The organism is Arsenophonus nasoniae, assembly GCF_004768525.1.
GTDB classification, from domain to species: Bacteria; Pseudomonadota; Gammaproteobacteria; order Enterobacterales; family Enterobacteriaceae; genus Arsenophonus; species Arsenophonus nasoniae.
The window spans coordinates 1,150,085-1,207,755 of record NZ_CP038613.1 but is presented as its reverse complement, the minus strand read 5'-3'; the positions used below and the strand labels follow the sequence as shown (position 1 = coordinate 1,207,755).

47 protein-coding genes, 1 tRNA gene, 5 other RNA genes and 3 pseudogenes (2 of these 56 running past the window's edge) are annotated in these 57,671 nt (G+C 38.1%); 11 read left to right on the top strand and 45 right to left on the bottom strand.

The window, feature by feature from the left end; all coding sequences use genetic code 11:
• Nucleotides 1-26, top strand: a pseudogene (locus ArsFIN_RS05875) (TOBE domain-containing protein); it begins 712 nt to the left of the window's first position.
• 139 nt (nt 27-165) lie between these two features.
• On the opposite strand, the gene ArsFIN_RS05870 reads toward ArsFIN_RS05875, so the two are convergent.
• The 3 genes from ArsFIN_RS05870 to ArsFIN_RS05860 all read right to left on the bottom strand — a co-directional run bounded on the left by ArsFIN_RS05870 (nt 166) and on the right by ArsFIN_RS05860 (nt 7,830).
• A complete protein-coding gene (locus tag ArsFIN_RS05870; RefSeq protein ID WP_051297063.1) occupies nt 166-600 on the bottom strand; it encodes a DUF4041 domain-containing protein in 435 nt (144 codons plus the stop codon).
• A gap of 383 nt (nt 601-983) precedes the next feature.
• Nucleotides 984-7,148: an invasin domain 3-containing protein gene (locus ArsFIN_RS05865; RefSeq protein WP_167876665.1), complete on the bottom strand. Its 6,165-nt coding sequence runs from the start codon at nt 7,146-7,148 to the stop codon at nt 984-986.
• A 199-nt stretch (nt 7,149-7,347) separates the two neighbouring features.
• Nucleotides 7,348-7,830 (bottom strand): hypothetical protein, encoded by a 483-nt coding sequence (locus tag ArsFIN_RS05860; RefSeq protein WP_026823245.1) that lies wholly within the window; start codon nt 7,828-7,830, stop codon nt 7,348-7,350.
• Between the two features lie 1,540 nt (nt 7,831-9,370).
• Between ArsFIN_RS05860 and gpmA the strand changes: the two genes are divergently transcribed.
• Complete coding sequence (gpmA, locus tag ArsFIN_RS05855; RefSeq protein WP_026823244.1) at nt 9,371-10,123, top strand: 2,3-diphosphoglycerate-dependent phosphoglycerate mutase; 753 nt, start codon at nt 9,371-9,373, stop codon at nt 10,121-10,123.
• A gap of 53 nt (nt 10,124-10,176) precedes the next feature.
• On the opposite strand, the gene aroG is transcribed toward gpmA, so the two are convergent.
• The 30 genes from aroG to sdhC form a co-directional block, all read right to left on the bottom strand.
• Nucleotides 10,177-11,238, bottom strand: coding sequence for a 3-deoxy-7-phosphoheptulonate synthase AroG (gene aroG / locus ArsFIN_RS05850; protein ID WP_026823243.1), 1,062 nt, complete (start codon nt 11,236-11,238; stop codon nt 10,177-10,179).
• Nucleotides 11,239-11,443: 205 nt separating this feature from the next.
• Nucleotides 11,444-12,163, bottom strand: a complete 720-nt coding sequence (pnuC, locus tag ArsFIN_RS05845; RefSeq protein ID WP_026823242.1) for a nicotinamide riboside transporter PnuC — start codon at nt 12,161-12,163, stop codon at nt 11,444-11,446.
• A gap of 13 nt (nt 12,164-12,176) precedes the next feature.
• The gene (nadA, locus tag ArsFIN_RS05840; protein ID WP_026823241.1) at nt 12,177-13,235 is read right to left on the bottom strand and encodes a quinolinate synthase NadA; all 1,059 of its coding nucleotides are present in this window, start codon (nt 13,233-13,235) and stop codon (nt 12,177-12,179) included.
• Between the two features lie 256 nt (nt 13,236-13,491).
• A non-coding RNA gene (locus tag ArsFIN_RS05835) (RtT sRNA) lies at nt 13,492-13,619 on the bottom strand.
• A gap of 41 nt (nt 13,620-13,660) precedes the next feature.
• Nucleotides 13,661-13,788: non-coding RNA, RtT sRNA (locus tag ArsFIN_RS05830), on the bottom strand.
• Nucleotides 13,789-13,829: 41 nt separating this feature from the next.
• Nucleotides 13,830-13,957, bottom strand: a non-coding RNA gene (locus ArsFIN_RS05825) — RtT sRNA.
• 41 nt (nt 13,958-13,998) lie between these two features.
• Nucleotides 13,999-14,126, bottom strand: a non-coding RNA gene (locus ArsFIN_RS05820) — RtT sRNA.
• 41 nt (nt 14,127-14,167) lie between these two features.
• Nucleotides 14,168-14,295, bottom strand: a non-coding RNA gene (locus tag ArsFIN_RS05815) — RtT sRNA.
• Between the two features lie 41 nt (nt 14,296-14,336).
• Nucleotides 14,337-14,412, bottom strand: a tRNA-Lys gene (locus ArsFIN_RS05810).
• A 145-nt stretch (nt 14,413-14,557) separates the two neighbouring features.
• Complete coding sequence (ybgF, locus tag ArsFIN_RS05805) at nt 14,558-15,319, bottom strand: tol-pal system protein YbgF (RefSeq protein ID WP_026822756.1); 762 nt, start codon at nt 15,317-15,319, stop codon at nt 14,558-14,560.
• Between the two features lie 9 nt (nt 15,320-15,328).
• Complete coding sequence (gene pal, locus ArsFIN_RS05800; RefSeq protein WP_026822757.1) at nt 15,329-15,826, bottom strand: peptidoglycan-associated lipoprotein Pal; 498 nt, start codon at nt 15,824-15,826, stop codon at nt 15,329-15,331.
• Between the two features lie 44 nt (nt 15,827-15,870).
• Entirely contained in the window at nt 15,871-17,163 is a 1,293-nt protein-coding gene (tolB, locus tag ArsFIN_RS05795) for a Tol-Pal system beta propeller repeat protein TolB (RefSeq protein ID WP_026822758.1), read from the bottom strand.
• A 133-nt stretch (nt 17,164-17,296) separates the two neighbouring features.
• Nucleotides 17,297-18,301, bottom strand: a complete 1,005-nt coding sequence (gene tolA / locus ArsFIN_RS05790) for a cell envelope integrity protein TolA (RefSeq protein ID WP_026822759.1) — start codon at nt 18,299-18,301, stop codon at nt 17,297-17,299.
• Between the two features lie 34 nt (nt 18,302-18,335).
• Nucleotides 18,336-18,758, bottom strand: coding sequence for a colicin uptake protein TolR (gene tolR / locus ArsFIN_RS05785; RefSeq protein WP_026822760.1), 423 nt, complete (start codon nt 18,756-18,758; stop codon nt 18,336-18,338).
• A 17-nt stretch (nt 18,759-18,775) separates the two neighbouring features.
• Nucleotides 18,776-19,459, bottom strand: a complete 684-nt coding sequence (gene tolQ, locus ArsFIN_RS05780) for a Tol-Pal system protein TolQ (protein ID WP_026822761.1) — start codon at nt 19,457-19,459, stop codon at nt 18,776-18,778.
• The gene (ybgC, locus tag ArsFIN_RS05775; RefSeq protein WP_026822762.1) at nt 19,456-19,851 is read right to left on the bottom strand and encodes a tol-pal system-associated acyl-CoA thioesterase; all 396 of its coding nucleotides are present in this window, start codon (nt 19,849-19,851) and stop codon (nt 19,456-19,458) included. Before ybgC ends, tolQ begins: the two co-directional genes overlap by 4 nt.
• A 112-nt stretch (nt 19,852-19,963) precedes the next feature.
• Nucleotides 19,964-20,263 carry a cyd operon protein YbgE gene (gene ybgE, locus ArsFIN_RS05770; protein WP_034249582.1) on the bottom strand — a complete coding sequence of 100 codons (300 nt, stop codon included), beginning with the start codon at nt 20,261-20,263 and terminating at the stop codon, nt 19,964-19,966.
• A 2-nt stretch (nt 20,264-20,265) separates the two neighbouring features.
• Nucleotides 20,266-20,388 (bottom strand): cytochrome bd-I oxidase subunit CydX, encoded by a 123-nt coding sequence (cydX, locus tag ArsFIN_RS05765; RefSeq protein WP_071846865.1) that lies wholly within the window; start codon nt 20,386-20,388, stop codon nt 20,266-20,268.
• A 12-nt stretch (nt 20,389-20,400) separates the two neighbouring features.
• The gene (gene cydB / locus ArsFIN_RS05760; protein WP_026822764.1) at nt 20,401-21,540 is read right to left on the bottom strand and encodes a cytochrome d ubiquinol oxidase subunit II; all 1,140 of its coding nucleotides are present in this window, start codon (nt 21,538-21,540) and stop codon (nt 20,401-20,403) included.
• 17 nt (nt 21,541-21,557) lie between these two features.
• Nucleotides 21,558-23,123, bottom strand: a complete 1,566-nt coding sequence (cydA, locus tag ArsFIN_RS05755; protein WP_026822765.1) for a cytochrome ubiquinol oxidase subunit I — start codon at nt 23,121-23,123, stop codon at nt 21,558-21,560.
• Nucleotides 23,124-23,857: 734 nt separating this feature from the next.
• Nucleotides 23,858-24,025: a hypothetical protein gene (locus ArsFIN_RS26235; RefSeq protein ID WP_167876664.1), complete on the bottom strand. Its 168-nt coding sequence runs from the start codon at nt 24,023-24,025 to the stop codon at nt 23,858-23,860.
• A gap of 47 nt (nt 24,026-24,072) precedes the next feature.
• Complete coding sequence (locus ArsFIN_RS05750; protein WP_051297003.1) at nt 24,073-25,257, bottom strand: hypothetical protein; 1,185 nt, start codon at nt 25,255-25,257, stop codon at nt 24,073-24,075.
• 572 nt (nt 25,258-25,829) lie between these two features.
• On the bottom strand, nt 25,830-26,705 hold the full coding sequence (gene sucD, locus ArsFIN_RS05745) for a succinate--CoA ligase subunit alpha (RefSeq protein ID WP_026822766.1): 876 nt from the start codon (nt 26,703-26,705) through the stop codon (nt 25,830-25,832).
• A 3-nt stretch (nt 26,706-26,708) separates the two neighbouring features.
• Nucleotides 26,709-27,875, bottom strand: coding sequence for an ADP-forming succinate--CoA ligase subunit beta (sucC, locus tag ArsFIN_RS05740; protein ID WP_026822767.1), 1,167 nt, complete (start codon nt 27,873-27,875; stop codon nt 26,709-26,711).
• Nucleotides 27,876-28,010: 135 nt separating this feature from the next.
• Nucleotides 28,011-29,240, bottom strand: a complete 1,230-nt coding sequence (gene odhB / locus ArsFIN_RS05735) for a 2-oxoglutarate dehydrogenase complex dihydrolipoyllysine-residue succinyltransferase (protein ID WP_026822768.1) — start codon at nt 29,238-29,240, stop codon at nt 28,011-28,013.
• Nucleotides 29,237-32,065, bottom strand: a complete 2,829-nt coding sequence (sucA, locus tag ArsFIN_RS05730; RefSeq protein WP_026822769.1) for a 2-oxoglutarate dehydrogenase E1 component — start codon at nt 32,063-32,065, stop codon at nt 29,237-29,239. The genes odhB and sucA overlap by 4 nt, the downstream gene beginning before the upstream one ends.
• A 282-nt stretch (nt 32,066-32,347) precedes the next feature.
• Nucleotides 32,348-33,064, bottom strand: coding sequence for a succinate dehydrogenase iron-sulfur subunit (locus ArsFIN_RS05725; RefSeq protein ID WP_034249585.1), 717 nt, complete (start codon nt 33,062-33,064; stop codon nt 32,348-32,350).
• 36 nt (nt 33,065-33,100) lie between these two features.
• The gene (gene sdhA / locus ArsFIN_RS05720) at nt 33,101-34,867 is read right to left on the bottom strand and encodes a succinate dehydrogenase flavoprotein subunit (protein WP_026822771.1); all 1,767 of its coding nucleotides are present in this window, start codon (nt 34,865-34,867) and stop codon (nt 33,101-33,103) included.
• Nucleotides 34,868-35,212: a succinate dehydrogenase, hydrophobic membrane anchor protein gene (gene sdhD / locus ArsFIN_RS05715; protein WP_026822772.1), complete on the bottom strand. Its 345-nt coding sequence runs from the start codon at nt 35,210-35,212 to the stop codon at nt 34,868-34,870.
• Nucleotides 35,206-35,598 carry a succinate dehydrogenase cytochrome b556 subunit gene (sdhC, locus tag ArsFIN_RS05710; protein ID WP_034249586.1) on the bottom strand — a complete coding sequence of 131 codons (393 nt, stop codon included), beginning with the start codon at nt 35,596-35,598 and terminating at the stop codon, nt 35,206-35,208. The genes sdhD and sdhC overlap by 7 nt, the downstream gene beginning before the upstream one ends.
• 604 nt (nt 35,599-36,202) lie before the next feature.
• Here sdhC and ArsFIN_RS05705 point away from each other — a divergent pair.
• On the top strand, nt 36,203-37,498 hold the full coding sequence (locus tag ArsFIN_RS05705; protein WP_026822774.1) for a citrate synthase: 1,296 nt from the start codon (nt 36,203-36,205) through the stop codon (nt 37,496-37,498).
• A 140-nt stretch (nt 37,499-37,638) separates the two neighbouring features.
• On the opposite strand, the gene ArsFIN_RS05700 is transcribed toward ArsFIN_RS05705, so the two are convergent.
• Nucleotides 37,639-38,382 carry a type 2 GTP cyclohydrolase I gene (locus ArsFIN_RS05700; RefSeq protein ID WP_026822775.1) on the bottom strand — a complete coding sequence of 248 codons (744 nt, stop codon included), beginning with the start codon at nt 38,380-38,382 and terminating at the stop codon, nt 37,639-37,641.
• 134 nt (nt 38,383-38,516) lie between these two features.
• Complete coding sequence (locus ArsFIN_RS05695) at nt 38,517-38,720, bottom strand: YbfA family protein (RefSeq protein ID WP_026822776.1); 204 nt, start codon at nt 38,718-38,720, stop codon at nt 38,517-38,519.
• Nucleotides 38,721-39,078: 358 nt separating this feature from the next.
• On the opposite strand from ArsFIN_RS05695, the gene kdpF reads away from it, so the two are divergent.
• The 6 genes from kdpF to kdpE are packed head-to-tail and all read left to right on the top strand — an operon-like array spanning nt 39,079 to nt 46,963.
• A complete protein-coding gene (gene kdpF / locus ArsFIN_RS28745; protein ID WP_081700644.1) occupies nt 39,079-39,183 on the top strand; it encodes a K(+)-transporting ATPase subunit F in 105 nt (34 codons plus the stop codon).
• Nucleotides 39,184-40,890 carry a potassium-transporting ATPase subunit KdpA gene (gene kdpA, locus ArsFIN_RS05685; protein WP_026822777.1) on the top strand — a complete coding sequence of 569 codons (1,707 nt, stop codon included), beginning with the start codon at nt 39,184-39,186 and terminating at the stop codon, nt 40,888-40,890.
• 10 nt (nt 40,891-40,900) lie between these two features.
• Nucleotides 40,901-42,967, top strand: coding sequence for a potassium-transporting ATPase subunit KdpB (gene kdpB, locus ArsFIN_RS05680; RefSeq protein ID WP_026822778.1), 2,067 nt, complete (start codon nt 40,901-40,903; stop codon nt 42,965-42,967).
• Between the two features lie 13 nt (nt 42,968-42,980).
• Nucleotides 42,981-43,574, top strand: a complete 594-nt coding sequence (kdpC, locus tag ArsFIN_RS05675) for a potassium-transporting ATPase subunit KdpC (protein ID WP_026822779.1) — start codon at nt 42,981-42,983, stop codon at nt 43,572-43,574.
• A 9-nt stretch (nt 43,575-43,583) separates the two neighbouring features.
• A complete protein-coding gene (gene kdpD, locus ArsFIN_RS05670; RefSeq protein ID WP_026822780.1) occupies nt 43,584-46,283 on the top strand; it encodes a two-component system sensor histidine kinase KdpD in 2,700 nt (899 codons plus the stop codon).
• The gene (gene kdpE, locus ArsFIN_RS05665; protein ID WP_026822781.1) at nt 46,280-46,963 is read left to right on the top strand and encodes a two-component system response regulator KdpE; all 684 of its coding nucleotides are present in this window, start codon (nt 46,280-46,282) and stop codon (nt 46,961-46,963) included. Before kdpD ends, kdpE begins: the two co-directional genes overlap by 4 nt.
• Before the next feature lie 116 nt (nt 46,964-47,079).
• Here the strand turns inward: kdpE and pgm are convergent, their stop codons facing one another.
• Entirely contained in the window at nt 47,080-48,717 is a 1,638-nt protein-coding gene (pgm, locus tag ArsFIN_RS05660; protein ID WP_026822782.1) for a phosphoglucomutase (alpha-D-glucose-1,6-bisphosphate-dependent), read from the bottom strand.
• A 65-nt stretch (nt 48,718-48,782) separates the two neighbouring features.
• Nucleotides 48,783-49,322 carry a replication initiation negative regulator SeqA gene (seqA, locus tag ArsFIN_RS05655; protein ID WP_026822783.1) on the bottom strand — a complete coding sequence of 180 codons (540 nt, stop codon included), beginning with the start codon at nt 49,320-49,322 and terminating at the stop codon, nt 48,783-48,785.
• A 360-nt stretch (nt 49,323-49,682) separates the two neighbouring features.
• Between seqA and ArsFIN_RS05650 the strand changes: the two genes are divergently transcribed.
• Nucleotides 49,683-50,474 carry an alpha/beta fold hydrolase gene (locus tag ArsFIN_RS05650; RefSeq protein ID WP_026822784.1) on the top strand — a complete coding sequence of 264 codons (792 nt, stop codon included), beginning with the start codon at nt 49,683-49,685 and terminating at the stop codon, nt 50,472-50,474.
• Between the two features lie 238 nt (nt 50,475-50,712).
• Complete coding sequence (locus tag ArsFIN_RS05645) at nt 50,713-51,192, top strand: cysteine peptidase family C39 domain-containing protein (RefSeq protein ID WP_026822785.1); 480 nt, start codon at nt 50,713-50,715, stop codon at nt 51,190-51,192.
• Between the two features lie 197 nt (nt 51,193-51,389).
• On the opposite strand, the gene ArsFIN_RS26950 is transcribed toward ArsFIN_RS05645, so the two are convergent.
• The 8 genes and pseudogenes from ArsFIN_RS26950 to ArsFIN_RS05610 form a co-directional block, all read right to left on the bottom strand.
• Entirely contained in the window at nt 51,390-52,874 is a 1,485-nt protein-coding gene (locus ArsFIN_RS26950; protein WP_210409099.1) for a phage tail fiber protein, read from the bottom strand.
• A gap of 9 nt (nt 52,875-52,883) precedes the next feature.
• On the bottom strand, nt 52,884-53,915 hold the full coding sequence (locus tag ArsFIN_RS05635; RefSeq protein WP_026824074.1) for a DUF6453 family protein: 1,032 nt from the start codon (nt 53,913-53,915) through the stop codon (nt 52,884-52,886).
• Nucleotides 53,915-54,724 carry a phage tail tip fiber protein gene (locus tag ArsFIN_RS05630; protein ID WP_135677560.1) on the bottom strand — a complete coding sequence of 270 codons (810 nt, stop codon included), beginning with the start codon at nt 54,722-54,724 and terminating at the stop codon, nt 53,915-53,917. The genes ArsFIN_RS05635 and ArsFIN_RS05630 overlap by 1 nt, the downstream gene beginning before the upstream one ends.
• Nucleotides 54,714-55,873, bottom strand: a protein-coding gene (locus ArsFIN_RS05625; protein ID WP_135677559.1) for an IS3 family transposase whose coding sequence is annotated in 2 segments (ribosomal slippage) — nt 54,714-55,594 and nt 55,594-55,873 — 1,161 coding nt in all. Because the reading frame shifts where the segments join, the coding sequence is not laid out codon by codon here. The genes ArsFIN_RS05630 and ArsFIN_RS05625 overlap by 11 nt, the downstream gene beginning before the upstream one ends.
• Nucleotides 55,874-55,940: 67 nt before the next feature.
• A pseudogene (locus ArsFIN_RS05620) lies at nt 55,941-56,186 on the bottom strand (HK97 family phage prohead protease); the annotation flags it as partial.
• On the bottom strand, nt 56,164-57,393 hold the full coding sequence (locus ArsFIN_RS05615; protein WP_135677557.1) for a phage portal protein: 1,230 nt from the start codon (nt 57,391-57,393) through the stop codon (nt 56,164-56,166). The gene ArsFIN_RS05615 and the pseudogene ArsFIN_RS05620, both read right to left, overlap by 23 nt.
• 8 nt (nt 57,394-57,401) lie before the next feature.
• The gene (locus ArsFIN_RS26230) at nt 57,402-57,569 is read right to left on the bottom strand and encodes a hypothetical protein (protein WP_167876663.1); all 168 of its coding nucleotides are present in this window, start codon (nt 57,567-57,569) and stop codon (nt 57,402-57,404) included.
• A 10-nt stretch (nt 57,570-57,579) separates the two neighbouring features.
• Nucleotides 57,580-57,671, bottom strand: a pseudogene (locus tag ArsFIN_RS05610) (terminase TerL endonuclease subunit); its annotated part runs 652 nt beyond the window's last position; the annotation flags it as partial.

Genomic DNA, 57,671 nt, shown 5'->3' with positions numbered 1-57,671 from the left:
AGATTATCGTCACAACATTACAATAATTGCCCATCTTAGCATCAGATTAATTTGATAAAATTTATTTTAACATATAAAAGCTTAATAAAATCAGTCAATAATTAAGCTTTTATAATAAAAATATAAAACAATGAGATTAATATTATACCGATAACAGCAAATTAACTATTTTTGATAGGAGTCAACTAACTTCTGTATTTTCTTTTTGGTGCTAACAAAATTATTATACTTTACCTTGGCACAGAGTAAATCAAGTTTGGTATTAAGTGCCATTGCTAACAGATTTTTTGAATCACTATCCATAATATTCTTATTGATATTCCAATATTTAATATCATCCATAATCATAACGTAATCTTTAATATATTTTTGATATTTAACGGGTTCTGTTTTTTTAAGTAGATTTAAGTGATCAATACATTCGTTGTTTGTTGAGGAAATAATAATTCCATTAAATAATATTCCAGATTTGTTGACTGGCGATTCAACTGCGGCTGTTTGGTTATCAATATTGCTATTTTTTTTAGCGAAACCCGCACATCCGGTCAACAACATAATAGCGAATAATACACTAAACAGATTTTTTTTATTGTACGTCATGTCATTGAATCCTAAAATATTATTTTCTTTTATCTACACGAAATCACAAATACTAAATTAACTGATAAAAGAAGTAAACAACTTTCTTATCTAACGATTAATAAAGCGATCTACCTCTCAGATTAATCACCATGGCTTTGAAATACAAGTTGCCATCCCTGGAGGGTTAACTTCGTCCTGATAACTTTTATTTCAGTCGAAATAGGTTTAATTTTGTTTGCTAATTAGAGTAACAATTTCATTTTTAGCAATCGATAAACCAAGTTAAAAATAATTAAAGCTACTTGTTAACAATTAAATATTTTCTCCATTCTATTATTTATCAATCCTGAATGCATATCCGTATGCATTCAGTTTTTACTAATTGATTTACTTAATTATCGTTACTTTGGTTCAGTATTAGTTATCTGATCAATAATACGGATCTCTCCAGTATTACCATCTAGTTCAAATACCTCCCACCATAAGCCTTCACCTGATGTTGGTATATCATATTGGCTGACTTGGGTACCACCATTTTTGTCTTTTTGGGCAACCACCACCTTGGCATGCGAAGTAGTAATTGCGGGGTCTTTGCTAAAATTATGAACTGCGTAACGATAACGCCCTGGGTTTAACTTTTTAATGGTGATGGTTTCAGGCCCAAAACCCTCTCTCGCATCTATGTCAAGAATTGCACTGCCATCTGGCGCCTTTTTATTACTAAAACTCACATGGAATCGATTGCCAGTATTCGTATCACCCCATAGATGGGAATCTAAATCTTTAGGGGTAGGACCCCATGATAAAATAATACGGGCATAATCATCCCCTAGCTCCGGTGACAAAATAATTTTCTGCAACTGTTTTTCTGGATCATTGATTCCAAGCTCATAATCAACAAAACCTTGCGCTTTGGTTTTGAGGGTATAAGGTTGCTCAATCAGATCTACGATAGTGAATTCTCCTTTGCTATCGCTGCGTGCCTCGTATTTAGCTTTAGAATTGCTATCTGAAGTGTAAAGTTTAATTTCTGCATTAGCGATCCCTTTACCATTTACCGCATTAACAACCGTCCCATTTAAATTAAACTTACGATAAAAATTGACTTTTTTATCTGCGACAATCGCTTCATCATCGCCTTTTTTGGCTGAAACCTGTACGCCAGCTACCGTAACAGTAGTACTGGTCAAGGTGATGCTAGCTTTACCCTCAGCATTAGTTTCACTCTCACCATTATTCGATAAGGTAACGTTATTACCCTTATTCTGTAACCATTTTAGGGTAATATTTGGTACTGGATTATCGTTGGCATCCTTGACCAACGCCGTAAAGGTAAAGTTATCACTGCCATTAGCCACTTTACTGGTATTATCGCCATCCAATGTCACCTGTTTTAATACCGCTGTTTTACTATCAGCTGTCAAAGTGACTTTAGTCTCGATAGCGAACTCTTTGTCATTAACCTTCACTTTAATGGTTGTCACACCAGCAGTTTTTCCTTTCAATTTAGCCGTGTAAATCCCTTTATCATTTTCTTTCACTTTATCGAATTCACTGTTCGCCAGGTTAGTTGTAAATTCAACTTTTTGGCCAGTAATCGGATTATTATTGGCATCCATCAATGTCAGGGTTAAGTTCGAGGTCTTTTCGCCATCAGCAACAATAGTGGTAGGATCGGCGACAAGCTTAGATTTCTCTACGCTTGGATTATCGCTATCTGGCGTTAAAGTCACTGTTACTGCTGCCGGAAAGTTTAACTCCAATTCATTGAATTTAACCGTAATGTTACTATTGCCCGCCTGGGTTCCAGTTAGTTTTGCTGTATAAACACCATTACTTTCCTCGATGATTTCGCTTACTTTGCTGTGTTCTAGGCTGGTATTAAACTTCACTTTTCCCTTATAACCGGTGATTGGATTAGCGTTAATATCGACTAAGCTTAACCTTAAGGTCGCACTATCTTTCCCATTAGCAACAATCGTAAGCGGTGTCGCAGTTAGCTTAGATTTCTCTAAACTTGGCTTACTGCTATCTGCGGTTAAAGTGACTTTAGCGCTATTCTTAATCTGCAATACTGCATCATTAACTTTAACTTCAATAGAGGCTTCACCAGCAGTTGTACCGATTAATTTAGCAGTATAGATCCCCTTTCCTTCATCCTTGATTTCTTTTGCATGACTATTGTTCAGGTTACTGTTGAACTCGACTTTCTGACCTGCTAGCGGATTATCGTTCACATCTAACAATGTCAATCTTAATGTCGAATAGGTTTCACCGTCAGCAACAATCGTTGTCGGCTCAGCTTCTAATTTAGAGTTATTCTCACCCGGTTTGCTGTTATCGGCGGTTAATGTTACTTTAGCGGTATTCTTAATCTGCAATACTGCATCATTAACTATAACGTCAATAGAGGCTTCACCAGCGGTAGTACCGGTTAATTTAGCGGTATAGATCCCCTTCCCTTCGTCCTTGATTTCTTTCACATGACTATTCTTTAAGTTACTGTTGAACTCAACTTTCTGACCAGCGATCGGATTACCATTTACATCTTTCAAAGTTAATTTCAAGGTTGATGCGTCTACACCATTAGCAACAATCATTGCAGGTTCGACTTCTAACTTAGAATGGTCGCCTCCAGGGTGACTACTATCGGCGATTAAGGTTACAGCAGTTTTCTTACCAACCAATAGTTCACCATTAACACCAACACTAATTGTGGCTTGACCGGCTTTTTTACCAACTAAAAGTGCTTCATACACTCCATTACCTTTGTCGGTCACCTTCCCAATCTGGCTACCTGCCAAGTTATGCTCAAACGTTACACCTTGCCCCGCAATTGGATTACCGTTAACGTCTTTCAATTCCAACGTTATTGTTGAAGATATTTTACCATCAGCAACAATACTTGTAGGATTGGCGACTAAATTTGATTTTTCAGCACTCGGTTGAGTACTATCAGCAATCAACGTGACTTTTACCATTTGACTTACATTTAATGATTTACCATTGACTTCAACACCAACAGTAGTTTCTCCCGCTGTCGTTCCGGTCAATTTTGCGGTATAAACGCCGTTACTCTCCTCCGTTACTCCTACTATTTCGCTATTTACCAGACTAGTGTTAAATTTCACTTTATCTTTCAGACCAGGAATGGCATTACCGTTAATATCCTTTAAGGTTAATTTTACCGTTGAAACTGCCTTTCCATTAGCCACAATGCGAGTAGGATTAGCTTCTAGTTTCGATTTATCAGCGCCAAGTTTACTGCTATCCGCAGTCAATGTAATAATAACTGGAGTTACATTTAACACAACATCATTGACTGTAACACCAATAGTAGTTTCTCCTGCCATTGTTCCTGTTAGTTTCGCGCTATAAACACCACTATTTTCCTCTACGATTTCATCAAATTTGCTATTTGCCAAACTGGTACTAAATCGCACCTTAGCTTTATGGCCAGTAATCGGATTACCATTAACATCCTTTAAGGTTAGTTTTACGGTTGAAAAATCCGTTCTATTAGCCACAATGTGGTTAGGATCAGCGGCTAGTTTCGATTTATCGGCGCCAGGTTTTGTACTATCAGCAATCAAAGTGACTTTTGTCGCCTCTTTCATATTTAGTGCGCTACCATTAACTTTAACACCAATCGTTGTTTCGCCAGCCTGAGTACCTGTAAGTGTTGCGCTATAAACGCCTTCACTGGTTTCTTTTGCTGTAGTTATCTGACTATTTGCTAAACTACTAGTAAAATCAATTTGCTGACCGCCAATTAAGTTATCATTAGTATCTTTTAGTACTAAAGTAACAGTGGAAGTAGCCACGCCATTAGCTACAATAGTAGTAGGAACAGCGGTTAATTTGGATTTCTCACCACTTACATTACCACTATCAGCGGCTAAAACGACTATTACAGGACTAACTGTTAACAGCTTACCGGCAACTTCAACACTGATTTCAGTCTTGCCGGCTTTAGTCCCGGTTAATGGTGCAATATATATACCACTACTACTTTCCGTTACCTGACCTATACTACTATTAGCTAACGAGGTATTAAATTTCACTGTTTGGCCAGCAATCAAATTACCATTAACATCCTGCAGCGTCAGTTTCAATGTTGAAACTGACTTACCATTAGCAACAATTCTGTCAGGTTTGGCTTCCAGTTTAGATTTAACTGGGCTTGGGTTTTCACTATCTGCGATTAAAACTACTTTTACGGTCTTATTTTTCAACACTGAACCATTAATTTTAACACCAATGATGCTTTCTCCAGCAGTGGTGCCGGTTAATTCGGCGCTGTAAACACCTTTAGCAGTCTCCTTTATGTTATTAATGTGACTATTAACTAAACTAGTGGTAAAGGTCACTTTATCACCACTAATAGGATTGCCCTGCGGATCCTTCAGTTCAAGTGTTAAGTTAGCTACCGCTTTACCATTAGCAACAATTGTTGCGGGTTGAGCAGTTAATAACGATTTTTCTGCACTTGGACGACCAGTGGCAAAGGTAACCGACTGCTTTTCTTCCTTACCATTAACTTCAGCGGTAATTTCACTTTTACCCGCTTTAGTACTGGTAACGCCAATAATCAGCTCTCCCCGTTGGTTAGTATTCGCGCTTCCACCATTGTCAATTATTGCGCCATCGGTTGCGGTTAGAACAACTGGCATATTCTCGACTGTATTACCATGTTCATCAGTTACTAATGCATACAGCGTATTTTTTTCTTTACCATCGGCTAATGCTTTATCTCTGGTAACCGTTAATTTGGCAATCTGAGCTGAATTTCGATCAGCACTAAACTTGAGCGAGCTATGTTTATAATTACCATTTTCCATCGTTGCGGTGATCTTGCCTTCCCCCGCTACTTTGCTGCTTATATAAATAACTGCTTTTCCTTGGTTATCGGTAGTTGCTGTTATCCCCTTTCCATTGCTAGCACTTTGAGTACCGCTAAACAATGTTACACCCGATTGACCATTGGGTTGTTTTAGACCATCGACGTGGAAAGTAATAACTTGTTGAGGTAATGGTTGCCCATGTTCATTAGTGATGACTGCGGTAGTGGTAAAACGATCCTGATTATTAGCAGGTAAAGTGGCATTAGGCTCGACAATCAAATCATTAACCACATTCTTGGAAGGTTTTACTCGTATTATGGTTGTGGCTCTGTTCGATTCATTGTCATTATTATCTATCCCCACCGCACTGATTTGATATTCTTGCGCAGCATTACTCTGTGTCTTATAAACATAAGCCGGCAAAATAATTTCCAATTGGGTTGGTGAAATAATCTGATAACTACCACCATTGGCAATAAAATTAGGCGAGACTGTCCAGTTGATTTTTTTCAAACCATATTTGGTTTTATTGATGGTAGCAGGAATAATCAACGTTTCTTTTGCTTCCGCTCGCATTTCAGCGGGCAAAGAAATATTAATTAATTCTTGTTTGCGATATTGCATAACAATATCATAATTTCGATCGACAAAATCATACTTATTGCCAACCAAACTACGCATAACATCAACCGCATCAGGATCTAACTGTTGTGACAAAGGCACACCAAAGCGATAAATAATATCCATACCAACCATAGTGTCATTACGATCACCGGCCGCATGCTCCCCTTTCAAGGTTATTAATGGTATGGGTGTGTAATTTATGCCTAATGTTAATGCATAAGGATCGTCTTTTAATTTATCGGGATCGACACCGGTACCAAGATGAACACCTTTGCCAAAATATTTTTCATATTTAATACTACCACCCAATTTAGGGTAAGTCGGTAAATAGGCTTCTGCACGAACATCAAAGCCGGTTGCTGGACGCTCATCATAATCATCCATTATAAATATCTTTGATTGGTGCCAATCAGTTAAGCCAAAATAGCCATTAGCCGCTAATTTTAGATAATCTGTCCAAGCTTCACCGCCTAGACCTAAGCGGGCATTACCTCCGGTGTAATCATAGTCATAGAAAGTATTAATGCCATACATCCAATCGCCCCAATATTGGCGATAACCTAACCCCAAATTTAGAGTATTTCTATCTTTATTTGTTCTTAAACCTAATTGGGTAAAAAGCAGACTATTTATACTATCTATAACAGGTAATAAAAAATCACCAGTAAATGTTCTATCGCTGCTGATAGAAACACGAGCGCTACCATACTGAGTTAACCAATCATTTAGTCGCTGGTTAACTAATCCTTCAGCAATATTTTTTGCATAACCGATAGAAGCATCAATTGCATTTCTATTGGCTAAAATATTACCAACTTGGCTGGCAATGGAAGCTAAAGCTTGATCTGTATTGTCTTCAGTGGGGGCTTCAGTTCCACCTAAATTAGGTAAAATAGGATTAATTGTCTCGGCACTATTAGCCTTAATTTCAAGGCTGGGTGGCATTTCTAACGGATAATGTCCTGAACTTAAGCGTTCAGAAGGAAATAGAGAGATTTCACCCTGAGATAATGATGCGACACTATCTTTCGTAACGTTATCATTACTCTCTTTGGCATCATTCATTAAGGATTGAATCCCTGAGATAGTATCAGCCATCTCAGCATTTTCGACTGCATTTGCTATTGATATAGAAGAGAAAAATAAGGGGAAAAATAATTGTATTAAAAGCAGCCCGTGCGCGATTATTTTCCTTCCATTGGATGAAAAAGGCGTCATAATTAATTTACTCTAACAAGTACATTCATAGTAAGAAACCACCTTCAATTAATTAAAGGTGGTAGAACAACAATAATATTTAAATACTTGATAACGCTTTAACTTTTTCTTTTACGCTTTGAAAACCAGAGAATTGAACTTTTGAGCATAGCGTGTCTAATTTAGTGCTCAAGGTCATAGATAATAATTCTTTTGAATCTTTATCCATAATATTCTTATTAACATTTAAAAACGTATAATCTCTGCTGATTTTATTATAATCATTAGAATATTGTTGGTATTTACCACCATTAGCTTCTTTTAAAAAATTAAAACGATCAACACATTCATTATTTGACGAGGCAATAGTAATACCATCAAATAACATACCTTTTTTTTCTATATAATTTCGCGCAGGAATACTACTTTGATTGTTGACAATAGGCGCGCCGTTTTTATTAGTTTGACTCGCTGTCTTATCATTTACTTTATTATTCATCTTTTTTGACACAGGTACAGAACAAGCATTTAATAAAAACATAGCACCAAATACTAAAGCGCACTTTTGGAAATTAACATTCATAACAAAGCCTTTATTCAATTACGTAGCTAATTAACAAGCTCCATTAAGGAGCCATTTCGAGTGATCCAAACTAATAATTCAGTACTACACAACATCATAAAAATGATAGAAAAAAGTAGTACTAGTTTTTTAATAAAAAAAGATAATCGTTTCGACATATAAAAGTGAATTCTTAAAATTTTATTAATAATAAAGTAAAGTAAAAATGCTCACTTTTAATAAAGTAAAATATTGAATAACTATTAGTCATAGATAAACTATATTTATAAATAATTTGATAGCGGTTAAATTATATTCAAATATAAATTATTTAAAATTTTCAACAACACGTATTCTCATCAAATAGATGATTAGATTAAAGTATGAACTAAAACAAAAAAACAAGAATAAATTCTATAAGTTAAGCTTGTAGTGAGTGAAATGATATATATAAATATTAAAACGGCAAATCGTTTTAATCGATCATAAGTCAAATATCAATAGATAAAAACTATCAATCTTTAACTTACGATCGTTTTTCCCAATGAATTAAATTAATAAAAATCAATAAGATATAAAAAATGAAAACATTTAGATACATATTTAATTATAGTTTAACTATACAGAGATTACAAAATTACATATTATTCGTTTTAAAACTAATATAGAAAATAAAATTAAATGATATTGCAAAATAAATCATTATGAATACAACTAAATAAAAACAACTTAATAACAAATTACTTTGAATATTCTCAATAACTACCAGGTATTGAATAAGGTACTTTACAAGCTATAAATTAATAATCACTAAACGAATATTTTATTTAATCGATTTGGAAAGATACTTAATATATGGAAATATAACATACTGATTGGTATTTTTAATATACTAATTGTCTTATTCTATTTTGTGCCTGAAACTAACGGAAAAGTTTCTCTTATAAAAGGAAAATTGGAGCCATAAGGCTCCATTTTTTTAATCTGTTGTTACAAATATAAATATACACACATGATTTTAAAATAGTTATATAATATTGCTAAAATCTATTATTAATGATTTATTTACATCTCTATTCTATCTATTGTCTGTCAGATTAAATATTTAATTTCTCCAATCTCAGTTTTTATTAATTTATCACATAAATAATTAACATAAATTTCACTTATTTTACTGAAAAGTTTATTTTAGCAAATAATTCATTATCTTTAGCGCTTAGTATTTTGTTGTCATAGATAAAACCAATTTCAATAATAGGCAAACTCAATATCAAAACGCTCCTATTATTTGTCATATCGGTTCAACTCTATTTTTAAGTAACAAATTTATCTGGCTAACGCTATTTTAATATTACTACACTTAAATAATACTTATTTATATAAACAAAAAAAGACTATTTTTTGCGCGTTTTAGCAACCACTTGAATGCTAGGCTGGTTAGATTCGGGTAGATCTTGGTCAACAATTTCAAAACGAAAACAGTTATATTTGGTATTCAGTTTCATGGATAATATAATAATTCAGATCGATTTTAATGAATGTATCAATAGGAGTTTAAACTATGGCAGTAACTAAGCTGGTTCTTGTAAGACACGGCGAAAGCGAATGGAATAAAGAAAACCGGTTCACTGGCTGGACTGATGTTGAACTTTCCGATAAGGGTCGCGAAGAAGCAACAGAGGCAGGCCAGCTATTAAAAAAAGAAGGTTTTGTTTTTGACTATGCTTATACATCTGTTTTAAAACGTGCCATTCATACATTGTGGAACATTTTAGATCAAATAGATCAACAGTGGCTTCCCGTTGAAAAAAATTGGCGGCTTAATGAACGTCATTATGGTGCGCTACAAGGTTTAGATAAAGCAGAAACAGCAGCAAAATATGGTGACGATCAAGTTAAATTATGGCGTCGTGGCTTTAAAATTACACCACCAGAATTAACCAAAGATGACTCTCGTTACCCTGGCAATGATCCTCGTTATGCAAATTTGCAACCCTCAGAGCTCCCTGTCACTGAAAGTCTTGCTACCACAATTGAACGTGTTGTCCCTTATTGGCAAGAGGTGATTGAACCTAGAGTTAAAAAAGGTGAAAAAGTCATTATTGCTGCTCACGGTAATTCATTGCGGGCATTAGTTAAACATCTGGATAAGATGAGTGAAGACGAGATCCTTGAACTTAATATTCCAACCGCTGTGCCACTGGTCTATGAATTTGATGAAAATATGCAACCTATTAGGCACTACTATCTTGGTGATCAAGCTGAGATAGCCGCTAAAGCGGCCGCTGTTGCTAATCAAGGTAAAGCAAAATAATTAAATTGCATTTATAAGTATAAGGCCACTTTGTGGCCTTATTAATTATGAATTTAGATGCGCTTTTTACGACGTATTCGTACAGCTTCAGCTAAACGATTTAATAATTTTTCACTATCTTGCCAACCAATACAAGCGTCTGTCACACTTTTACCATACGCTAACGGTTTATTTATACTTATATCTTGATTTCCTTCAACAAGATGACTTTCAACCATTACTCCAATGATTGCTTTTTCACCATGACGTATTTGATTAGCAACTTCTTCAGCCACTTCAAGCTGTTTTTTATATTGTTTACAGCTATTTGCATGACTAAAATCAATCATAATTTGGGCTGTTAAGCCTGATTTTTGCAAACTTTCTTTAACGGCCTGTATATCTGATTCACTATAGTTAGGCTTTTTACCGCCACGCAAAATAATATGGCAATCGAGATTACCGCTAGTATTTACAATTGCTGAGTGACCCCATTTAGTAACCGATAAAAAACAGTGAGTCGCTTTAGCCGCATTAATTGCATCGATAGCCACTTTTATTGTTCCATCGGTACCATTTTTAAAGCCTACCGGGCAAGAGAGACCGGATGCTAATTCACGATGAACTTGAGATTCCGTAGTCCGAGCACCAATCGCTCCCCAACTGGTAAGATCAGCCACATATTGAGGCGTAATCATATCAAGAAATTCACCCGCTGTCGGTAAGCCTAAATTATTAATGGTTACCAATAAATTACGTGCAATACGCAATCCTTCATTAATATCAAAACTGTTATCCATATAAGGATCATTAATTAAACCTTTCCAGCCAACAGTCGTACGTGGTTTTTCAAAATAAACACGCATAACAATTTCTAGATCATCTTTCAACTCATCGTGAATTCTTTTTAGTCGTTGTGCATATTCAATCGCAGCTTTTGGATCATGAATTGAACATGGACCAATAACAACCAAAAGCCTGTCATCCTTACCAGTTAGAATTTGATGTATTGATTCACGCGCTGTTTGAACTGTCAAAGCGGCTTTATCGGTTGCCGGAAATTTTTCTAGTAATGCAACTGGAGGCAATAACTCTTTTATCTGTTTAATTCTAATGTCATCATTCTTATAAGTCATCTTTTCTGCTCAATGTATCGCTTGTTGGACAATATATTCTCTAAAAATAAATAAAAGATGAACTCAATTTAACCTCTAGGGATATAAGAGTAAATATGTTCTCATATTTATAATATAAATATTTAATAACAATATATAATACAATATAAAATTTTTAAGCCTAAATTTTAAATATATTATACGGTTATACTAAGATAAGTAACAATTAACCGGCTAAAAATATCGAACCATTTTCTTTAGCTGATCGACGCCAAAGTCGAAAACCATTGATTGAAATACCGAGTAACATCAAATATTCGAATGACATCGCTAAAACACCTTGCAAGTAAAAAATAACAACACTAATAATATTGATAATAATCCACAGTAACCAGTTTTCAGCATATTTTCGTGTCATTAATACCATAGCAATAATGGATAGTACCATCATTGTTGAATCCCAAAAAGGAAATGCATCGGGCTCTATTTGTACCGGTTCAATATGAAAACCTAATAAATGTGCGATGTCCCAAGTAACATGGGCAAGAAAAATAAATACTTTATCAATGTTAAAACTTAATAGCAGCGTTGAAATAATAGCGATAAATAAAGTTATCACGACTTTCGAAAAACTCATCCAGCGGATTTTAAGTCTTACTTCATGATAAGCATCTACTCGACTCCAAGCGTACCAACCATATGTATTTGCTGCGAAAAAGAAAATTTGTAACAACAAGCTAGCATACAATTGAATTTGAAAAAAAATAACAGCAAATAATGTAACGTTTATTAGACCAAAAAAATAATTAATAATTTTTTCTTGGCTAGCAAGCCAAATGCATAAAAATCCAGCTATCGTGGCCACGGCTTCAATATAAGATAAATTATAACCATTGCTGCCAAGAGCAATATGTACCATAGTATTACTAGTATTGAAAAACTCCATTCCTATTACCCTATTAACACTTATAATTCAGCGACTTAATATTAGCAGCAAACGACAACATTCGCTCCAAAGGCTTAAATGCTCTCTCCCTTAATTCATCATTAATAAAGATTTCATGTAATTCACCTTCTTTTTTTAATCCTTGTTCAATAGTTTTTAAGCTATTCATTGCCATCCAAGGACAATGTGCACAAGTACGACAGAACGCACTTTCACCTGCCGTTGGCGCAATATAAAATGATTTGTCTGGACATGCTTGCTGCATTTTATAAAAAATACCTTTCTCCGTTGCCACAATTATTTGCTGATTAGACAAATTTTGTGCAGCTTGAATCAATTGACCGGTTGAGCCAACTACATCCGCAAAATCGACAACAGCTGCTGGGGATTCTGGATGCGCTAATATTGCCGCATCAGGATACAACATTTTCATTTTCTTCAAGGCTTGAATTTTGAATTCATCATGTACAATACAAGTAGCTTGCCAGCAAAGGATATCTGCCCCGGTTTTTCTTTGTACATAATTACCTAAATGTCGATCCGGCGCCCAGATAATTTTTTGTCCTTGACTATCTAAATAGTCAATTAATTCAACTGCAATACTGGAAGTTACAACCCAGTCAGCTCTAGCCTTAACAGCGGCAGAAGTATTTGCATAAACAACCACTGTTCGCTCTGAATGTTGATCACAAAATTCTGCAAACGGCTTTGCGGGACACCCTAAGTCTAACGAGCACTCCGCTTTCAATGTTGGCATTAATATTTTTTTTTCAGGATTTAAGATCTTGGCCGTTTCTCCCATAAATCTAACTCCAGCAACAACTAAAGTCGATGCGGGATGTAGTGAGCCAAAACGTGCCATTTCCAGTGAATCAGCTACACAACCACCGGTTTCTTCGGCTAGAGCTTGAACGTCAGGATCAGTATAATAATGCGCGACTATAACCGCATTTCTCTTTTCCAACAATAGCTTAATAGATTGTTTACAATGTTTTTTTTCACTAGCCGTCAAAGGTGTTAATTTAGTAGGAAATGGATAACTGGCTAAATTGAAATCAATAAAATTAGACATTTTTCACTCACTTGTTTAGTATTTATATTCAAAATAATCATTTTTAGCAAAAAAAACTATTTATTCGCTTATTTTGTTTCCTATGCTAAACAAGATAATCAATATTTAAAATTTTGTCGCTTAATTTTTTACTATAAAATTGCAATAGATAACCGATTTATCCATTTGGTAAAAACCAATACTCTTTTTCAACCACATTCAGTATTCAAATAATATGAAATTAGCTTTTGGCTGAAATAGTAGGAATATGTTTAGATGGTGGGTCGTACAGGATTACTCGGCCTACGGCCTCACCCTGCGGGTCGTTGTGCTTTGCACAACGCTGTCTCGCTACGCTCGGCTCGAACCTACACAGCTTCTCATCCTGTACTCTCATTGCAATATATTATTTTAGTGGCTTTAGAAAGTATGAAGAGATCTTTAGATGGTGGGTCGTACAGGATTACTCGGCCTACGGCCTCGCCCTGCGGGTCGTTGTGCTTTGCACAACGCTGTCTCGCTACGCTCGGCTCGAACCTACAAAGCTTCTCATCCTGTACTCTTATTGCAATATATTATTTTAGTGGCTTTAGAAAGTATGAAGAAATCTTTAGATGGTGGGTCGTACAGGATTACTCGGCCTACGGCCTCACCCTGCGGGTCGTTGTGCTTTGCACAACGCTGTCTCGCTACGCTCGGCTCGAACCTACACAGCTTCTCATCCTGTACTCTCATTGCAATATATTATTTTAGTGGCTTTAGAAAGTATGAAGAAATCTTTAGATGGTGGGTCGTACAGGATTACTCGGCCTACGGCCTCGCCCTGCGGGTCGTTGTGCTTTGCACAACGCTGTCTCGCTACGCTCGGCTCGAACCTGCACAGCTTCTCATCCTGTACTCTTATTGCAATATATTATTTTAGTTTCTTTGAAAAGTAATAAGCGATCTTTAGATGGTGGGTCGTACAGGATTACTCGGCCTACGGCCTCGCCCTGCGGGTCGTTGTGCTTTGCACAACGCTGTCTCGCTACGCTCGGCTCGAACCTGCACAGCTTCTCATCCTGTACTCTTATTGCAATATATTATTTTAGTTTCTTTGAAAAGTAATAAGCGATCTTTAGATGGTGGGTCGTACAGGATTCGAACCTGTGACCAATTGATTAAAAGTCAACTGCTCTACCGACTGAGCTAACGACCCATCTGAAGTTACCTGAGGTGATGGCGGTGTATATTACTTATTTTTACTAAGGGTGCAATTGTTTTTTTACTGAATGAATTTAAATGCTTATTAATCACACAATTATCCCCGAAATAAACAGCAGTATACACTTCGGGGTTATTCATTAGAGTGATGCTAATTTTTTTTCTGCCAATTGCGCACTCGGACTGCCAGGATACGCTTTAATCACTTGTTGATAAACAACACGTGCTTTATCACTTTGCCCTTTTTCTTGCATCAATAACCCTACTTTATAAAGGGATTCTGCCCCTTTAGGTGAATTAGGGTAGTTTTTAACAACGGTAGCAAAATAAAAAGCCGCATCATCTTTATTTCCCTGATTATAATTTAACTGTCCAAGCCAATAATTAGCATTGGGCTGAAGATTAGATTTAGGGTAAGTTTTGATAAAATGCTGAAAAGAACTAATTGCCTGCGCAATTTGCTGTTTAGATTTACTCTTAATAGCAAGTGCAACTGCCGTATCATAGTCAGCCTTTTCACTCGCTGGTTTAGCTGTAGTAACAGCATTACTGCTATTATTACTGTCAGCATTAGCCTTCACCTTATTTGCACCTGTGGTCAATGAGTCCAACTGCATATAAAGATCTTTTTGTCGCTCAATAACTTGACTTAATTGATATTGGTTTTCTTGAATTTGGCCACGTAAGCTATCAATGTCCCGCTGCGCATCCGATAACTGCTGCTGAATTTGATATAATAATTGCCCTTGAGAATTAACCGCAGTCTCAATTTGAAGAAGACGATCACTGGTAGAGCCTGAGCCGACATTAATGATTGGCGCTTGGGCAATAGCGACTGCTGGAGCCGCTACGCCAACCAATAACGACAGAGTCAAATAAAGATGTCTGAAGTTACTGTTCATGTAATACTCTTAATATGCCAGTACCGCACGACGATTTTTAGCATATGCTGATTCGTCGTGACCTAGTACAGCCGGTTTTTCCTTACCATAAGACACGATAGCAATTTGCTCACCGTTGACGCCCTTGCTCTGCAAATACATTTTTACCGCATTAGCACGACGCTCACCAAGTGCAATATTATACTCTGGTGTACCCTTTTCATCTGCATGTCCTTCAACAGTAATCTTAACTGAAGGGTTACCACGCAGGAAAGTTGCATGTTGATCCAACAGTTGTGCATATTCTGGGGTGACATCGTACTTATCGAAACCAAAGTAAACAATGTTGTTACTTTGCAATTCTTGCATCTGCTGATGAGCTAATTGCTCCGCAGACAAGCTAGCGTTACTATCTGCTACATTGTTTTCAGTACCTGTCTTGTCATTGCCTTTTTTTGAGCTACATGCTGCAACGGCTAGCATAGGTAACGCTAACATTAGCCCTTTAAGCACTTTATTCAATTGCATCTTGTTCGATCCTTTAATAGTTATTACATACTTATTATTATGCATCACAAATACGGTGACCAGGCAGGAAATTTAACCTGTCCATCAGTCGCCGGCAGACGCGCTTTGAAACGCCCATCCGTTGATACCAATTGTAATACAGTCCCTAACCCTTGTGAGGAGCTATAAATTACCATAGTACCATTAGGTGCAATACTCGGCGTTTCATCTAGAAACGTATCCGTCAAATATTCAACGTTACCCGTTGCCAGATCCTGTTTAGCAATGTGCTGTTTACCATCACTCGAATTGACCATTACCATAAACTTACCGTCAGGGCTGACGCTTGCATCCTGGTTTTGTTTGCCTTCCCAAGTAATACGCTCTGGCACACCACCATTAATATTCAGTTTGTATATCTGTGGACGCCCAGCTTGATCAGAAGTATAAATAAGTGTCTGATTATCTGGCATCCAATTTGGTTCAGTATTGTTACTGCGACCATCTGTTATCTGGCGAGTTTGACCACTGGCCAAATCCATTACATACAGATTTAAACTGCCGCTTTTTGACAGAACAAAAGCCAGCTTGGTTCCATCAGGGGAAAAGGTAGGTGCGCCATTATGCCGCGGGAAAGACGCAATTTGGCGGACTTCACCCGTTGCTAACGTTTGTATAACCAACGCAGAACTACCGCTTTCAAAAGTTACATAAGCTAATTTTTCACCATCAGCTGACCAGGCTGGAGACATAAGGGGTTCGGGCGAGCGGTGGACAGTAAATTGATTATAGCCATCATAATCGGATACCCTTAATTCATAAGGAAACTTTCCACCATTGGTTTTCACTACATAAGCGATACGGGTACGAAATGCACCGCGGATACCGGTTAATTTGGCAAACACTTCGTCACTAATAGTATGTGCCGCATAGCGTAACCATTTTGCCGCCACTTTCAATTGATTTTGCGTTAATACGGCGCCAGGAGAATTCACCACATCAACCAATTGATAACTAATAATATACTGACCATCAGCAGCAGGTTGTACCTGGCCAACAACAACCGCATTAATGCCTAATGCCGTCCAAACATTGGGGGTGACTTCCGATGCGGTGGTTGGTTGTTGAGGCATATGGCTGGGATCAATAGGATTAAATTTACCGCTATTTCGTAAATCAGCCGCAACAATTTGTCCTACATTGTCGGGTAAAGTACCCGTTCCGGTCCATTTAAAAGGTACAATAGCAATAGGCTGTGCAGTATTGATACCTTGAGTAATTTCAATACGAATTTCTGCCTGAGCATATGCCGCCCATAGTATTAGAAAACCTAATAATAATTTAAATGCCTGCTTCATTTTTTCTCCCTTATCACGTATTCACGTCCGTAATAATTAGCTTAAATATTAACAAAGGTGAATACACAAAACCAGATAACTGAAAAACTTTTGTTAATTTTCCTAACCTTATGCTATTCATAACACTCATTTACTAAGGTTTGAAGACTAAAGTACTTCCCTGTTCATTAAATGCATCATAAATACTACGACTAGGCGGTTTAGGCATTATCGCTGTCTTGGCTGCACGTATCGCTGCGTCGCAGAGTGATTGATCATTTGCTGCGCTACTTTTAGCTGCAATACTAATTAACATGCCGTCAGGAGCAAGTTTTATGCTTAATTCGCATGTTTTGCCACGATAAATATCAGCATTATAAAATTTGCTCTGAATCGCGGCTTGGATCTTGCTCTGATAATTAGCCACGTCTGAACTGGATGCTCCACTTTTTCTATTTCCTCCTTCACCCGCCGCCGCTGCACCTCCGGTTTGCTGAGTAGGCTGTTGAGCAGTTAATCCACCAAGCAGATCTTCAACCGCAGCAGCCTGTTTGGCTGCATCGGCTTTTTTCTTGGCAGCTAGCGCCTTAGCGGCTTTTTCAGCTTTTTCTTTGGCCTCTGCTTGGGCTTTAACCTTGGCTATTTCAGCTTCTTTTTTAGCTTGCGCTTCTGCTTTTGCTTTTGCCTCTGCCTGCTCTTTTAGTAGCCGTTCTTGTTCTGCTTTAGCTTTAGCGGCAGCCTCTTCAGCAATTTTCTGCTGTTCTTTGGCATTTTTAGCCGCTTCTTCTGCTTGTTTGCGTTGTTGCTCGGCCTCTCGTTCTATTTTAATACGCTCCTCTTCAACCATTTTTAAGCGTTTTTGTTGTTCTTCCTGCTGTTTTTGTAGTTCTTCTTCTTGTTGTTGCAGACGTTTCTTACGCTCAGCATCGGCTTGTTTGGCACTAGTTTGCTGCCGTTGCAGTTGGTTATACTGTTCTATTACGGCACCGGGATCAACCATAATAGCATCAACTACTTCACCACCTTGACCGCCACCACCAAGTTTAATAATTTCATTCAATGAACCCAAAATAATAAAACTAAATAGTAAAACGTGAAGTATTATAGAGAGTACGACAGAGCGACTCAGTTTATTTTTTTGCTCTTTTGTCTTTCCCACAACAGATTTCCAAACCAGTAATTATGCAATTACATTAAATAGGCTGAGTCATAAAGCCAACCGATTTAATGCCAGCTTGATGAAGTATATTTAGCGCTTTAATAACTTCTTCATAAGGTACATCTTTAGCGCCGCCAATTAAAAAAATGGCCTGCGGATTTTTTACCAATGCGGCTTTTGTTATTGCCGCAATCTGTTCTGGCGGTAAAAGCTCTTCTCGATGACCATCAATAATGACACTGTATTGCCCTACGCCAGAAACTTCAATAATAATGGGTGGATTATCACTACCTGACACAATTTCTGATTGTGCCGCATCGGGTAATTCTACTTTCACACTTTGCGAAATAATCGGAGCCGTTGCCATAAAGATCAATAACAATACTAACAGTACATCCAATAAAGGAACGATGTTAATTTCAGATTTCAGTTCACGTTTATGTCGAGTCCGTGCCATCTCTCTGTTCTCCGCATTTATTGCTTTTCAGAAGCAAAAGCTTGACGATGCAAAATAGCTAAGAATTCTTCCATAAAATTGTCATAACTTTGTTCCAGTTTATTGACTCGCTGATTTAGTCGGTTATAAGCCATTACAGCTGGAATAGCGGCAAACAAGCCGATTGCCGTTGCAATTAATGCTTCAGCAATACCCGGAGCAACCATTTGTAATGTTGCCTGTTTAACCGAACCTAACGCGATGAAAGCATGCATAATTCCCCAAACGGTACCAAATAATCCAATATAAGGACTGATTGATCCTACCGTACCTAAAAAGGGAATATGTGCCTCCAATGATTCTAACTCACGATTCATTGATATTCGCATCGCTCTAGAGGCACCGTTCATCACGGCTTCAGGGGTATGAAGATTAGCTTGGCGTAAACGAGCAAATTCTTTAAAACCAGAATAGAAAATCTGTTCTGAACCGGTTAATGAATCACGCCGAGCCTGACATTCTTTATAGAGACGTGATAGCTCAATACCAGACCAAAAACGATCCTCAAATGCTTCCGTTTCTCGAGTTGCTGCATTTAAAATTTTGCTTCGTTGAATAATAATGGCCCAAGAAGCAATAGAGAATCCTATTAGGATCAACATAATTAGTTGAACCAAAAAACTCGCTTTAAGGAATAAATCTAAGATATTCATGTCAGTCACTGCTTAAACTCCGCGACAATAGACTCAGGAAGCCGGGTAGGCTTCATTTTAGATGTATCAATAGAAACAATAATTATTTCTGCTGTGCAAATTTCTTTTCTTTGTTGATTAATTAATCGGTGCAGAAAAGTCAATGATGTATGTTGAACATGGGTAATTTTTGTCTCAACGGTCAATAAATCATCCAATTTAGCGGGGTATAAATAGTCAATTGTCATTTTACGTACGACAAAAGCTAAATTTTCTTCTCGTAATTTCTGCTGTTCAAATCCTTTTTCTCGCAACATTTCCGTTCTAGCACGCTCGAAAAAATGTGCATAACGTGCATGATAAACTATACCTCCCGCATCTGTATCCTCGTAATAAACACGGATAGGCCAGCAAAACAGCATATTTTTACTCCCCTTGCTATCAATAAATTACCCCTCACTATACTTAAGTGAATCATCTATTGGAATGATTTATAAATAAAGTTACAAAAAAATAGTGAAATATAAACTTATTTTAAAAAATGAAACTCACTCGCAAGAAATAAAATAATCCGCCAGCCAGAATCAAAACAGCAGGTAATGGATAAAAAAAATAACGCCAAAACGCTTTTTTAGGTAAAAACCCAATACCAAAAATTATTCCACTACAGGTTGCCCAAATTAGCAATAATCCCTGCCATGTAGCAAGAGAACTGGTATTTGAGGCAAATAATGTTGGATCCCAGAGAACACAAAAAGCCATGGCAAATGCCATAAAGAGAATAAGGATCCGAAACGGACCCTTATTCATTAATCTGTAGATTTTATCTACCATTATCATTCACCAGTATGGTTAGCTTTGTTAGCCGCATTAGCTTCAACCTGCTCAATAGCCAGAGCTGCAATGACAGCGAAACTACAAGCAAGTAGCGTTCCTAAAATCCAAGCAAAATACCACATGCTATTCGCTCCTTAATATAATGAATGCTTGTTATTTTCAATATGCATTTTGTCAATGCGACCAAACATTTTGTAATAACACCAAATTGTATATGCCAGTATTATTGGCACAAAAATGATAGCAACAACTGTCATCACTTGTAATGTAAATAAGCTTGAAGTGGCATCCCAAATCGTCAAACTGGCATTAGGCTGTATACTGGAAGGCATAATGAATGGGAACATACTAATGCCGAAAGTTAAAATGATACATGCAATGGTCAGTGATGAAAATAAAAATGCCCAGCCGGCTTTATTAAGTTTGGTACCTAAGATAGTCAATATTGGAAAAATTAAGCCCAGTACAGGTAATGCCCATAAGCTGGGATGATGATTAAAATTAACCAACCATGCCCCTGCTTCTCTTGCTACTTCTTTATGTAGCGGATTAGAAACAGCATAGGTATCAATGCTACTTTTAATCGCATAACCATCAATCCCATATATCAACCAAAAGCCAGCACCTGCAAAAGTGATTAAGGTTAAAAAAGCGGTGAGATAAGTGATATTACGTGAACGTAAATGTAATTCACCTAGCGTGCGCATTTGAAGATAAGTCGCGCCTTGGGTAATTATCATCATTATAGAAATAATGCCCGCTAATAAACCATAGGGATTGAGTAAGCCCAAGAAAGAACCAGTATAATTCAAATACAATTGGTCATTGACTGCAAAAGGAACACCCTGTAACAAATTGCCAAAAGCAACACCAATGATCAGCGGAGGAACAAAGCTACCAATAAATATGCCACGATCCCACATATTACGCCATTTGGCGTTCTCAAGCTTTGAACGATAGTCAAACCCTACTGGTCTGAAAAATAGTGACGCCAAGACTAATATCATGGCAACATAAAAACCGGAGAATGCTGCTGCATAAACCATCGGCCAAGCCGCAAATAGGGCTCCACCCGCAGTCACTAGCCAAACCTGATTACCATCCCAATGCGGTGCAATTGAATTGATCATGATGCGACGTTCAGTATCTGTTTTTCCCATAAAGGGTAATAAGATACCAACCCCCATATCAAAACCATCAGTCACGGCAAAACCGATCAGCAACACACCAATCAGTAGCCACCAGATAAATCTTAGAACTTCATAATCAAACATGAATGGACTCCTGTTTACTAAGCGTCTTGGGCTGAAATATTTTGTTGCTCATAATGATAACGACCTGTTTTAAGGCTACTCGGCCCTTTACGTGCAAATTTGAACATTAAGAACAATTCAATAACCAAGAACAAAGTATACAGACCACATATTAGCGCCATCGAAAAAATTAGATCTGCACTGCTTAATGATGAATGCGCAACCGCTGTCGGTAAAATTTCACCAATTGCCCACGGTTGGCGGCCATATTCAGCAACAAACCAACCGGATTCAACGGCAATCCATGGTAACGGAATACCAAACATAGCTAACCGCAAAAGCCATTTTTTTTCGCCAATACGGTTACGAATAACAGACCAAAATGATAAGCCAAAAATAAGTAACATTAGGAAGCCACAAGCGACCATAATGCGAAACGCCCAGAATAGCGGTCCAACTTTAGGAATACTATCTTTGGCTGCCGCTTTAATATGTTCTTCGCTGGCATCAACAACATTAGGTGTATAGCGTTTTAACAATAATCCATAACCAAGATCTTTTTTATTTGTATTGAATGCTTTTCGTATAGCAGGATCGTTATCACCAGCCTGTAATCGTTTTAACAGGGCATAGGCTTTTATACCATTACGGATACGAACTTCATGTTGCGCCATTAAATCTTTTAAACCTAAAACCGGCGTATCGATAGAACGGGTGGTAATAATTCCCATTAACCATGGAATTTCCACTGCGAATTCGTTTTTCATTTTTTCGCTATTAGGTATAGCAATAAGATTAAATGAGGCCGGCGGTGGTTGGGTTTCCCATTCAGCTTCAATAGCGGCTAACTTGGTCTTCTGTACATCACCCATTTCATAGCCCGACTCATCACCCAACACTATAACTGACAATACTGAGGCGATACCAAAACTTGCTGCTATCGCGAAAGAACGTTTAGCAAAGGGTCGATCACGACCTCTGAGTAAGTAATAAGCACTAATGCCTAAGACGAACATGGCACCCGTACAATAACCTGCGGCAACGGTATGAACAAATTTAACTTGTGCCACGGGATTTAAAACTAATTCTGAAAAACTGAGTATTTCCATCCGCATAGTTTCAAAGTTAAAATCAGAAGCAATCGGGTTTTGCATCCAACCATTAGCAACTAAGATCCATAGCGCAGAAAAATTAGAACCCAGCGCAACCAGCCATGTACTAGCTAAATGTTGGGTTTTACTTAAACGATCCCAGCCAAAAAGAAATAAACCAAAAAATGTTGACTCCAGGAAGAACGCCATTAATCCTTCAATTGCCAATGGCACACCAAAAATATCACCAACATAATGGGAATAGTATGACCAGTTAGTTCCGAATTGGAATTCCATGGTCAAACCGGTTGCAACACCTAAGGCAAAGTTAATAGCAAATAACTTACCCCAGAATTTGGTCATATCTTTATATATCTGTTTACCTGAAATAACATATACCGTTTCCATTATGGCTAGTAAAAATGACATACCAAGTGTTAATGGCACAAACAGGAAATGATACATTGCAGTTAAGGCAAACTGTAAACGGGACAGTTCGACAATATCAAACATCTTGACTCCTTGCTCCTAGCAGGAAGACACCGACTTGCGGCGACCTGACTTTCATAATGCAAAGATGAAAGCCTCATAACTACCAGCTTTATACATCTTAAAATAACGATAAAAAATTTATCAAAATATAACAAACATCTTAATAATAGTACTCTTATATACACTTATAATAAATAGCTTTAATACGATTAAGATTGAAATTTTACGACTAAATCAACATACCGCTACATTTGAATACTAGCTAAATTTGATCTGTGCCAATTTTATTGAAAAATGAAAATAAAACCTATGTTATCGTTTGATTTAAATCAATTTTTATTAAAATTATCAATATATTAAAAAGCGACTTATTGTTCAGTACATGTTAATAAAATAGGCAATAATTCAAGCTAACAATTTAGCAGTTAGATGGCTTGGAACAACGATCTAAAACATTACTTAACAAACCAGAAATAGGATCTTTTCAATCCGTATAACATCATTTTTGCTATTAAAAAACTAAGTTTACCAACATTTCTCACAGCCTAAAGATAAAAAAGCCACTATCTATAGTGGCTTTTACTAATCATAGTATGAATCAGGTTATTTACTAGTCACTAATTGCTTATCGGCTGCAGTAATTTCAGCTAAACTTACGAACCGTTTTTATCCCTGCCGCGGCGAAAACAGTAAACCTTCATCTGCAATATCCTGCCACCAACCATTGCTCGTCATTATCTCGATGAAAAAACGGCTCAATGGGCAAAGTTTGTAAATTTATTCCCATTAAAAGTGTAAGCAGCAAAGTGAACGCCGCTATATCGATACACTACCGATTGCCAGTAAACTAAAAAAACCAGCGTAGTTGCATGCTGAATTTTTGCAAGACAGATAGCCTGACTGATGCTATCGCGTTTAACCAAGCCCTGATCATTAGGTTTTTTTATTGTGTTGAAAAGCTTAACTTAAACTAAACAATAGCCGGTACATCAAAATGCTCTTTGTTGTCGAAAGTTAATTCGATATTTCCTTCATTACCGTAACTGTCAACAACCTTAATAACAGGATTATTAATTACATCTTTCCAGCCTTGTTGATATATATTACTGCTAACCGGAATGGTATTTTTAAATAAAATTAAGTTAACAGCAGCACTTTTATCATCGATATATTCTTTTCTTACTTTTGGATTACACAGATATTGTGTAGGATAACTGCTAGCGTTATTATTTAGTATGTAAAAACCATCAATATCAATAATATCGTTCATTGAATACCATAAATTAACCTGATAACTATTTTCCTTATATTTTCCAATAACTGCGCAAGGATAATGAGGCTCCCTAAAAATAGAAAAACATTTAAAAACACGAGGTGTTTTCCAAACACTCATTTCCTGGCTTATATCCAAATTTTTTATCGGTCTATAAGTAATAGTATGTTCTTTAAAAAAATTATTCATTCCTGTTTCTTTACTAGGAAAAATTTTGATAATTGAATTCATTATTTTTCCTTTAATAGAAGAAGAACCGCTACTAGTATTATATGTTTGACAATCTAAATCAGCTATCTCAGACAATAGTCCTGCTTCTATCATAATGTTATTTTTATCACTATAACGTATAGGTTCTTTGGCAATAATAGTAATATTTTTCGGGTTTTTAAATTCACTGCCATCTTTGCCACTTGGGCCATTTTTAGTCGATGTGCCAAATTGAGACGTATTAAATTTACCTACACCCGGAATGTCAACACCACCGGCAATAACAGCCCCGTTATCCTGTCTGTCACAGGAAACAAACTTATGGATACTGATAAAACCGTCATCCATGACTTCAATTTTTTCATGCAAAGCATCGGCGCTTTGGATATATTCAATCACTTTGTTATATCCATTGTCTTTGTCGGATATTTTCCAGCCCGATTTCAGGTCATTACCCGAAAAAAAGTCACAAAGGAAAATATGTTCTCTTATATCCTCTTCTCTTAATGAAATAGGTGAAAGATTTTTATCTACTATACGTAGAGTAACCATAACCTCTACTTGATTTCTACCATTACCATAAATTGCAGCTTTATTATTAACCGAATTTGGAAAATCAATACTCAAATGGGTTAGGCGATAAAAATCATCCCAAATATTAGATGAACTCATAACAACCTCCAGAAATAAAAAATAAAGAAAATTTTTTTGCAATAAATTTAATTAAAGAACTTTTTAAATTCTTTATTTTTATGTTCACATAATATTTTATACTTTCCTATTTAATAAAAAATAAAAATCATGATAAATAAATTTCACTTAAGTAACAAATGGTTAGATTTAAAAAATTATTATATTTATGTTAAAAATAATATAAATTTATATTTATTAAAGTAAAATAAAATTATGATATTAAATGTTAACCGTTTTTTATTTTATGGCTGTTTTGATAGCCGCATATAATTGAATTATTTTTGATTACTGCTCTATGAGATTTAAGCCTCATAAATATAATTGATAAATATTTATTTGACTGATTTTTTATATAAAAACTAAACAATAGAATTCAGGCTATAGCAGAAGGGCATATATACCCTAAAATAAGGGGTCAATATCTTGAGGTGTAAATCGTAAAGTGGATAAAATGTGGATGATGTTAAAAAATCCATTTATACATCAATAAGTTATATAGCCAAAAAAGCCACTATCTATAGTGGCTTTTACTAATCATAGTATGAATTAGGTTATTTACTCGTCACTAATTGCTTAACGGCTGCACCAATCTCGGCTAAACTACGAACCGTTTTTACCCCTGCTGCTTCTAGAGCAGCAAACTTCTCATCTGCAGTACCTTTACCGCCAGCAATGATGGCGCCAGCATGGCCCATACGCTTACCTTTAGGTGCTGTTACGCCAGCAATATAGGCAACAACTGGTTTTGTGATATGTTGTTTGATATAAGCGGCCGCTTCTTCCTCCGCTGTACCACCAATTTCACCAATCATAACGATAGCTTCAGTTTGTGGATCTGCCTGGAATAGTTTCAATATATCAATAAAATTTGAACCAGGAATAGGATCACCACCAATACCAACACAAGTAGATTGGCCTAATCCTGCATCCGTTGTCTGCTTAACGGCTTCATATGTTAACGTGCCAGAGCGTGATACAATACCGACTTTACCGGCTTTGTGGATATGTCCGGGTTGGATACCAATTTTACATTCACCCGGTGTAATAATACCCGGACAGTTTGGCCCGATCATTCGTACCCCAGTTTCATCTAACTTTGCTTTCACGATTAGCATATCTAACGTGGGGATCCCTTCTGTAATGGTAATAATCAGTTTGATGCCACTATTGATCGCTTCAAGGATCGAATCTTTACAGAATCGCGCAGGAACATAAATTACCGATGCCGTTGCGCCTGTTGCTTTTACCGCTTCACGTACGGTATTAAAAACCGGTAAGCCTAAATGAGTTGTACCACCTTTACCTGGCGTTACACCACCGACCATTTTTGTCCCATAAGCAATCGCCTGCTCTGAGTGAAAAGTTCCTTGACTACCGGTAAATCCTTGGCAGATAACTTTAGTATTTTTATCAATTAAAATAGACATTACTTATTTCGCCTCCGCTGCTGCTACTGCTTTTTCTGCCGCATCGGTCAAACTGGTTGCCGCCGTGATCTTTAGGCCACTATCCGCTAACTTTTGCGCTCCTAGCTCAGCATTATTGCCTTCAAGACGAACAATGACCGGGACTTTTACCCCAATTTCTTTAACTGCGCCAATAATACCATCAGCAATCAAATCGCAGCGAACAATGCCACCAAAAATATTAACCAAAACGGCGCTAACATTTTCATCAGATAAGATAATTTTAAATGCTTCTGTTACACGTTCCTTCGTTGCCCCACCACCGACATCGAGAAAATTAGCCGGAGCGCCACCATGCAACTTGACAATATCCATGGTTCCCATGGCTAAACCAGCCCCATTAACCATACAACCAATATTGCCATCTAAAGCAACATAGTTTAACTCCCATTCTGATGCATGAGCTTCACGCGGATCTTCCTGAGAAATATCACGCAGCTTCTGTAATTCTGCTTGGCGATAGAGTGCATTACTATCCACACTAAGCTTGCCATCCAGACAAATTAAATCCCCTTGCTTAGTTATGACCAGGGGATTAATCTCGATTAACGCCAGATCACGCGCGAGAAAAATTGTCGCTAATCCGATAAATAGGTTGCTAAACTGCTCGACTTGTTTACCGCTCAACCCTAACTTGAAAGCAAGCTCTCGTGCTTGATAAGGCATAGGGCCAGTTAAAGGGTCAATAATGGCTTTATGAATAAGTTCCGGTGTCTGTTCTGCGACTTTTTCAATTTCAACCCCACCTTCAGTAGATGCCATAAAGACAATCCGACGAGTGGCACGATCTATTACCGCCCCCAAATAAAGCTCTTTATCAATATCCGTTGCTGCTTCTACTAAAATTTGATTAACAGGCTGTCCATGGGCGTCGGTTTGGTAAGTTACTAAGCGTTTTCCTAACCAATTTTCAGCAAAAAGCCGGACTTCGTCGCGATTATTAACCACTTTCACACCACCCGCTTTACCTCGGCCACCCGCATGCACCTGACACTTTGCCACCCAAGGACCATTACCCAATTTTGTCGTGGCATCTTCTGCCTCTTTTACTGTTTTACAAGCATAACCGGTCGGTACTGGCAAACCATAATCCGCAAGCAGCTGTTTTGCCTGATATTCGTGTAAGTTCATGATGCTCTATCCATAATTTAGCCTGACAGAGACATAACAAGTCTCTATCTATTTTTATCTAAACATTGGTCAATAAAAAATTAACCAAGCTTTACACTCCAGACTGAGTAAATAACTTCACTCTAATTTGGTTATCTAGATGTCTAACAATAAACGAGCTGGATCTTCCAACATATCCTTTATTGTCACCAAAAAGCTAACAGACTCACGTCCATCAATTAAACGGTGATCATAAGAAAGCGCTAAATACATCATTGGCAAGATTTCGATTTTACCATCAACAGCCATCGGCCTATCTTTAATAGCATGCATACCTAAAATTGCACTTTGCGGCGGATTAATAATCGGGGTTGACATTAAAGAGCCAAAAACACCACCGTTAGTAATGGTAAAGTTTCCACCAGTCAATTCTTCAACCGTTAATTTGCCGTCACGTCCCTTAACTGCCAACTCTTTAATACGCTTTTCAATTTCTGCCATGCTCAGCGCATCTGCATCACGTAATACTGGTGTAACTAAACCTCTCGGCGTGGAGACAGCAATGCTAATATCAAAATAACTGTGATAAAGCACATCTTCACCATCAATAGAGGCGTTCACTTCAGGATAACGCTTTAACGCTTCAACAACCGCTTTCACATAGAAAGACATAAAACCTAAGCGCACACCATGCCGTTTTTCAAAACTTTCACCATAATGTTTCCGCAAATCAAAAACTGGCTTCATATTGACTTCATTAAAAGTAGTCAACATGGCGGTATTGTTTTTCGCTTCCAGTAAACGTTCTGCAATGCGTTTACGTAAACGTGTCATTGGTACACGTTTTTCACTTCGATGTGAAGATGTTGATGATGTCGTTGTAGATGCATCATTTTGCTGCTTAATCGATCTGTTTTCGCTCGCTGTTGATTGGTTTTTAATATATTTCTCAACATCATCACGCGTTATACGCCCCCCTACACCGCTACCTTTGATATTGGCCGAGTTTAAATCATGCTCGGCAATTAAACGACGAACAGCCGGTGTTAATACATTATGACTCTCTTCTTCAAGACTAGCAGTTTGACGTTTCGCTGGTGCGGACTCAGTCGTCTCTTTTACCTCAGCCGGAATTCCCGTACTATCACTAAGCTTTATGCGACCTAATAGTTGTTTAGATAGAACTGTGGCTCCCTCTTCTTCCAAAATTGATTCCAATACACCTGAATCTGCTGCTGGTACTTCGAGTACAACTTTATCCGTTTCAATTTCCACTAGCACTTCATCGCGCTCTACCTGATCACCTGGTTTCTTGTGCCAAGTTGCCACTGTAGCATCAGCAACAGATTCAGGAAGATCAGGAACAAGAATTTCTATGCTACTCATTTTCTATCCTTTAATTTATTTACTTTTAGTGCATCATCAACCAATGCTTTTTGCTGTTCTTGATGAACAGATGCGTAACCTACGGCGGGTGAAGCAGATGCAGGGCGCCCCGCATAACTTAATAATGAACCTTTTGGAATTGCTTCCCGGATATTATGTTGACTACAATACCATGCACCCTGATTAAGAGGCTCCTCTTGACACCAAACAAAATCACGCACATGTGCATAAGGTTCCAGCGCTGTTTCTAAATCTTTATGGGGGAATGGATATAATTGTTCAATACGAATAATAGCCAGATTTTTTTGTTTGTTTTCACGACGTTGTTCAAGTAGATCATAATAAACTTTACCTGAACATAAAACGACTCGTTTGACTTTTTTCGCATCTATTGAATCAACTTCACTAATAACTTGCTGGAATTCACCATTTGCTAACTCTTCCAAACTAGAAACCGCAAGAGGATGGCGCAGTAATGACTTGGGTGACATAACAATCAATGGACGCCGCATATTACGAAGTATCTGACGACGGAGCATGTGATAAACCTGAGCGGGAGTAGACGGAACACAGACTTGCATATTTTGTTCCGCACATAATTGTAAATAACGCTCTAGACGGGCAGAGGAGTGCTCCGGACCTTGGCCCTCATAACCATGGGGTAACAACATCACTAATCCACACATGCGCCCCCATTTCTGTTCACCAGAACTAATAAACTGATCAATAACCACCTGCGCCACATTGGCAAAATCACCAAATTGAGCTTCCCAAATAGTCAAGACCCGTGGTTCTGCGGAAGCATAACCATATTCAAAAGCAAGTACCGCTTCTTCAGACAAAACGGAGTCCCATACGTCAAATATTCCTTGATTTTCACGTATATTAGCCAGAGGGACATACACTGAACCATTGGTTTGATTATGTATAACTGCATGGCGATGAAAAAACGTACCGCGACCGGCATCTTCACCGGATAAACGAACTTGTATGCCTTCATCGACTAATGTTGCATAAGCTAAAGTTTCTGCTGCTCCCCAATCGAGTAGTTTTTTACCGCTCGCCATTACCTGACGATCACTATAAATTTTTTCAACCCGAGGCTGCATGACAATCTCTGCCGGAATAGTACTTAAACGTTTAGCCAAATCTTGCAGTCGTTTCTTTTTAACTTTGGCAGGGTAAGCATCACTCCATTCATGATTTAAATAAGGTTTCCAGACCGAATAGTTAGTTCCCATTGGACGCCATTCTTCAACGACACAATCACCGTGATCTAATTTATCACGATAGAGATTAACCATTTCAGTTACTTCATCGCTAGTGACTGTCTTTTCCGCTATTAATTTATCGGCATAAATTTTACGCGGTGTAGCATGTTTTTTTATTTTTTGATACATAATTGGCTGAGTAGCACTCGGCTCATCCGCCTCATTATGACCATGTCGACGATAACAAACTAAATCAATGACAACATCGCGTTTAAACTTATTGCGAAAATCTAATGCCAGTCGAGTAACAAAAGCAACCGCTTCGGGATCATCGGCATTGACATGAAAAATAGGTGCTTGCACCATTTTCATGATATCAGTGCAATATTGTGTTGAACGTGCATCTTTAGGATTGGATGTGGTAAAACCGATTTGATTATTAACCACAACCCGCACTGTACCACCAACCTCAAAACCACGAGCCTGAGACATATTCAGCATTTCCTGAACCACTCCCTGGCCAGTTACCGCTGCATCACCATGGATAGTAATGGGCAGTACCATATTACTACGACCTTCATCTAAACGATCACGACGTGCACGGACAGAACCAATGACTACTGGACTAACTATTTCTAAATGTGATGGATTAAAAGCTAAAGCTAAATGAACCAAAGCGCCTTCTGTTTTAAAATCAGAAGAAAAACCCTGATGATATTTAACATCACCAGTTCCTAAATGATCTTTATGTTTACCGGCAAATTCATCAAACAGATCTTTTGGTTGCTTACCTAAAATGTTAACTAAAACATTTAATCGCCCACGGTGCGCCATACCCAATACCACTTCACGCGTATCCTGTTGACCTGCATGACGGATCAAATCCTTTAGCATCGGAATGAGTGAATCGCCTCCTTCTAGGGAAAAACGTTTTGCGCCAGGAAATTTTGCGCCCAAGTAGCGCTCTAATCCCTCAGCAGCAGTTAACTCTGATAAGAAGCGGATTTTTTCTTGTTTGCTAAATTGTTCGCTAACCGGCGTGGCTAGTTCTAGGCGCTGTTGGATCCAACGTTTCTCTTCAGTATTGGTAATATGCATGTATTCAGCACCAATAGAAGCGCAATAAATACGCTTCAGTGCCGTATACAGCTCACTTAATTTCATTGTTTCCTGGCCAATAGCAAAAGAACCAACATTGAACGTTTTTTCAAAATCAGCATCAGTTAAATCATGAAATGCAGGATCTAAATCAGGCACAGTTTCTTGTTTCCATAGCTCTAATGGATCAAGATTTGCATTTTGATGTCCTCTAAAACGAAATGCGTTTATTAATTGGAGGACTTTAACTTGCTTGGCATCCAAAGACGGATCACTAACCGAAGTTTGATAACGTGTAGAATCTTTCGCCAATGAACGAAAATATTCACGTGTTTTAGTATGGGAGTATTCACCGTTGGAGCTTGCACCTGGTAGTTTATCAAAAATGTCTCGCCAGTCTGCATTAACGGAATTAGGGTCAATTAAGTAGTCTTCATAAAGCTGTTCGATATAAGACTGATTTGCACCAGCTAGAAAACTTGAATCTAGCCAGTCCTTCATTACGCCGTTGTGCATTGTGATCCCTTAAGCCTATAGGCTTTAGTTTTCGTCGTAGTTAACAGTACCGTTTTTATATAGACGGTTTCAATAAAGATTCTTTGAACGTGTTCTATGCACGATTATTAATAAAGGGGGCTATTTATTAAATTCCCCTTATTATAAGAACCTTTAAAAACCGTAACCGGTTTTTAAAGGTTCCTTCTATAATTTACCACACAAAGTTAACAACAATTTAAAATAATCGTTTTCTATTTTTTATTTCCCGCAATATTTCTATTACGGGAAATTTTGCCCAAACTATGCACTACGCTTTAATAACATCGATTTAATGTGGCCAATAGCTTTAGTCGGATTTAAACCTTTTGGACAAACACTGACACAATTCATAATACTATGACAGCGAAATACACTAAACGCGTCATTTAAATTATCCAATCGGGTCTCGGTTTCAGTATCCCGACTATCGATTAAAAAACGATAAGCAGCTAATAAACCGGCGGGGCCAATAAATTTATCAGGATTCCACCAAAATGATGGACATGAGGTTGAACAGCAAGCACAAAGAATACACTCATATAAACCATCCAATTTTTCTCGTTGTGCTGGAGTTTGTAAATACTCACGAGCCGGGGAATTCTTGCCATCATTAATAAGGTAAGGACGTATTTTTTCATACTGAGTATAAAATTGAGCCATATCAACTACTAAGTCACGAACAACCGGTAAGCCTGGCAAGGGACGAATAACAATCTTTCTTTTATTACGACACAAAGCTGACAATGGTGTAATACAGGCCAAGCCATTTTTACCGTTCATATTTAACCCATCAGAGCCACAAACGCCTTCACGACAAGAACGGCGAAATGCTAAAGTCGGATCTTTTTCTTTTAGTTGGATTAACGCATCCAGCAACATCATGTCACGCCCTTCAGCAATGTCCAAACTGTAGTCTTGCATGCGTGGCATATTATCGACGTCTGGATTGTAACGATAAATGGAAAATTCAACTTTCATAATCTACTTTCTCCGCAACACTATTAACGTCCTACATTAATAAGTACGTATTTTGGGTGGGAAGGGATCACGTAACTCAGGTTGCATATTGACGGCACGGCGAGTCATGGTTCCAGACTGTGGTAAATATAGAGTATGACATAACCAATTTGTGTCATCACGATCAGGGTGGTCAAAACGACTATGTGCCCCCCGGCTTTCTGTACGGAAATTGGCTGCTTCTGCCGTTGCAAAGGCTGTTTCTACCAAATTATCAAGCTCTAAACATTCAATGCGTTGAGTATTAAATTCGCGTGAAGTATCATCTAAGCGGGCATTTTTTAAACGTTCACGAATGACTTTTAATTCTTCTAAACCTTTAGCCATCGCATCACCTTCACGAAAAACGGAAAAATTATGCTGCATACAAGCTTGTAACGCTTTACGTATTTCTACCGGATCTTCACCACTATGGGTATTATCCCAGCGATTTAAACGCATTAATGCCACATCAATATCAGATTCACTGGCATCACGCATTGAACCTTGTTGCAGTAAAGATTCTTTCAGATGTAACCCGGCAGAACGTCCGAATACCACTAAATCAAGTAATGAATTGCCGCCCAAGCGGTTGGCGCCATGAACAGAAACACACGCAATTTCACCAACAGCAAATAATCCCGGGATTACAACATCTTTACCTTTTTCATCAATCGTCAACACCTGACCAGTTACTTTGGTTGGGATCCCACCCATCATATAATGGCAAGTAGGAATAACCGGAATAGGTTCTTTAACGGGATCAACATGCGCAAAAGTCCTGGATAATTCAAGAATACCAGGTAGTCGTGACTCCAACACTTCTTTACCTAAATGATCCAGTTTTAATTTAACATGGGGTCCCCAGGGGCCATCACATCCCCGACCTTCACGGATCTCTATCATAATTGAGCGAGCAACAACATCACGGCCGGCTAAATCTTTCGCATTGGGTGCATAACGCTCCATAAAGCGTTCGCCATCTTTGTTAAGTAAATAGCCTCCCTCTCCCCGACATCCCTCTGTCACTAATACACCTGCACCCGCAATTCCAGTTGGATGAAATTGCCACATTTCCATATCCTGCAATGGCACATCTGCTCTGACGGCCATGCCAACACCATCACCGGTATTAATATGCGCATTAGTTGTTGATTGATAAATTCTTCCGGCTCCTCCAGTCGCCAAAATGGTGGCTTTGGCTTTAAAATAAACCACCTCACCAGATTCCATGCATAATGCGGTACAACCGACTATGTCGCCATCCTGATTTTTAACTAAATCCAATGAATACCATTCGGAGAAAATGGTGGTATGGTTTTTTAAATTCTGTTGATAAAGGGTATGCAAAAGGGCATGCCCAGTTCTATCTGCTGCCGCGGCAGTGCGAGCAGCTTGCTCACCACCAAAATTTTTTGATTGGCCACCAAATGGACGTTGATAAATACGACCGTCATCTAAACGTGAAAATGGTAACCCCATATGCTCAAGTTCTAGTATGGCCTCAGGCCCAGTTTTGCACATGTATTCAATGGCATTTTGATCACCGATATAATCAGAGCCTTTGACGGTATCATACATATGCCATTGCCAATCATCTTCATGAGTATTACCTAACGCAACGGTAATCCCACCCTGGGCTGATACGGTGTGTGAACGTGTTGGGAAAACTTTAGAAATTAATGCACATGACAAACCTAACTGAGAAATTTGCAATGCTGCTCGCATCCCAGCGCCACCAGCTCCAATAACAACTGCATCAAACTCTCTTACTGGTAATTTCATTTACGCTCCCCACACTACTATTGTTCCATAAATTAAATAAGTCATTAATATAACAATTAAAAAAAGTTGTAATAATAATCGCAATGCAATTGACTTAATGTAATCAGTTAGTACTTGCCATAAACCTATCCAGGCATGTATCAATATGGAGATGAGCGTTAAAATAGTAAAAATCTTGGTTATTGAAAAAGCAAAAAACGCACGCCAAACAGCATAATTTAACTCAGTTGTTACAATAAAACTGACAATATAAAACGTATAAAGGACAATAATAATCGCAGATGCACGAAGTAGCAGCCAATCTTGTGTACCGGTACGGCCTAATGTTGATGCGTTAACTACCATACAAAAACCCCCGCTAAGATCGACAAAATAGCGGTAATAATAAACGCAGCTATCGCTGAAATACGTCCGACTAACAAACTCTCACCGATAAAACCAAAATCCATTAGCATATGACGCAGGCCACCACAAATATGATATATCAGTGCTGTCAATACACCCCAAATAATGAATTTGATGAAAAAACTATGCATAATTTCAGTAGCATATTGAAAGCCTTCCAGTGAAGAAAGCGATAATCCCAACAGCCATAATAAAATACCGACCGCAACAAAGGTAATAACGCCAGAGACACGATGTAAAATCGAAGCGATTGCAGTAACAGGAAAATGAATTGTCTGCAATTGAAGATTAATAGGTCTTTGTTTTTTCACAATTTTTGCCCACACAGCTTTTTATTGTTTTCCTACCTCCGGACCTGGAGCAGAAATCAAACAGCGATCGTGATAACAAAGTACAACTCAGCTGATAAATTAATCCATAACATATTGGCAAAAGTTGTTACTTATTAACGCTGGGTACTCCTACCACAAGGTAATCCAGAGACCTCGTTTGCAGTATATGACCTTCACATGCCCATTACAATTACAACACATTATGTTTGGAGAGATTTAGCTTGAACAGTGAGTGTGATCACGATTTAAACATCGGTTATTAAATTGATAATGTAATTTGACAAGCGTTAAACATTTATCTTACATATGATTAAGTTAAATTAATTAGTCATTATTACCACACAAAAAAAGAAATTATGTAAAATAAAAATGCTAGATTGTTATCCATAAAAAACCTAATGTTATTGTTGAGATAATTTAAAATGTACAAGGAACATAATAAATTATGAAATGTTAATAAAAAGTTTCGTTTGATAAAAATTTCGTTAAAAATCATGATTCAAGCCTTTTAATTAATAAAATATCATGCAATTTCTAAGCGTTTTATCATGCTTTCATGGTTGTCGGAAATTGCGTTTAAGCGCTAAGGAGACCCGTAATGGCAGACAAAGAAAAAAAGACTATAGAATTAGTCGATAAAGATGCAGAAAAAATTGAGCTTGAAGTTTTAAAACCGACGCTTGGGGTTGATGTAATTGATGTCCGAGGATTAGGCTCTAAAGGTTATTTTACTTACGATCCTGGCTTTACCTCAACCGCATCCTGCGAGTCTAAAATTACCTATATAGATGGAGATAAAGGTATTCTTTTGCACCGCGGATATCCTATTGATCAATTAGCTACCAATTCTACTTATTTAGAAGTTTGTTATATACTACTTTATGGTGAAAAACCTTCGCAAAACGATTATGACAAGTTTAAAAAAATTGTCACCGAACATACCATGATCCACGATCAAATTACTCGGCTTTTGCAAGGTTTTCGACGCGATTCTCATCCAATGGCAATCCTTTGCGGTGTCACTGGCGCGCTGGCAGCTTTCTATCATGACTCATTGGATGTTAATAATCCGCGTCATCGTGAAATAGCAGCATTTAGATTACTCTCAAAAATGCCTACAGTTGCAGCTATGTGTTATAAATATTCTATTGGACAACCTTTTATTTACCCGCAGAATGACCTCTCTTATTCAGCAAATTTTCTTCATATGATGTTTGCTACACCTTGTGAAAAATATCCGGTTAATCCAATCATCGAACGAGCGATGGATCGCATTTTTATTCTACATGCTGATCATGAACAAAATGCCTCAACTTTAACGGTAAGAACAGCCGGTTCTTCAGGCGCTAATCCATTTGCTTGTATTGCTGCGGGAATTGCCTCTCTTTGGGGCCCGGCTCATGGTGGCGCCAATGAAGCCTGTTTACGGATGCTAGAAGAGATTCAGACTGTCGAAAATATTCCTAAATTTATCAAACGGGCAAAAGACAAAGATGATCCTTTCCGTTTGATGGGATTTGGCCATCGGGTCTATAAAAATTATGATCCCCGAGCCACTGTTATGAAGCAGACTTGTGATGAAGTACTTAAAGAACTTGAATTAAATGATAATATATTAGAAGTTGCCAAACAGTTAGAACATATCGCTCTCAATGACCCCTATTTCATTGAGAAAAAACTTTATCCCAATGTGGATTTCTATTCTGGCATCATTTTAAAAGCGATAGGGATCCCAACAACCATGTTTACGGTTATTTTTGCTATTGCGCGTACCATTGGTTGGATTGCTCACTGGAATGAAATGCATGATGAAGAGTTAAAAATCGCTCGTCCGCGCCAATTATATACCGGCTATAAACAAAGAGATTTTCAAAGCGATTTAACCAAAAAATAGTTAATTTTATTGTAATAAATAGACTGTGTCCGACTATTTTATTTTGCATAATCAACAACCACATAGAATACAAGACACAGTTTAGAGATAAACTAACTTTTAACGTTTTTTAGCTAGCTTAGTATTCTTCTTGACAAAAATCAGGCAGGATTGGCTATATCGACAAAAGTAACCTCAAAACCATACTCTTTTTGCAGCCATTCACCTAATACTTTAATGCCGAATCGCTCCGTTGCATGATGACCTGCAGCATAAAAATGAATCCCCATTTCTCTAGCAATATGAATCGTTTGCTCAGAAACTTCCCCAGTCACAAAAGCATCAACGCCAGCCTCAGCTGCCTGTTGAATAAAATTCTGTCCCCCCCCCGTACACCAGGCAATAGTGTAGATCTTTTTTGGACCATTATCACCACAGTACAGTGGTTGGCGCCCTAACCGCTCATTTAAACGTGTCATTAAATCATCAGGCGTTATCGGTTGCGCAAACTTTCCTATTGGCAATAAGGGCGTAATATAGCTCTCTATCTCAACCTCCATGATCTTTGCCAACTGCGCGTTGTTACCCATAATGGGATGGGCATCAAGGGGTAAATGATAGCCATAAAGGTTAATATCATTACAAAGCAAAGTCTTTAATCGCTTACGCTTCATATTAAGAATAACGGCGGCTTCATTTTTCCAAAAATAACCATGATGAACAATAATTGCATCTGCTGCTAATTTTACCGCTTCATCAAGTAATGCTTGCGATGCTGTCACGCCGGTTACTATTTTTTTTACCTCTGAGCGCCCTTCAACCTGAAGTCCATTGGGCGCATAATCTTGATATTCATTAATATTTAAGTGCGTATTGATTAGCTGTTCTAATTCAACATTATCCATTACTTACCCATCCCATTTGTAAAAATGATTTATTTAACTAAATAATAAACTTAAAAATATACTTCACCGCGCGTCAAAACAAAAACGTCCTATCACCACAAGTAATAGGACGTTTTATTTTTTTAATCAATTAATTACTTCATCGATTGCGTATCTTCAGCGCTGGCTAACCAAACAGGTTTATCACTAGTCTTTAGCCACATACGATGTAGGTAACTATAGAAGCGGCTACGGTCACGACGAAAAATCATGACAGGAAAAGCCACTATACCTAATAATACAACACCAACACGACGCAAGAGAACTTGATGCCAAGGGTATTGACGATACTCGGACATAAAGATCCTCCTTATAAAGTTATCAATTGATATAACCAATTGAGATATATTATGTAATTAATGAAAATTTTATCTGATAAAAACGACTATTACTATTCATCAGACCACCTTTTTGCTGTTTTTTTCAGCACTTTTACTTATGTCGTAATTTATTTACTTATTAATCAATAAAAAATCAACTCTTATTACAAATAATTAACCATATATTAACTATGGTTTATTTATTATAACAAAATTTACGATAACAGTAATATCTTACAAACTATTATATTGGCATTTTTATACTATTTTTACACTATGTGCCGACTTTTTATCAGATTCTTTGCATTGAAAAACTTAAGCTCTATACATCAAAAGCATGAGGAGACAAACTGTGTCCATTTTTACTATCACAGGGATCATTCTAATTGGAATATTATTTCTCTATTTGATTTATGCGCTTATTCATGCGGAGGATTTTTAAATGGTAAGTAGTGCTTTATTATTAATTACCAGTTTTTTAATTCTCCTGCTTGTAATCGCTAAATTTGTAGGAAATTATATCGCTCTATTGATTGAAAGTGATTTACCGATTTGGGTTTTCAAAATGGAATCCGGCTTATGGAGTTGTTGCCGGTTACGCAAACCCGGTGGTGAAATACATGAAATGAATTGGCGACAATACGTTATCGCGCTGCTGCTGTTCAATGTTATTGGTGGCATATTTCTCTTTCTACTATTAATCAATCAACAAAATTTACCACTCAATCCACAAAAATTTGCCAATCTAGATTGGGATCTTGCAATTAATACTGCGATTAGTTTTATCACCAATACTAACTGGCAAGCTTATAGTGGCGAAAACACCTTAAGTTATTTTAGTCAAATGACGGGTTTAACGGTACAGAATTTCTTATCTGCCGCGACCGGTATCGCGGTAGCCTTCGCGCTGATCCGCGCCTTTGCACGCCAAGGCGTCAAAACCCTAGGTAATGCTTGGATAGATATTGCTCGTATTACACTCTATCTTTTGCTTCCACTAGCGATTATTTTTGCCTTATTTTTTGTGAGCCAAGGTGTGTTACAAAATTTTTCGCCGTATCTAGTAGTAGAAACATTACAAAATCAAAACCAAATTATTCCAATGGGGCCCGTTGCTTCGCAAGAAGCAATAAAATTATTAGGCACGAATGGCGGCGGATTTTTTGCCACAAATTCCGCGCATCCTTTCGAAAATCCCACCGCATTAACCAATTTTGGCCAAATGATTGCCATTCTTTTAATCCCTACCGCACTCTGTTTTGCCTTTGGTCGCGTGGTCGGTGATAGTCGGCAAGGCATAACATTAATTTGGGCGATGGCAATTATTTTCATTATTGCTATCACTATTGTTATCTATTCAGAAACGCAAGGTAATCCACAACTGATGCTTTCAGGCGCCAACAGTAATATTAATCTGGAAGGCAAAGAAACCCGCTTTGGGATTTTAAATTCGGCACTCTATGCGGTTATCACGACAGCAACCTCTTGCGGCGCCGTAAACGCGATGCATGATTCTTTTACTGCGTTAGGGGGAATGATACCAATGTGGCTTATGCAACTTGGCGAAGTGGTATTTGGCGGCGTCGGTTCTGGATTATATGGCATGCTACTATTTGTCATGCTAGCTGTTTTCCTAGCGGGGTTAATGATCGGTCGAGCACCGGAATATCTAGGGAAAAAAATTGAAATTCAGGAAATGAAATTAACCGCTATTGCTATTTTAATCACTCCCGCTTTAACGTTACTTGGTACCGCACTGGCGCTTTTTACCGAAGCAGGACGTAGTGCTATTTTAAATCCTGGCGCTCACGGCTTCAGTGAAGTTCTTTATGCCTTTTCCTCAGCGGCGAATAATAATGGTAGCGCTTTTGCCGGATTAAATAGCAATAAGCTGTTCTATAATATTACGCTGAGTATTGTTATGTTTATCGGTCGTTTTGGCTTAATCACCGCAGTAATGGCTATTGCTGGTATTATGGTAGGCAAAAAACGCCAGCCTGAAAGCTTTGCCACTTTACCTACTCATGGCCCACTCTTTATTGGCTTGTTAATACTGACTGTTTTCGTTATTGGTGCACTCACTTTTGTGCCTGCCCTGGCGCTTGGGCCAATTGCTGAACATTTACAACTTTGGCATTCTGCCCAATAAGGGACTATAAATGAACAAAAAAACCAGCCTATTGTTTGATAAGAAATTGATTCAAAAAGCATTATTTGATGCTATAAAAAAATGTGCGCCGCAAATTCAGTGGCGCAATCCAGTTATGTTTATCGTTTATATCGGTAGTATATTAACGACATTAATTTGGTTTTATCAATTATTTACGCCATCAGTTGACAATAATACGCTATTTACCGGCATAATTACCGTTTGGTTATGGTTTACCGTGCTATTTGCTAATTTTGCCGAAGCACTGGCTGAAGGGCGCAGTAAAGCACAAGCAGCTAGCCTTAAAGGTGTTAAAAAACAAAGTATTACTACTCGTTTAGCCAGTGCAGATTATCAAGCAGCAAAAGAAAAAATTAACTCTGACCAAATAAGAAAAGGCGATATCGTACTGGTTGAAGCAGGCGAAATTATTCCTTGCGATGGTGAAGTGCTGGAAGGCGGTGCTTCCGTTGATGAGAGTGCAATTACCGGTGAATCAGCCCCCGTTATTAGGGAATCTGGTGGTGATTTTTCTTCGGTAACAGGCAGAACGCGGATACTGTCAGATTGGTTAATTATCCAATGTACCGTCAATCCTGGTGAAACTTTCCTTGATCGTATGATTTCTATGGTAGAAGGTGCCCAACGTCGCAAAACACCTAATGAAATTGCGTTAATCATATTACTAACTGCATTAACCATTATTTTTCTATTAACCTGCTCAACACTTTATCCTTTTAGTTTATTTAGTACTGAGGTGAACGGCAGCGGTAGTCCAATTTCTATTGTAGTACTGATTGCGTTATTAGTTTGTTTAATCCCGACTACCATCGGTGGATTACTCTCTTCAATTGGCGTTGCCGGTATGAGTCGAATGTTAGCCGCAAATGTCATTGCAACCAGTGGACGCGCCGTAGAAGCAGCGGGTGATGTCGATGTCTTATTACTCGATAAAACAGGTACTATCACTCTCGGTAATCGCCAGGCGTCTAAATTCTTATCTCTTAAAGGTGTTACAGAACAACAACTGGCTGATGCGGCTCAACTATCGTCGCTGGCTGATGAAACACCAGAAGGGCGTAGTATTGTTATCTTAGCTAAGCAATTGTTTAATTTACGCGAGCGTGATCTACAAGCATTAAATGCTACATTTGTTCCCTTTTCCGCCATGACACGGATGAGTGGCGTTAATGTTGGTGATCGTGTGATCAGAAAAGGCTCTGCCGATTCTATTCGTCGTTACCTAGAAACAAGTCATGCCAGATTCCCAGCCGAAACGGAAAAATTAGTCGAAGAAGTTGCCCGAAAAGGAGAAACACCATTAGTTGTTGTTGAGAATCAACAAATTCTTGGTGTGGTCGCCTTAAAAGACATTATAAAAGGAGGAATCAAAGAGCGCTTTGCTGAAATGCGCCGGATGGGAATTAAAACCGTGATGATCACCGGTGATAATCATTTGACAGCCGCTGCCATTGCTGCTGAGGCCGGCGTTGATGATTTTCTGGCCGAGGCAACACCTGAAGCTAAACTGGCATTGATCCGCCAATATCAGGCAGATGGGAGTTTAGTTGCAATGACAGGTGACGGCACTAATGATGCACCCGCACTGGCGCAAGCCGATGTTGCGGTTGCCATGAATTCTGGCACCCAGGCAGCAAAAGAAGCCGGTAATATGGTCGATCTTGACTCAAATCCGACTAAACTTATTGAAGTTGTTCACGTTGGTAAACAGATGTTGATGACCAGAGGCGCTCTTTCAACCTTTAGCATTGCCAATGATATTGCCAAATATTTTGCCATTATTCCTACTGCTTTTTCGGTTACTTATCCTCAGCTTAATATATTAAATATTATGCAGTTACACTCCCCCTCTTCAGCTATTCTGTCAGCAGTTATTTTTAATGCGCTAATTATTGTTGGCCTGATCCCATTAGCACTAAAAGGCGTTAGTTACCATCCCATGAGTGCCATCGCATTATTACGCCGTAATTTATGGATCTATGGATTAAGTGGTTTAGTTATACCATTTATTGGTATCAAGTTGATTGATCTACTGCTTAGCCTGTTTATGTCCTGATAAGGTATTGAATATGAATGTTTTACGTTCTTCATTTGTGTTATATATTTTTCTAACTATCATAACCGGAATTGTTTACCCATTATTTATTACTGGTTTATCAAATGCTTTTTTTAATCATCAAGCTAAAGGATCCTTGATCGAAAAGAATAATCGGACTGTCGGTTCGGCACTAATTGGCCAATCGATTACTGAGATTAAATATTTTCATGGCCGTCCGTCAACGACGACTGATACACCATATAATGCATTAGCTTCCAGCGGCAGTAACCTGGCGGTCAATAATCCCGCATTACACAAACTGTTTGCTAGCCGTGCTGAACAAATTAAAATGTTCAATAATCAAAACAACGTGGCCGTTCCAGTCGATCTGATAACGGCGTCAGCCAGTGGATTAGATCCTCATATTTCACCAAGTGCAGCTTATTATCAAGCAGGCAGGGTTGCTAAAGCACGCCGGCTTGCTTTGCATAAAATTAGACACCTGATTGCAGCTAACACCGAGCGACCCTTTTTAAGTTTTTTAGGTCAACCTGTTATTAATGTGCTTAAACTTAATATTGCCCTTGATGCACTTGAACAATCAGAGAATGCAAAAATACAATAAGGTTGATTGATGGAGAGCCAGGAACCTAAAAGCCCTACCCCGGAAGATTTATTGAGTATTGCCAATGAAAAAATTCGCGGCAACTTAAAGATCTTCTTCGGCGCCTACGCTGGAGTAGGAAAAACCTATGCAATGCTACAAGAAGCCCAACGGCTTCGCTCTCAAGGTCTCGATGTTGTCATCGGTGTGGTTGAAACGCACAATCGATCAGAAACCGCTGCGTTACTGGAAGGTTTGCCACAACTACCAGCAAAGCGGATCCGCTACCACGGACGTAAAATTAATACTTTTGATATTGACGGTGCTTTAGCACGTCACCCCGCTATTATTTTAATGGATGAATTAGCTTTTAGTAATCCACATGGCAGTCGTCATCCTAAACGCTGGCAAGACGTGGAAGAATTATTAGATGCTGGTATTGATGTTTTAACCACCATTAACGTACAACATTTAGAGAGTTTAAACGATATTGTCGGCAGTATTACCGGTATTCGCGTCCGTGAAACGGTACCTGATCATATTTTTGACCAAGCCAGTGAAATTGTTTTAGTCGATTTACCGCCTGACGACCTGCGCCAACGATTGAATGAAGGAAAGGTCTATATTGCCGGGCAAGCCGAACGAACCATTGAACACTTCTTTCGCAAAGGCAACTTAATTGCACTAAGAGAGTTATCTCTAAGACGTACCGTTGATCGTGTCGATAATCAAATGCGGGAGTATCGCGATACCCAAGGTTATTCTCAAGTTTGGCACACTCATGATAATTTATTAGTATGCATTGGCCACAACACAGGAAATGAAAAATTAGTTAGAGCAGCGGCCAGGCTAGCCGCTAAACTGGGTTGTAGTTGGCATGCCGTGTATGTTGAAACCCCAAAACTACATACTTTAGCCGAAGAGAAAAGACGTGCCATTTTAAAAGCATTAAAACTAGCACAAGATTTAGGCGCGGAAACCTCAACCTTAGCTGATGCCAATGAAGAAAAAGCCATTTTAGATTACGCCCGGGAACATAACCTAGGTAAAATCGTCATCGGCCGTAAGCAAAATACCACCTGGAAACTGCTCAACTGGAAAATACGCCCTGATTTTGCTGAGCGCTTAGGCAAACTAGGACCGGATTTAGATCTCATTATTATTGCATTGGATGAAAAAACCGCTTGGGAAAAAGAGAGCGAACGCCGGCCGTTAAATGACAAATGGCGAGGAAATATTCAGGGTTACCTGTTTGCCGCTCTGTTATGTATTACCATCACTCTATTTTCTAATCGCTTTTTGCTTAATTTCGATCAGGCTAATGTTGTTACTGTTTATGTATTAGCGGTGGTTATTATCGCGCTGCTGTATGGCCGAAATCCGTCTATCTTTGCCGCATTTATTAATGTTATCGGTTTCGATCTTTTTATTGTCCAACCCCACTTTTCCTTTGTTGTTTTTGACATGCAATATTTGATAACCTTTATTGTTATGCTGGTCGTTGGTCTTTTAGTGGGTAATCTCGCTGCGGGAGTGCGTTATCAAGCTAGAGTCGCTCGTTACCGTGAACAACGGACGCGGCATCTTTACGAAATGACCAAAGAGCTAAGCCGAGCGCTGAATGAAATTGATATTGCAAAAACCGGTTATCACTTCCTTTCCAATGCCTTTAAAGCAAAAGTCAGCCTGTTGCTACCCAACGAGCAGCAGCAACTGGTTCCGCTTAAGTTAGCCGACTATGGTCAGGTGCAAATTGATCAAGCTATTGCCTTATGGAGTTTTGATAAAAACCAACCCGCTGGGGCCGGAACGGATACACTACCTAGCGTGCCTTACCAATTACAACCGATTGCAACTTCAAAAGAAACTTTAGCCATTTTAGCTATTGAACCGCAAAATTTACGTCAATTACTGATCCCAGAGCAGCAACGACTGCTACAAACTTTTACTGGTTTGATTGCCAATGCATTTGAACGATTACAACTTGCTAGACAGGCAGAATCGGCCAAACTGGATGCTGAACGTGAACAATTGAGAAACTCTTTATTGGCAGCACTTTCTCATGATTTACGGACTCCTCTAACGGTAATATTTGGCCAGACAGAAATATTAATGCTGGAATTAAGTGCGGAGCATTCACCTCATACTGAAAAGGTCAACCAAATTCGTCAACAAATCCTAAGTACCTCAAGATTAGTCAATAATTTGCTTGATATGGCGCGGATCCAATCCGGTGGTATCGTGCCAACACTTGCCTGGGAATCATTACAAGAAATTATCGGCAGTGCCTTGCGTTCTCTCGAATATGCCTTAAAAAGCCATCCAACTAAAATTAATGTTCCAGCTGAGCTATTGCTTTATTGTGATGCCAATTTACTCGAACGTGTAATTATTAATTTACTGGAAAATGCGATTAAATACTCTGCTGAAAATTCACCGATCGGTATTGATGCCTACCCACAAGGTAAATATATCCATATTGAAATTTGGGATAAAGGTATTGGTATACCGGAAGGACAGGAAAAACTTATTTTTGATAAATTTTCACGAGCTAAAAAAGAATCGTCCATTCCTGGTGTTGGTCTAGGGCTGGCTATTTGTCAGGCGATTATTAAACTTCACAACGGCGAAATTTGGGCGGAAAATAATAAAAATAGTGGAGCTACTTTCCACTTTGTTTTACCTTTAATAGAAGTCCCTGCAATAGAAGAGGCCATTGAGACAGAGTGATTCAGCACAATATTTTAATAGTTGAAGATGAAAAAGAGATAAGACGATTTGTCAAACTGGCACTTGAAGGTGAAAATTTTCGCGTTTATGAAGCAGAAACTTATCAACGAGGACTTATCGAATCCGCTACCCGCAAACCTGATCTCTTGATCCTCGATCTAGGCTTACCTGATGGAGACGGTATCGATTTGATCCGTGACTTACGCCAATGGAGCCATATTCCGGTATTGGTACTGTCGGCACGGGCAGATGAAACAGATAAAGTTATGGCACTTGATGCCGGTGCCGATGATTATCTAACCAAACCATTTGGTATTAGTGAACTGTTGGCTAGAGTCAGAGTTGCTCTACGTCGCTATGCACGTAAAAGCCAGCCAGATCCCGTATTTCGATTTGGTGATATTAGTGTTGATTTAATTAATCGGCGAGTAACTAAAAATCAGCAAGAACTCCACCTTACCCCAATTGAGTTTCGTTTACTCAGTGAATTTATCACTAATAGTGGCAAAGTGTTAACTCAACGTCATCTGCTACGACAAATATGGGGTCCTAACTATATTGAACATAACCATTATTTACGCATTTATATGGCACATTTAAGGCAAAAGTTGGAAGACGATCCCACTCAACCAGTACACCTACTCACTGAAACAGGAATTGGCTATCGTTTTATGCCTTAATGATAACTCACTTAATCCAGATGAAGATAATGCACTCGATTATTGCATTATCATTGTTGTTATCAATTTTTAACTAAATAAATCTATTAGATAATTTTTACTAAATAATTAACTACTCAATCTGCAATAACCTGATTAACAATCTGAATAGCTTCCTGCTCAATCAACTTAAGATGCTCCTTACCACGAAAACTTTCACAATAAATTTTATAAGCTTCTTCGGTGCCTGAAGGTCGCGCAGTGAACCAACCATAATCCGTTATGACTTTTAAACCACCAATAGCCGCACCATTAGCCGGCGCTTTGGTTAATCGGGCAATAATCGGATCACCCGCCAACATATCTGCCGATACCATTTCAGCGGTCAGTTTAGCTAAACGCTGTTTTTGTTTATGGCTAGCTTTAGCTTGAATGCGACTATAGCAAGGTTCACCAAAACGATGAGCAAGTTCTTGATAGTACTGCTGCGGATTTTTCCCGGTCACTGCGGTTATTTCGGCGGCTAGCAAACAGAGGATAATACCATCTTTGTCTGTCGTCCATGGTGTTCCATCAAATCGTAGGAAAGCAGCACCGGCACTCTCTTCACCCGCAAAGCCATACTTACCCTGATATAACCCATCAACAAACCATTTGAAACCAACCGGTACTTCCATTAATTTACGGCCTAAATCGGCTACCACACGATCAATCATGGCACTAGAAACTAATGTTTTGCCTACCACCACCTCTTTTTGCCATTGTGGTCGATGACGAAATAGATAATCGATAGCAACAGCGAGATAATGATTTGGATTCATTAATCCCGCTGGCGTTATAATTCCATGGCGATCATAATCAGGATCATTAGCAAAAGCTAAATCAAATTTATTGCGCAAATCCAATAAACCTTTCATCGCCCAAGGCGAAGAACAATCCATTCGGATCACACCATCGTGATCTAACGGCATAAAACTAAATGTTGGATCGATTTGTTCATTAACTAGCTCTAAATCCAGTTGATAATATTCAGCAATACGTTTCCAATAATTTATTCCCGCACCACCTAATGGATCGACACCTATTTTTAAACCGGCTTTTTTAATTGCAGCCATATCGATAACTTCACTCAAAGCAACCACATAAGGCTCAACAAAATCTTGTTGCTGGTAGTATGGATCTTTAATAGCAATTTGATAATTGATGCGTTGGATAGCCGCTAATTGATTAGCAATGAATTGATTCGCTCGCCACTCAATTTCAACCGTCAGCCGTTCATCTGCTGGACCACCATGGGGCGGATTATATTTGATCCCACCATCTTCTGGCGGATTATGTGAAGGCGTGATCACAATACCATCCGCTTTTTTTTCGTGCTGGCGATTATAATCCAATATAGCGTGAGAAATAGCCGGTGTTGGTGTAAAACCGTCGTCTTGCTGCGCGATGACATCAACCCCATTCGCGATCAAGACTTCAATAACCGTCATAAAAGCCGGTGCAGATAAGGCATGAGTATCTTTTCCTACCAAACAGGGGCCAGTAATACCATTTAATCGACGAACTTCTACGATAGCTTGGGTAATAGCTAAAATATGTTGCTCATTAAAACTACTACGACAGGCACTACCACGATGACCTGATGTACCAAATTGAACGCTTTGAGCCGGGTTTTTAATTTGGGGTTGTAGCGAATAATATTGTGCAACCAATTGTTCAACATTAATTAAATCACTTTGTTGGGCAGATTGCCCAGCACGTTTATGCAATGCCACTTATTTCTCTCCGAAGGGACAGCGGTACACATAGCCATAATCACTAAGTGACCAATAATATTTGTTTAAATCGTACCACACACTTTCTCAACCAATTCAACAGGAAACTTCATATCTTGCATAATTTGTTCAATCATATTGCGTTTACGATTGGTATTAGTATTGGTGATTACCCAATAAGGCGTATCAGGTATTAGGCGAGGTTTTGTCTGCTTACCACTGGCTAATAAGGTCTGTTTATTGCTAGCAAAATAGATACGCGTTCTGCCATGGGTTGCTTCTGTTGCGGCCACAAAAGCGGATTTGTTTAAATTGTATAGGGTGGATAAAATAAGCATAAAGCGATCAATTGCTTTGCTTTTAGTGGCATAATCGTTAGAAAGCAATAAATCATGCATCACACTTGCTGCATCGTAGGAAGAAACTGATTTATTTTTTTTCACTTCAGCCGCTATATTACTTACGGTTACCGAGAGTGGTATATGCGACTGACTAACGTCAAACCCTAACAGACGTCGTAATATAACCGATGCATTTTCACCTATATGCTGGGTATGACTCGCGATATAGCGGTAAAGTTCTTCGTCAACTTCAATCGTTTTCATGTTATTTCAATCTGTTTTAATTAAAATTATCTGCCAATTATAAGATATAAACCTAAAAAACAAAACAATGAATATTTCAATTACTTAACTTAGTCTATTCATAAAAAAGTTTTCGTCTTGATGCTCAATTTGTATAGAAATAGCTTAATAACTTTAGCTTACTAAGAACAAAAATATCTTTATTGATATCTGAGATTAATCACATTATTCATATAAATAGCAAAATATTTTCGTGTCACTTCCCCTTTTCACTCACCAACATCAACTTAAATTTTAATACTGACCAAGCTAATAATTATTGGTTTCTCGCTCTATCCATGTCATTATACAAACTATTGATTAATGAAATGTAATATGACTATGTTGCTAAATAATTGGCTAAATTATCGTATCCATCATCAAGAAAAGCCTATCTCTTCTGCTGCGATTGTACTCATCCATGGCTTGTTTGGTGACTGGCAAAATTTAGGCGTATTAGCTCGCAATTTACAAAATCATTTCACCGTTATTCAACTAGATATCCGCAATCATGGTAGCTCGCCACAGGCAGAAACAATGCGCTATTCTGAAATGGCAACAGACGTTTTAGCGCTGCTAACTCATTTAAAGCAAACAAGCATTATCGCTATTGGACACTCAATGGGCGGAAAAATTGTCATGGCGATGACGGCAATAGCGCCTCAATTAATAGAAAAAATTGTGGTTATTGATATTGCGCCAGTCACTTATCAAATTAATCGTCATGAAAATATATTTTCTGCCTTAGAAGCAGTAACACAAGCAGGCGTAACTTCCAGACAGGAGGCTGCTGTTATTATGCGTAATACGTTAACTGAAGAAAGTGAAATTCAATTTTTACTAAAATCATTTGATAAAGGCAAATGGAAATTTAATTTACCTATTTTAAAAAAAGAATATAACCAATTGATGGGTTGGAAAACGATTCCATCCTGGCCTCATCCTGCACTCTTTATCAGTGGCAGCCGTTCTGATTACATTAGCGAAAATTATCGCAAAGATATTATTACTCAATTTCCGCAAGCTCAAGGCCAGATTATTTTAGGAAGCGGTCACTGGGTACATGCTGAAAATCCAGCAGCAGTCATCCGAGCTATTCATCGCTTTCTGGCTATTCCAGCTGATAAACAATAAATCGCATACCCTAATATTGCTCTTTTTATCTTGTTCATAAACTAATTTGAAACAGATAATAACTTTATTTCAATTTAAAAATATAACTAGTCTTAAAAACAGTAAGATCCTTTTTTAACACTTTTCATAAAAAAATAAGTCGATAGAATAAACTTTCTAACTAAGTAATATAATAAAGCATTTTATTAATATTAAATATATTTAAATGGCTTTATATTTTAATTTATGGCTATTGACTATGGATGAAAATAATAAAAAAACGCTTGAATTAATTTCTATTATCATAAGACTAAATAATAAAATAAATATTAATGAATATAATAAAGAAATAACTCAAAATGATAATTTTGTTGATTGCACAAAAAAAATTCAACAAATGTATCAAATTATCATAAAAGAAAAACGCTGCCATAAAAAAGAGTTATCGCGTCTGATTTTACCTGCCATTATTTATGATAATGTTCCATATATATTAGCCAGTTATAATGATGAACAAGTATTAATACAATCTGCTGGCAATAAACCTCCAGAAATTTGGCAGAAACAAGATTTTCTTCAACGTTGGAATGGCAATTGGCTTAAAATAAACCAAAAACAATCCCACTTTGATATTCGTTGGTTCGTACCTGAATTCTTAAAACATAAACAGATATTTATTGAAATCTTGTTTTTTTCATTTGTATTACTAATAAATATCTTTTCAGATAATACATTTTAATCAATAAGTTAAATAAAATTCATGTATCTATTTTATTTTTATATACACATACATGTACAAATTTATTTTTCACCCTTTACGCGCCACCTTTGCCATAACGCTAAGTACAAAACCTCAATCTCACACAAAACCACTTACCCGCAACCAACAACTAATAGTTAACAACTTCCTCCAACGCTGCTAATATGATGGTGGGGCTATTCTTTTTGCGCGTGTTGCTGATTCCAGATTGAATCAACGGGCATCTCTACCCTAACATCTAGCCATGTCGATGGCGGAATATCACACGGCTCACCATCGATATAATAAGTTGGTTTTCCATCAATAATCTCTTTAACTCTCAAATTCTGAAATTCTTCTGGCAAATGAGAGTGCTGTCGGTGAAAGGTTTGGATTTCAATATTGCCGTCAGGTAGGATTTTATCTTTGATATATATTAGCTCTAAACCATTGCTATTTTTTGGCACCGATACCCCATTATTTATACCCCATCCACCGTCTGCGTTATAACCCATGACGCCGGAAATAAAATATTTTCCAGCTCCAGTTCGTTGTACGTTGACGCCTTCTGATTCGTCGTTAGTTTCAAAATGCCCATCAGGATGAATTTTAACGATTGGTGATGATTTTTTAAAATATCCGTTAGAATCTGCCCTCATTTTAGGAATATCAGAGGTTAGAGCTATAGTTCCGCCCTTTCCGGGTAAATAAATATTAAATTTTCCAACTTTTTCAAAATATGAACGTTGGTCATTATTATTAGAACCTATTCGCCAAGTATTACCATTAGCTGCGATTAATTCTATATATCCATGAGTACTAGGAGACTTAACTACTAATTTAGGTGCGGTTATATCTGTAGGATTATTAGTTAAAGCCAGTGTGCCATTTTTATTTGATGGAATAGTGACAACGGCTTTATTGTTATTTTTAGCATCTCTATACACGAAATAGGCATCGCCAGGGGCAGTTTCGAGTAACAGTTTATTCCCATCACCTTTGATAAGGGTCAAGCTGGTATAATTACCGTTACTCTTTATATTTATCTGCCCAGCAGTGAAATTTTCCCAGGAATCTTTCTTGGCATAGAACTCGTCACAGGCTTTTTGGCTTATCACTTTATCTGTGGCATTGCCTGTCGTTTGTAATACGCTTGCTTTATCAAATTTTGTTTCTAATTTTTCGCTTATTTCTCCGACAGTTTTAGCATCAGCTTTATCCTTTACGGCTTCCTTGATTTTATCGATATCATTTGCATCTGCTTTGCCTTCAACAATATCCTTCAGTGCTTTAATCGACTCTAACTTAACCGTTTTGCCACTGGGTAGCGTAAGTTCAACGACACCGTTGTCCCCCATCCAGGTATCCATGTTTTGCAGGAAGTAAAGGATATAAGTGTTAGCTGCAACCAGTGCTCTTGCCGCATCAGAATTATTATTGGGTTCAGTGAGATTAATGCTGTAAGGGGTATCTGTTGCGCTAAAAGTCGGCTTATCTGCTAACGTTAATTCAGTATCACTGTTAACTGTTAATATCATGTAAGGATAGTTAATATCGCCGTTTTTAATCAGCATTAACATGCCAGGTGATACCAACGGATTATTACTGTTCCATTTTGTGCCTGTGCCTTTTACAATAGAAGAGCCTGACACAACGGTTACGGTGCCTGTGTTATATATCATATAATTTCTCTAAAAATAAAGATCGAAGTCGATAACGTAAGATGGCGTGCTATAAGTGATATCATCAATAGCTGATGTATCTACAAACACCCATTCTAAATTCCTTCCCTGCTGAATAGTTATTGTATTTCCTTGAAAACGATAACCGCCCGCTTTGCAATATGTCCAGCCCTGATAGACGCGATCTATCATTTCTGCACATTCATTTGCTTGTAACATTGGGCGTGCAAATGGCGCCGTTACTCCCCATTGGGTTAATGTTATATTAGCGCCAACCAGAAAAGGTAAATAATTAGATGAGTAACTCACTGTTCCTTTTTGATTGTAAATATTAAGACCGTAATCAACTGGCAATAGTGTAAAATCAGTCGTGAATACGAGTACGTAAACATCTGTTCGCACATTGCTATAAATATTTTTATTGTCTCTAGAGATAGAAACAACTGCATTTTGATTTGTTGGTCTAATAAAAACTAGACTTTTACCAATACTTGGAACAGTGTTAGGGATTTTATAAGTGCCATTAGTACTTATCGATATTTTCTTTCTAAAAACACAATACCCTAACTTTGATTGCTGAGTGATTTCTACTGCATTACCTAAACCACCAATAAATAGTCCATAATCACCACTAGTTGCTTGTTTTGGATAGCCATAAACATCTATTTTATACACATTTTCGTATTGTTCACCGTACAAAAATGTTCCTCGATCTGACACCCCTCCTCCTGGGCCACCCCAAAACCAGTGGATACCCCAACGATCCCAATTGCACTTTAATTGATTTCCTTCAACGCGTATATTTTCAAGTCTCAGTTGACGTACAGCATAACTTCTGGATACTTGATAAAGTCTAGATATGACTTTAGGGACGATTATTAGATTATATTTATCTGCTTCAGGAATGGTGAAGCTATGATCTCTTTTTTTTAGATCGTGGTTATTTGTACTTAAAAGTTTTGTCAGTATTCGACTTTTACTGGTTATTTCAAAGGTTTTAAAACCGTCATTCAAATCAACAAACAAACCGTAATCTGACATTATGGCCTCCTGCCTAGTTTTATTACCCCACCAGAAGCGGGATAAACGGCAAGCCCGGTATTATCTAACACAATTTTTGAGGCATCTCCCATGATTTTAAAGTCTTTATTAATGAGTAAGCGATTAAACTCTGCGATACCGGTTTCACCATCTATCTTGAAACCGGTGTCTCCCGCCTGATAATTTTTTGACTGAATAACAGAGCCGATTAATAATTCTTCAATCGTTCCTTTATCAATAAATATTGTGCGTAAAAAAACCTGCCCATTTCTAATAGCAAAAACAGGCTCCATCTTGCCATTAGCCGGATTGTAGACGATGAAAGTTTGGGCACTAAAGCCAATTTGCGTACTGACTTTGCCGTTTTTAAGCTCCGCACCAATGACCATTCCTGCATCATAAGAGACGCCGTCATAAACAATCTTGACTAACGATGTCCAGGTGGCAGAAGCCTCACCCTTTTTCATGTCATATTTGGCTTGTAGCGAGTTCTGCGCCGCTGCCCATGACTTATCCGCTGTCGCTCTGACCTGATGGATAGACTCGGCTAAAGCTTTGGTCTCTGTTACCACATAATTATCAACCCTGACAATTTCCGCCTTCATCTTGCCGTTTTGACGCATGAAATACTGCGTATTGCCGTTGAGTCCCTTCGCGTTTTCCAGTATCGCTTCCGTGCTGCTGTCTATTCCTTTCTTTAACTGCTTAATCGCTTCTGTGTCGTTAATTTTTTTGTCGATTTCTTCTAAAATATCACCCGGTAAACTATTGTAATGGTCAACAAATTCTGTAGAAGATCTAAGCGGCATTTTTTAGTTCATGATATTTTTGATGTGGCGTTAAATAACCAATCGTTGAATGGCGTCGATAATAATTGTAAAACTGAATATAATTTTCAACTTCACAGACAACAGATTGATGATTCATAAACGATAAACGGTTAAGTCTTTCTGTCTTTAAACTCCTAAAAAATCTTTCCATCACGGCATTATCGAGGCAATTACCTCGCCGACTCATGCTTTGAGTTATTTTCCGTTCAAAGAGGTGCGCCCTAAACTCCTCCGATGAATATTGGCAACCTTGATCTGAATGGAACATCAAACTTGTCGTATCCGGTAATTGCCGTTCAATTGCGTTATCTAAGGCTTCTTTCACTAATTTCGAATCCGGTTTTGTTGATAAGGCATAACCAATAATTTCTTTGGTGGCTAAATCCAACACACAGGCTAAATAGCTCCACCCATAGTGATGTCTAATATACGTGATATCCCCGACATAATAGTGATTATGCTGTTCAGGGGAAAATTGTCGTTTAAGCAAATTAGGGGCATATCGATGTTCGTTACCCGATGAGTGATAGTAGTGCTTTTTCGTTGGTCTAATTGCAACTAATTGATTTAATTTCATGATGTTCGATATTTTATAAGTGCCAATTTTGTGCCCTAAACCCTTTAACTCGGCTTGAATACGTCTTTTGCCATAAATTTGACCCGATGTATAAAAAATACGTTTGATTTCGCCACACAGTCTTTCATTTTCAACTGTCGGTATTTTCGTTTCATAATAAAAACTACTGCTGCTTACTTCAAAAAGATGGCATAACTCAGTGACCGTAAAATTGGGGTACATGATTTTCAGTTGCTTCACGATTTTGAGTTTTGATTGTCGAGGATGAAGTAAGCCGCGGCTTTTTTTAATATGTCATTATCCCTCTGAGCACGCTTAAGTTGAACTTCTAATTCTTGTATGCGCTGTTGCTCGGGTGTTAACGCTTTTGATTTTACAGGCGTATTCCCATTTAACTCGGCAAGATATTGTTGCTTCCATCGTGATACGGCAGATTTACCCGCACCGGATATTTTTTCAACTTGGATATTGCTATATCCACCTTCAACCATGAGTTTTGCATATTCCAGTTTTTGCTTTCCGCTAAAGGTTACTTTTACTTTTCGGGTCATATTTATACCTATAAGATTTTGCTTAATTATAAGCTATAAATCTCTACAGTTTTATTAGACCACTACACCCTCTTTCATCCTCCCACATTTCGGTATAGACCCCTATCGGTTCATCCATGCGGTGCTGCCAAAGAAGGGCAGGAAAACTATTTTTACATCGCCAATGCGTTAGTGATGTTTCAAATGCGCCTCGCATTACGATGTCATCAAAACTGTCTTTTACCCCAAAAACAGAACCATAGCCGGAAAACTCACCCGATTCAGTCACTGATTTTAGACTCAGCGGCATATCAAACCGCTGTTTTATCATTATTGTCATTCGATTTATCCTCGCTAAACTCGGTAAGACTGGGTTTTGTTGTCATATTCATCGGCGTTAAATAAATATCACCGCCTTCACGAGGGTTAAGCTCCTCCAGTTCGCGGCATTCATTTGGGGAATAAATTCCCCAATTAATTCCCGTTGCGTAAGCTGCAAACCGTGATTTCATATCACCACGTAATAACGCCCCAGTATTGAACTTAGCATAAAAATTTTTCTGCTTTTTTTCAGCGATTAACCCGATATTGATTCGCTGTTCAATGCGCGTTAGATAAGGAACCAGCGAATAGTTGATAAAACCAATGCCCAGATTCTCAATATTATTAAACGTGGCTCTATCTGTATTTTGCACCATGTGCAACGGAACGCGAAAAATACGGCAGATTTCTTCCAGTTGAAACTTGCGTGTTTCCAAAAACTGAGCATCTTCCGCTGACAAACTAATTTGTTGCCACTTCAATCCCATTTCAAGGATCATCGGTTTATGGGCATTCTCAAGGCCTTGATGGCGGACTTCAAAGTCATTTTTTAATCGCTCATAAGCGTCATCTGTCAAATATTGTTCCGTTTGTAAAACCCCACTTGTCACTGCCCCATTTCCAAATAGACGTGAGCCATGCTCTTCTGTTGCTAGTCCAAGACCGATGGCTTGACGTGCATACGCAATTGGACTCAACCCTATTAATCCATCCAATGTAAAAATGCGAACATGCCATATTTCATCCTGACTCAGAATACGGCTTGTTCCATCTGGCAACGTGACTTGATATTCAATACCCCATTGAGGATTTAGCGTTGGTGCGACACTGTCAGGACTTAATGGAAGTAATTCAACCACTTCGCCTAAGGCCTTAACCTTATAGGCATAAAAATTGCCCCTCAGACACAAACTCGTTATTAATAATTCCCAAAACTCTTGTGAAGTCATATACCCATTTGGTTTGGCTGATAATAGCTGATGAAGCCTTTCTTTCGTGGCGCGTTGATTGCATTGTGCCGTTCGTTCATACAGGGCACAAGGCAGCATGCCGACAGATTCTGCTAATACTCTGACACAGCTAAATACCGCGGTTAGCTGCATAGCCAACCTAGGACTGACTCTACGACCGGCGTAAGTATCGTAAGAAAGCCCCATCAGATGACCAAGTTCCTGTGAAGTTATGTCACTTTTTTTGCTAAAAAGTCCTGGAAAAAACATAATGCCTCTTATTGTTTGATTTTTCGACTCATCATGTACGAAACCAAAAATGACCACAGCAAACAAAGAATACCGCCAACAATAAAACCAGCGGCGGGCAGCAATAACCAGGCACCGAAAGCCAATAAAATGGCACCAATAATGCCTGTGATAAATGAAAGCAGTGTTAATATCATTGTGTGATCCTTAAAGCGATCTCAGTCCGTGGGAACTAATAATTTCAGAAAGCGAAGGTTGATGGTTCCCCCCATTGACTAATAATCGACTCATTGCGGTAA

Bases quoted from the DNA above. Each gene is read 5' to 3' on its own strand.
- ArsFIN_RS05870 (WP_051297063.1), bottom strand. From the start codon at position 600: ATGACGTACAATAAAAAAAATCTGTTTAGTGTATTATTCGCTATTATG.
- ArsFIN_RS05860 (WP_026823245.1), bottom strand. From the start codon at position 7,830: ATGAATGTTAATTTCCAAAAGTGCGCTTTAGTATTTGGTGCTATGTTT.
- gpmA (WP_026823244.1), top strand. From the start codon at position 9,371: ATGGCAGTAACTAAGCTGGTTCTTGTAAGACACGGCGAAAGCGAATGG.
- aroG (WP_026823243.1), bottom strand. From the start codon at position 11,238: ATGACTTATAAGAATGATGACATTAGAATTAAACAGATAAAAGAGTTA.
- ArsFIN_RS05750 (WP_051297003.1), bottom strand. From the start codon at position 25,257: ATGAGTTCATCTAATATTTGGGATGATTTTTATCGCCTAACCCATTTG.
- ybgE (WP_034249582.1), bottom strand. From the start codon at position 20,263: ATGGTAGATAAAATCTACAGATTAATGAATAAGGGTCCGTTTCGGATC.
- sucA (WP_026822769.1), bottom strand. From the start codon at position 32,065: ATGCACAACGGCGTAATGAAGGACTGGCTAGATTCAAGTTTTCTAGCT.
- pnuC (WP_026823242.1), bottom strand. From the start codon at position 12,163: ATGGAGTTTTTCAATACTAGTAATACTATGGTACATATTGCTCTTGGC.
- sucC (WP_026822767.1), bottom strand. From the start codon at position 27,875: ATGAACTTACACGAATATCAGGCAAAACAGCTGCTTGCGGATTATGGT.
- ArsFIN_RS26230 (WP_167876663.1), bottom strand. From the start codon at position 57,569: ATGATATTAACACTGCTTTCATTTATCACAGGCATTATTGGTGCCATT.
- kdpA (WP_026822777.1), top strand. From the start codon at position 39,184: ATGGTAAGTAGTGCTTTATTATTAATTACCAGTTTTTTAATTCTCCTG.
- cydB (WP_026822764.1), bottom strand. From the start codon at position 21,540: ATGTTTGATTATGAAGTTCTAAGATTTATCTGGTGGCTACTGATTGGT.
- sucD (WP_026822766.1), bottom strand. From the start codon at position 26,705: ATGTCTATTTTAATTGATAAAAATACTAAAGTTATCTGCCAAGGATTT.
- ArsFIN_RS05700 (WP_026822775.1), bottom strand. From the start codon at position 38,382: ATGGATAATGTTGAATTAGAACAGCTAATCAATACGCACTTAAATATT.
- ybgC (WP_026822762.1), bottom strand. From the start codon at position 19,851: ATGCTGTTTTGCTGGCCTATCCGTGTTTATTACGAGGATACAGATGCG.
- ArsFIN_RS05865 (WP_167876665.1), bottom strand. From the start codon at position 7,148: ATGGCTGATACTATCTCAGGGATTCAATCCTTAATGAATGATGCCAAA.
- ybgF (WP_026822756.1), bottom strand. From the start codon at position 15,319: ATGAACAGTAACTTCAGACATCTTTATTTGACTCTGTCGTTATTGGTT.
- cydX (WP_071846865.1), bottom strand. From the start codon at position 20,388: ATGTGGTATTTTGCTTGGATTTTAGGAACGCTACTTGCTTGTAGTTTC.
- kdpB (WP_026822778.1), top strand. From the start codon at position 40,901: ATGAACAAAAAAACCAGCCTATTGTTTGATAAGAAATTGATTCAAAAA.
- ArsFIN_RS05695 (WP_026822776.1), bottom strand. From the start codon at position 38,720: ATGTCCGAGTATCGTCAATACCCTTGGCATCAAGTTCTCTTGCGTCGT.
- ArsFIN_RS05615 (WP_135677557.1), bottom strand. From the start codon at position 57,393: ATGTTTTTTCCAGGACTTTTTAGCAAAAAAAGTGACATAACTTCACAG.
- ArsFIN_RS05650 (WP_026822784.1), top strand. From the start codon at position 49,683: ATGTTGCTAAATAATTGGCTAAATTATCGTATCCATCATCAAGAAAAG.
- kdpC (WP_026822779.1), top strand. From the start codon at position 42,981: ATGAATGTTTTACGTTCTTCATTTGTGTTATATATTTTTCTAACTATC.
- ArsFIN_RS05725 (WP_034249585.1), bottom strand. From the start codon at position 33,064: ATGAAAGTTGAATTTTCCATTTATCGTTACAATCCAGACGTCGATAAT.
- tolR (WP_026822760.1), bottom strand. From the start codon at position 18,758: ATGGCACGGACTCGACATAAACGTGAACTGAAATCTGAAATTAACATC.
- tolB (WP_026822758.1), bottom strand. From the start codon at position 17,163: ATGAAGCAGGCATTTAAATTATTATTAGGTTTTCTAATACTATGGGCG.
- ArsFIN_RS05630 (WP_135677560.1), bottom strand. From the start codon at position 54,724: ATGCCGCTTAGATCTTCTACAGAATTTGTTGACCATTACAATAGTTTA.
- ArsFIN_RS05645 (WP_026822785.1), top strand. From the start codon at position 50,713: ATGGATGAAAATAATAAAAAAACGCTTGAATTAATTTCTATTATCATA.
- cydA (WP_026822765.1), bottom strand. From the start codon at position 23,123: ATGTTTGATATTGTCGAACTGTCCCGTTTACAGTTTGCCTTAACTGCA.
- seqA (WP_026822783.1), bottom strand. From the start codon at position 49,322: ATGAAAACGATTGAAGTTGACGAAGAACTTTACCGCTATATCGCGAGT.
- ArsFIN_RS26950 (WP_210409099.1), bottom strand. From the start codon at position 52,874: ATGATATATAACACAGGCACCGTAACCGTTGTGTCAGGCTCTTCTATT.
- sdhA (WP_026822771.1), bottom strand. From the start codon at position 34,867: ATGAAATTACCAGTAAGAGAGTTTGATGCAGTTGTTATTGGAGCTGGT.
- ArsFIN_RS05705 (WP_026822774.1), top strand. From the start codon at position 36,203: ATGGCAGACAAAGAAAAAAAGACTATAGAATTAGTCGATAAAGATGCA.
- pal (WP_026822757.1), bottom strand. From the start codon at position 15,826: ATGCAATTGAATAAAGTGCTTAAAGGGCTAATGTTAGCGTTACCTATG.
- nadA (WP_026823241.1), bottom strand. From the start codon at position 13,235: ATGTCTAATTTTATTGATTTCAATTTAGCCAGTTATCCATTTCCTACT.
- kdpF (WP_081700644.1), top strand. From the start codon at position 39,079: ATGAGGAGACAAACTGTGTCCATTTTTACTATCACAGGGATCATTCTA.
- sdhD (WP_026822772.1), bottom strand. From the start codon at position 35,212: ATGGTAGTTAACGCATCAACATTAGGCCGTACCGGTACACAAGATTGG.
- ArsFIN_RS05635 (WP_026824074.1), bottom strand. From the start codon at position 53,915: ATGTCAGATTACGGTTTGTTTGTTGATTTGAATGACGGTTTTAAAACC.
- odhB (WP_026822768.1), bottom strand. From the start codon at position 29,240: ATGAGTAGCATAGAAATTCTTGTTCCTGATCTTCCTGAATCTGTTGCT.
- kdpD (WP_026822780.1), top strand. From the start codon at position 43,584: ATGGAGAGCCAGGAACCTAAAAGCCCTACCCCGGAAGATTTATTGAGT.